Annotated in this window: 53 protein-coding genes, 4 tRNA genes and 2 riboswitches (1 of these 59 only partly in view); of the genes, 43 read left to right on the plus strand and 14 right to left on the minus strand. The window is 46.1% G+C overall.

Going from position 1 to position 57,671, the window contains the following annotated elements:
* Positions 1-584 precede the first annotated feature (584 nt).
* Entirely contained in the window at positions 585-962 is a 378-nt protein-coding gene (locus RTR76_RS20870; protein ID WP_396144159.1) for a YmaF family protein, read from the minus strand.
* A 524-nt stretch (positions 963-1,486) separates the two neighbouring features.
* Between RTR76_RS20870 and RTR76_RS02285 the strand changes: the two genes are divergently transcribed.
* From RTR76_RS02285 to RTR76_RS02300, 4 genes are all read left to right on the plus strand, one after another.
* A complete protein-coding gene (locus RTR76_RS02285; RefSeq protein WP_312516298.1) occupies positions 1,487-1,618 on the plus strand; it encodes a hypothetical protein in 132 nt (43 codons plus the stop codon).
* 329 nt (positions 1,619-1,947) lie between these two features.
* Positions 1,948-2,808, plus strand: coding sequence for a YitT family protein (locus RTR76_RS02290; protein ID WP_312516300.1), 861 nt, complete (start codon positions 1,948-1,950; stop codon positions 2,806-2,808).
* A 91-nt stretch (positions 2,809-2,899) separates the two neighbouring features.
* Positions 2,900-3,133, plus strand: a complete 234-nt coding sequence (locus RTR76_RS02295; RefSeq protein ID WP_312516302.1) for a hypothetical protein — start codon at positions 2,900-2,902, stop codon at positions 3,131-3,133.
* A 303-nt stretch (positions 3,134-3,436) separates the two neighbouring features.
* Positions 3,437-5,086 carry an EAL domain-containing protein gene (locus tag RTR76_RS02300; RefSeq protein WP_312516304.1) on the plus strand — a complete coding sequence of 550 codons (1,650 nt, stop codon included), beginning with the start codon at positions 3,437-3,439 and terminating at the stop codon, positions 5,084-5,086.
* A 53-nt stretch (positions 5,087-5,139) separates the two neighbouring features.
* On the opposite strand, the gene RTR76_RS02305 is transcribed toward RTR76_RS02300, so the two are convergent.
* Positions 5,140-5,793, minus strand: coding sequence for a YigZ family protein (locus RTR76_RS02305; protein ID WP_312516306.1), 654 nt, complete (start codon positions 5,791-5,793; stop codon positions 5,140-5,142).
* A gap of 83 nt (positions 5,794-5,876) precedes the next feature.
* On the opposite strand from RTR76_RS02305, the gene RTR76_RS02310 reads away from it, so the two are divergent.
* Positions 5,877-6,137, plus strand: coding sequence for a hypothetical protein (locus RTR76_RS02310; protein ID WP_312516308.1), 261 nt, complete (start codon positions 5,877-5,879; stop codon positions 6,135-6,137).
* Between the two features lie 53 nt (positions 6,138-6,190).
* Here RTR76_RS02310 and RTR76_RS02315 read toward each other — a convergent pair whose 3' ends face one another.
* Positions 6,191-7,489: a sulfite exporter TauE/SafE family protein gene (locus tag RTR76_RS02315; protein ID WP_312516310.1), complete on the minus strand. Its 1,299-nt coding sequence runs from the start codon at positions 7,487-7,489 to the stop codon at positions 6,191-6,193.
* Positions 7,490-7,661: 172 nt separating this feature from the next.
* Here RTR76_RS02315 and RTR76_RS02320 point away from each other — a divergent pair, with 172 nt between their 5' ends.
* From RTR76_RS02320 to kdpC, 14 genes are all read left to right on the plus strand, one after another.
* Positions 7,662-7,931 (plus strand): metal-sensitive transcriptional regulator, encoded by a 270-nt coding sequence (locus RTR76_RS02320; RefSeq protein WP_312516312.1) that lies wholly within the window; start codon positions 7,662-7,664, stop codon positions 7,929-7,931.
* Positions 7,932-7,943: 12 nt separating this feature from the next.
* Complete coding sequence (locus RTR76_RS02325) at positions 7,944-10,328, plus strand: heavy metal translocating P-type ATPase (RefSeq protein WP_312516314.1); 2,385 nt, start codon at positions 7,944-7,946, stop codon at positions 10,326-10,328.
* 63 nt (positions 10,329-10,391) lie between these two features.
* Positions 10,392-11,702 (plus strand): polysaccharide deacetylase family protein, encoded by a 1,311-nt coding sequence (locus RTR76_RS02330; RefSeq protein WP_312516316.1) that lies wholly within the window; start codon positions 10,392-10,394, stop codon positions 11,700-11,702.
* Between the two features lie 69 nt (positions 11,703-11,771).
* A tRNA-Arg gene (locus tag RTR76_RS02335) sits at positions 11,772-11,848 on the plus strand.
* 356 nt (positions 11,849-12,204) lie between these two features.
* Positions 12,205-14,634 (plus strand): PAS domain-containing protein, encoded by a 2,430-nt coding sequence (locus tag RTR76_RS02340; RefSeq protein WP_312516756.1) that lies wholly within the window; start codon positions 12,205-12,207, stop codon positions 14,632-14,634.
* A gap of 267 nt (positions 14,635-14,901) precedes the next feature.
* Positions 14,902-15,411, plus strand: coding sequence for a V4R domain-containing protein (locus RTR76_RS02345; protein ID WP_312516318.1), 510 nt, complete (start codon positions 14,902-14,904; stop codon positions 15,409-15,411).
* The gene (locus RTR76_RS02350; protein WP_312516320.1) at positions 15,408-16,340 is read left to right on the plus strand and encodes a GGDEF domain-containing protein; all 933 of its coding nucleotides are present in this window, start codon (positions 15,408-15,410) and stop codon (positions 16,338-16,340) included. Before RTR76_RS02345 ends, RTR76_RS02350 begins: the two co-directional genes overlap by 4 nt.
* A 256-nt stretch (positions 16,341-16,596) precedes the next feature.
* Positions 16,597-18,435, plus strand: a complete 1,839-nt coding sequence (locus tag RTR76_RS02355) for an APC family permease (protein WP_396144161.1) — start codon at positions 16,597-16,599, stop codon at positions 18,433-18,435.
* A gap of 239 nt (positions 18,436-18,674) precedes the next feature.
* Entirely contained in the window at positions 18,675-21,434 is a 2,760-nt protein-coding gene (locus RTR76_RS02360) for a sensor histidine kinase KdpD (RefSeq protein WP_312516324.1), read from the plus strand.
* Complete coding sequence (locus RTR76_RS02365; protein WP_312516326.1) at positions 21,400-22,089, plus strand: response regulator; 690 nt, start codon at positions 21,400-21,402, stop codon at positions 22,087-22,089. The genes RTR76_RS02360 and RTR76_RS02365 overlap by 35 nt, the downstream gene beginning before the upstream one ends.
* A 182-nt stretch (positions 22,090-22,271) precedes the next feature.
* On the plus strand, positions 22,272-22,358 hold the full coding sequence (kdpF, locus tag RTR76_RS20875; protein WP_132081598.1) for a K(+)-transporting ATPase subunit F: 87 nt from the start codon (positions 22,272-22,274) through the stop codon (positions 22,356-22,358).
* Positions 22,359-22,360: 2 nt separating this feature from the next.
* The gene (kdpA, locus tag RTR76_RS02370; protein ID WP_312516328.1) at positions 22,361-24,067 is read left to right on the plus strand and encodes a potassium-transporting ATPase subunit KdpA; all 1,707 of its coding nucleotides are present in this window, start codon (positions 22,361-22,363) and stop codon (positions 24,065-24,067) included.
* 15 nt (positions 24,068-24,082) lie between these two features.
* The gene (gene kdpB / locus RTR76_RS02375) at positions 24,083-26,116 is read left to right on the plus strand and encodes a potassium-transporting ATPase subunit KdpB (RefSeq protein WP_312516330.1); all 2,034 of its coding nucleotides are present in this window, start codon (positions 24,083-24,085) and stop codon (positions 26,114-26,116) included.
* Between the two features lie 57 nt (positions 26,117-26,173).
* Positions 26,174-26,749 carry a potassium-transporting ATPase subunit KdpC gene (gene kdpC, locus RTR76_RS02380; protein ID WP_312516332.1) on the plus strand — a complete coding sequence of 192 codons (576 nt, stop codon included), beginning with the start codon at positions 26,174-26,176 and terminating at the stop codon, positions 26,747-26,749.
* A gap of 314 nt (positions 26,750-27,063) precedes the next feature.
* Here kdpC and RTR76_RS02385 read toward each other — a convergent pair whose 3' ends face one another.
* Positions 27,064-27,825 carry an SDR family NAD(P)-dependent oxidoreductase gene (locus RTR76_RS02385; protein ID WP_312516334.1) on the minus strand — a complete coding sequence of 254 codons (762 nt, stop codon included), beginning with the start codon at positions 27,823-27,825 and terminating at the stop codon, positions 27,064-27,066.
* Positions 27,826-28,393: 568 nt separating this feature from the next.
* Positions 28,394-28,840 (minus strand): MarR family transcriptional regulator, encoded by a 447-nt coding sequence (locus RTR76_RS02390; protein WP_312516336.1) that lies wholly within the window; start codon positions 28,838-28,840, stop codon positions 28,394-28,396.
* A gap of 502 nt (positions 28,841-29,342) precedes the next feature.
* Positions 29,343-29,405: riboswitch (Fluoride riboswitch) on the plus strand.
* A gap of 97 nt (positions 29,406-29,502) precedes the next feature.
* Here RTR76_RS02390 and RTR76_RS02395 point away from each other — a divergent pair.
* Genes RTR76_RS02395 through RTR76_RS02405 form a run of 3 tightly spaced genes read left to right on the plus strand, consistent with a single transcriptional unit; the run spans position 29,503 to position 30,826 of the window.
* Entirely contained in the window at positions 29,503-29,850 is a 348-nt protein-coding gene (locus RTR76_RS02395) for a DUF190 domain-containing protein (RefSeq protein ID WP_312516338.1), read from the plus strand.
* Between the two features lie 37 nt (positions 29,851-29,887).
* Complete coding sequence (gene crcB / locus RTR76_RS02400; RefSeq protein ID WP_312516340.1) at positions 29,888-30,262, plus strand: fluoride efflux transporter CrcB; 375 nt, start codon at positions 29,888-29,890, stop codon at positions 30,260-30,262.
* A 45-nt stretch (positions 30,263-30,307) separates the two neighbouring features.
* A complete protein-coding gene (locus RTR76_RS02405; protein ID WP_312516342.1) occupies positions 30,308-30,826 on the plus strand; it encodes a ClbS/DfsB family four-helix bundle protein in 519 nt (172 codons plus the stop codon).
* 76 nt (positions 30,827-30,902) lie between these two features.
* Here RTR76_RS02405 and RTR76_RS20880 read toward each other — a convergent pair whose 3' ends face one another.
* Positions 30,903-31,109, minus strand: a complete 207-nt coding sequence (locus RTR76_RS20880) for a GyrI-like domain-containing protein (RefSeq protein WP_396144164.1) — start codon at positions 31,107-31,109, stop codon at positions 30,903-30,905.
* On the opposite strand from RTR76_RS20880, the gene RTR76_RS02410 reads away from it, so the two are divergent.
* Positions 31,105-31,608 (plus strand): N-acetyltransferase, encoded by a 504-nt coding sequence (locus RTR76_RS02410; protein WP_312516344.1) that lies wholly within the window; start codon positions 31,105-31,107, stop codon positions 31,606-31,608. The two genes, RTR76_RS20880 and RTR76_RS02410, sit on opposite strands and share 5 nt — an antisense overlap.
* Before the next feature lie 126 nt (positions 31,609-31,734).
* Entirely contained in the window at positions 31,735-32,973 is a 1,239-nt protein-coding gene (locus RTR76_RS02415; protein ID WP_312516346.1) for an FprA family A-type flavoprotein, read from the plus strand.
* 112 nt (positions 32,974-33,085) lie between these two features.
* On the opposite strand, the gene RTR76_RS02420 is transcribed toward RTR76_RS02415, so the two are convergent.
* From RTR76_RS02420 to RTR76_RS02430, 3 genes are read right to left on the minus strand one after another with little or no spacing between them, the layout of a single operon-like run.
* Entirely contained in the window at positions 33,086-34,591 is a 1,506-nt protein-coding gene (locus RTR76_RS02420) for a PepSY-associated TM helix domain-containing protein (protein ID WP_312516348.1), read from the minus strand.
* A gap of 12 nt (positions 34,592-34,603) precedes the next feature.
* Positions 34,604-34,927, minus strand: coding sequence for a DUF3649 domain-containing protein (locus tag RTR76_RS02425; protein WP_312516350.1), 324 nt, complete (start codon positions 34,925-34,927; stop codon positions 34,604-34,606).
* A gap of 15 nt (positions 34,928-34,942) precedes the next feature.
* Positions 34,943-37,150 (minus strand): TonB-dependent siderophore receptor, encoded by a 2,208-nt coding sequence (locus RTR76_RS02430; protein ID WP_312516352.1) that lies wholly within the window; start codon positions 37,148-37,150, stop codon positions 34,943-34,945.
* Positions 37,151-37,501: 351 nt separating this feature from the next.
* Here RTR76_RS02430 and RTR76_RS02435 point away from each other — a divergent pair, with 351 nt between their 5' ends.
* Positions 37,502-38,329: an AraC family transcriptional regulator gene (locus RTR76_RS02435; RefSeq protein WP_312516354.1), complete on the plus strand. Its 828-nt coding sequence runs from the start codon at positions 37,502-37,504 to the stop codon at positions 38,327-38,329.
* 79 nt (positions 38,330-38,408) lie between these two features.
* On the opposite strand, the gene RTR76_RS02440 is transcribed toward RTR76_RS02435, so the two are convergent.
* The 4 genes from RTR76_RS02440 to RTR76_RS02455 all read right to left on the minus strand — a co-directional run bounded on the left by RTR76_RS02440 (position 38,409) and on the right by RTR76_RS02455 (position 41,117).
* Positions 38,409-39,101, minus strand: coding sequence for an energy transducer TonB (locus RTR76_RS02440; RefSeq protein ID WP_312516356.1), 693 nt, complete (start codon positions 39,099-39,101; stop codon positions 38,409-38,411).
* A gap of 5 nt (positions 39,102-39,106) precedes the next feature.
* Complete coding sequence (locus RTR76_RS02445) at positions 39,107-39,514, minus strand: biopolymer transporter ExbD (protein ID WP_312516358.1); 408 nt, start codon at positions 39,512-39,514, stop codon at positions 39,107-39,109.
* Positions 39,501-40,148, minus strand: a complete 648-nt coding sequence (locus RTR76_RS02450) for a MotA/TolQ/ExbB proton channel family protein (protein WP_312516360.1) — start codon at positions 40,146-40,148, stop codon at positions 39,501-39,503. Before RTR76_RS02450 ends, RTR76_RS02445 begins: the two co-directional genes overlap by 14 nt.
* 285 nt (positions 40,149-40,433) lie before the next feature.
* A complete protein-coding gene (locus RTR76_RS02455; protein WP_312516362.1) occupies positions 40,434-41,117 on the minus strand; it encodes a hypothetical protein in 684 nt (227 codons plus the stop codon).
* Between the two features lie 343 nt (positions 41,118-41,460).
* On the opposite strand from RTR76_RS02455, the gene RTR76_RS02460 reads away from it, so the two are divergent.
* The 16 genes from RTR76_RS02460 to RTR76_RS02535 all read left to right on the plus strand — a co-directional run bounded on the left by RTR76_RS02460 (position 41,461) and on the right by RTR76_RS02535 (position 56,025).
* A complete protein-coding gene (locus RTR76_RS02460; RefSeq protein ID WP_312516364.1) occupies positions 41,461-41,880 on the plus strand; it encodes an energy transducer TonB in 420 nt (139 codons plus the stop codon).
* A 182-nt stretch (positions 41,881-42,062) separates the two neighbouring features.
* Positions 42,063-43,025: a DUF1858 domain-containing protein gene (locus tag RTR76_RS02465; RefSeq protein WP_312516366.1), complete on the plus strand. Its 963-nt coding sequence runs from the start codon at positions 42,063-42,065 to the stop codon at positions 43,023-43,025.
* Between the two features lie 6 nt (positions 43,026-43,031).
* Complete coding sequence (locus RTR76_RS02470; protein ID WP_312516368.1) at positions 43,032-43,700, plus strand: hypothetical protein; 669 nt, start codon at positions 43,032-43,034, stop codon at positions 43,698-43,700.
* A 241-nt stretch (positions 43,701-43,941) separates the two neighbouring features.
* Positions 43,942-45,585: a hydroxylamine reductase gene (gene hcp, locus RTR76_RS02475; RefSeq protein ID WP_312516370.1), complete on the plus strand. Its 1,644-nt coding sequence runs from the start codon at positions 43,942-43,944 to the stop codon at positions 45,583-45,585.
* A 201-nt stretch (positions 45,586-45,786) separates the two neighbouring features.
* Complete coding sequence (locus RTR76_RS02480; protein ID WP_312516371.1) at positions 45,787-46,410, plus strand: hypothetical protein; 624 nt, start codon at positions 45,787-45,789, stop codon at positions 46,408-46,410.
* A 134-nt stretch (positions 46,411-46,544) separates the two neighbouring features.
* Positions 46,545-48,512: a methyl-accepting chemotaxis protein gene (locus tag RTR76_RS02485; protein WP_312516372.1), complete on the plus strand. Its 1,968-nt coding sequence runs from the start codon at positions 46,545-46,547 to the stop codon at positions 48,510-48,512.
* Positions 48,513-48,701: 189 nt separating this feature from the next.
* Positions 48,702-48,777, plus strand: a tRNA-His gene (locus RTR76_RS02490).
* A gap of 13 nt (positions 48,778-48,790) precedes the next feature.
* Positions 48,791-48,866 (plus strand) — tRNA-Gln (locus RTR76_RS02495).
* A tRNA-Lys gene (locus RTR76_RS02500) sits at positions 48,867-48,942 on the plus strand.
* Positions 48,943-49,214: 272 nt separating this feature from the next.
* Positions 49,215-50,411: an FTR1 family protein gene (locus RTR76_RS02505; protein ID WP_312516373.1), complete on the plus strand. Its 1,197-nt coding sequence runs from the start codon at positions 49,215-49,217 to the stop codon at positions 50,409-50,411.
* 140 nt (positions 50,412-50,551) lie between these two features.
* Entirely contained in the window at positions 50,552-51,082 is a 531-nt protein-coding gene (locus RTR76_RS02510) for an iron transporter (RefSeq protein WP_396144165.1), read from the plus strand.
* Between the two features lie 69 nt (positions 51,083-51,151).
* Positions 51,152-52,423, plus strand: coding sequence for a Fe-S-containing protein (locus RTR76_RS02515; RefSeq protein ID WP_312516377.1), 1,272 nt, complete (start codon positions 51,152-51,154; stop codon positions 52,421-52,423).
* A 12-nt stretch (positions 52,424-52,435) separates the two neighbouring features.
* The gene (locus RTR76_RS02520) at positions 52,436-53,725 is read left to right on the plus strand and encodes an ABC transporter permease (RefSeq protein WP_312516379.1); all 1,290 of its coding nucleotides are present in this window, start codon (positions 52,436-52,438) and stop codon (positions 53,723-53,725) included.
* Positions 53,726-53,734: 9 nt separating this feature from the next.
* The gene (locus RTR76_RS02525) at positions 53,735-54,865 is read left to right on the plus strand and encodes an FtsX-like permease family protein (RefSeq protein ID WP_312516381.1); all 1,131 of its coding nucleotides are present in this window, start codon (positions 53,735-53,737) and stop codon (positions 54,863-54,865) included.
* A gap of 16 nt (positions 54,866-54,881) precedes the next feature.
* On the plus strand, positions 54,882-55,544 hold the full coding sequence (locus RTR76_RS02530) for an ABC transporter ATP-binding protein (protein WP_312516758.1): 663 nt from the start codon (positions 54,882-54,884) through the stop codon (positions 55,542-55,544).
* 13 nt (positions 55,545-55,557) lie between these two features.
* Entirely contained in the window at positions 55,558-56,025 is a 468-nt protein-coding gene (locus RTR76_RS02535) for an FMN-binding protein (RefSeq protein WP_312516383.1), read from the plus strand.
* A gap of 63 nt (positions 56,026-56,088) precedes the next feature.
* Here RTR76_RS02535 and RTR76_RS02540 read toward each other — a convergent pair whose 3' ends face one another.
* A complete protein-coding gene (locus RTR76_RS02540) occupies positions 56,089-56,472 on the minus strand; it encodes a NusG domain II-containing protein (RefSeq protein WP_312516385.1) in 384 nt (127 codons plus the stop codon).
* A 190-nt stretch (positions 56,473-56,662) separates the two neighbouring features.
* Positions 56,663-56,843: riboswitch (cobalamin riboswitch) on the plus strand.
* Positions 56,844-57,097: 254 nt separating this feature from the next.
* On the opposite strand from RTR76_RS02540, the gene RTR76_RS02545 reads away from it, so the two are divergent.
* Together RTR76_RS02545 and RTR76_RS02550 are read left to right on the plus strand one after the other, a co-directional pair.
* A complete protein-coding gene (locus RTR76_RS02545; protein WP_312516387.1) occupies positions 57,098-57,277 on the plus strand; it encodes a hypothetical protein in 180 nt (59 codons plus the stop codon).
* Positions 57,278-57,295: 18 nt separating this feature from the next.
* Positions 57,296-57,671 carry the beginning of a hypothetical protein gene (locus tag RTR76_RS02550; RefSeq protein ID WP_312516389.1) on the plus strand. 1,292 nt of this gene lie beyond the right edge of the window, so only the first 376 of its 1,668 coding nucleotides appear in the window; the start codon lies at positions 57,296-57,298; its stop codon lies beyond the right edge, outside the window.

A 57,671-nucleotide genomic window follows, 5' to 3' on the forward strand; every position in this document is an offset into this window, starting at 1 on the left:
TAAAGAAGTGAGCCATATTTTCCATTTGCCGCATATAGTAGTAAGGTGCTGCAAGTAGGTGAGTCCGGTTGTTGGGGGACTGATTTGCATGATTATCACGCCTGACTGATCGCAGGTAATGATCAAACGGCAGTTAGCGGGTATAGTGCCTTGTGTGATATTAAACAATAGCTGGGGCCTATTTGTAGTGTCACAATATATTGCCTGTGCCGCTGAGTTCATTGACTAGCCCCCGATAATCTGTTATTATACATAATTATATTGAAATATTTACCAAATATGAATAAAATTTACAAATTAATTTTAAAATATATTTACAAATAATAATAATCAAGTTATAATAAATTCAACAACTTTACAAATAAATCCACAATATAGATACAAACCTGATTTTTGTCTTTAATAAATTAACATTGTTTTGAGGTGTTTCTGTTGAAAAATGTGCTTCAGTATCCAATCGTCTTAATTGCGGCAATTTTAACCATTTATAGCATTGGCCACTCTGTGTTTTCCTTGCTAAACTAAATACTGCTCAAAAGACAACAAAATCCCTTCGGCAATGCCTGAAGGGATTTTGTCTGTTCTCAGCGATGATCCTTGTTGCAATCACAGTCGTAATCGCAATCACAATCACAATCACAATCGTTTTCACAGCAATCATCTTCGTCGCAATCTTCGCAGTTGGGCGAGGTATCGGTGACTGTGCCGTAACAATGCTTATGACCATCATTGCGGCTGGTTTCACCACAGAAATAATGAGTGTGTTTTCCATCAGGTGTTTCCATAGCCGGACCTGTAGTATCCTCAACCAGATGCCAATGACAATCGTGGCTTTCTGGCGCGGAAGAGGTTCGAACCCGTATGCGGTGTACATGGGAATCCTTTGATTTCAAAGCTGGGCCGGTAGTTCCAACAATCGTATGCTGGTGTTTTTGTACAATATCCGTCATGGTGAGAAACATGTGGACATGACTATTTCGTTCCCGGTCGGGAGCGGGCTTGGCGTGTTTTTTTGGTGGCCGTAGTTCTTCGCTAATTTGAATCACCTCCTATCTCCATAGTATTCAATGCCGATCAAAATGTGTGAATAAGAGCAAAAGCACTGCTGGCAAAGGCAGTGCTTCTTGTCGTGTATGTTCTTGGGTATTGATTAATCGAAAGTAGTGTCGTTTTCCCCAAAACCGAGCAGTAGGATAATGATAATGATAACGATTATAATCCAACTGCTATTGTTTCCTCCGCAACCTCCAAATCTCATACCAATAACCTCCTTCATTATCTAACTACTGTATCGTATGTAGATGAAGGGGATTTTGGTGATTGTCCGGAGAATAATTTTAAGCTGGAAGCTGTCTTATGGTAAATTACGTTTATTTAGATATTTTTCTGCTGAAAACAGACCGGGCAGCAGGATAGAGATAATGAAATGTCGAAATAATGTACAGAGAAACTTATCTGTTTGCACAGCTAAAGGGAGGTAAACCAGGTGGACTTAGCACAACTGCTTGAGAAGAAGAAAAAAGCAAACGAAAATAATAACAAAAACTTCGCCAAAGCCGGCAAGGTCAAAACAAGTAATAATAAGATGCCTATGAGAAAGAGCGGCCGGGGCAAGTAAGTGAACTGAGGTTCAGAATAAATGTCAGATATATTGTTTGTATGCATGGCTTTACTTTACTTTTTGGTACGAGAGGGAACGGGAGAGTGGACTCAGCTTACTCTTGACGGACTAGTGATTCTTGTACTGGTAATGACTGTGGTCAGACACGTTAAAAAAAAGTAGTGAAGTTCCTATGAAAAGAGTTGCATGCAGCAACTCTTTTCTTTATTTGAATATATAGGCCATAAACCCACTCTTAAGGCAGTCTAGTTGACTGCAGAACTTATATTATCCATGACTGATAGCAGGTATGGTAAAAATAATATAACGTTAGAGGAGGCGATGTTATGCCACAGAAACGCAATAAGGTTGTCGCATTTATCAGCAAATACCTCATGCTGCTTTTAGGATCTATTCTAGCTGCTGTTGGCGTAGAAGAATTTTTGGTTCCCAATCAAATCATTGACGGTGGTATTGTAGGTATCTCTATTATGCTGAGTCATATAACGGGCTTATCGCTCAGTGCTTTTTTAATTATTTTAAACTTGCCATTTTTATATCTAGGTTATATGCAGATTGGCAAAAGCTTTACTATTGCGACCTTGTTTTCGGTCGTATCGTTAGCCTATTGGGTAGCAGTGCTGCATCCGGTGACCCAGATGACGAACGATCTGTTTTTGGCAGCTGTATTTGGTGGTATCACAATTGGGTTAGGCGTTGGTCTCATTATCCGGTACGGCGGATCCTTGGACGGAACGGAGATTGTGGCAATTATTCTTGATAAGAAAACAGGCTTTTCTGTCGGTGAAATTATCATGTTCTTTAATCTGTTTATTCTTGGCAGTGCAGGGCTGGTATTTAGCTGGGACAAATCCATGTACTCCCTTGTTGCGTATTTCATTGCCTTTAAGGTAATTGATATCACAATTGAAGGGCTTGATGAATCAAAGGGAGTCATGATTGTAACCGATAATCCCGACGAAATAGCGGATGCCTTAATGGCCCGTCTTGGACGGGGAGTCACTATTCTTCATGGTGAGGGCGGCTATTCGCGAGAGCCGAAAAAAGTATTATATTCGGTTATCACCCGTTTGGAAGTGGCCAAACTGAAAGCTATTATCTATGAAAAGGATGAGCATGCATTTGTGACGATCAATGAGGTGCATGATGTCCTTGGCGGCAGGGTAAAAAAGAGAGCAATTCACTAATATGGCTAGCAAAGATTGATATTTGTGTATAAGAATGCCGTAAGTTAACCACATTAGATTTAGTACATGGCGTGGGAGGTTCTTGAACGTTATGGATATTAAATCAGGTTTGGAAATCGTACGGCAGCATAAAGAGTTTAATGCAAAAATCAATGAGCTGGAACAAGCTATTAATAAGCTCAGTGGCTACGGTTATACGCAAGGAGTCTTAGAAGAGGAACTTCGTGTGCTGAAAGAGGGGCTGCAAACCCTGGAGGATACCCGCTTTCGCATGGTGGACAGGGTGATAATTGGGCCATCAATGCTAGGTGGAACACACAAATAAATGAATAATTGGTAAAAAACTCCAAGAGGATTATGCTTCATGGAGTTTCTTTTATTTCTACTGTGCGAAAGAGCAGTGCAGGAATTATCTCTGTAAGAGGAGAAGAATAAATAAGACAAAATATGCCGGATACGGTGTTAGTAATATAAGAATTAGTGCGAATCTCTAATTAGGCAGTAGCTGGTGTGGTACTGCTGCTGCCAGCAAGGTTGAAGCCCCGGTGTTTTACAATGCAGGCTTATAGATCGATAAGTGGAGTATTGCTGCATCAACATAAACCTTTGCTGACAGGAGAGCGGATGTATGCTAAAAAAGAAAACGACGATTGAAAAATTGTTAAAAAAACGTACCTTTGAGCTTGTGCGGAGTGAAGCCCGTTTTTTTAATATTATTGAGAACAATGCTGATGGGATCGTCGTAGTTGATGGTGCTGGAACAATACGATACTTAAACCCTGCAGCTGAGTCGATCATGGGGAAAATACGGGAAGATTTAATAGGCAATCCTTTTACCTATACTATTCACCAGGGTGGAGTAACGGAAGTCGATATTCTCCTTGCTAACGGACAGCTGAGAGTTGCCGAACTCAGAGTTACCAATTCAGCCTGGGAGGGAGAAGACGCGCATTTAATATCTATTCGCGATGTTACGGAGAAAAAGGTTCTGGGAGAGAGAGTACAGCAGCTGCTATACTATGACCTGCTGACAGGACTGCCTAACCAAACATTTTTTCTCAATCACCTTAGACTGGCCATAGTTCAGGCACGCCATAAATCGCAAATGGTGGCAGTACTGTATTTGCATTTGGACAGGCTGAAAAATATTAATGATACCTATGGTCATCATGTTGGTGATCAACTGCTGCATTCTGTGGCGGACCGCCTGAAGGAAAATCTTCGTTCCCAGGATATTCTAGCTAGGGTCGGCGGTAACGAATTTGCATTATTGTTGACAGATAATACTGAAGCTATGGTTGGGCAAATTGCCGAGCAGATTTTGGACAAGCTTCGTCAGCCCTGGATGGTGATGGATCACCAATTGTATATTAGCGGGACTATTGGCAGTGCGCTGTATCCTAATCACGGTGATGATGCGGAAAAACTACTGAAAAATGCGTATACTGCTATGCACCGGGCTGAAGAGAAGGGGACTCATTCCTATCAATTTTATGCTCCTGCGATGTATACGGATGCGCTATACCGATTGGAGACGGAAGCAAGCTTGCGTAAGGCGCTGGAAGAGAATGAGTTTGTGCTGCATTACCAGCCGCAAGTCAATATTTGTACAGGCAAAATAATCGGAGTAGAGGCTTTGCTCCGATGGAATCATCCCGAAAAAGGGTTGATTTATCCAAATGACTTTATTCCCATAGCTGAGGACACAGGACTCATCGTGCCCATTGGTGAATGGACTCTCTATACTGCCTGCCAGCAAAATAAAAAATGGCAGGACCAGGGACTGGCGCCCGTGACAATGGCTGTAAATTTAAGTGCCAGGCAGTTTCAGCAGCCCACGCTTGTGGAAAATATCAAAAGAATTTTAACAGAAACCGGGCTGGATGCAGCCTGGCTTGAATTAGAAATTACTGAGAGCATTGCGATGCAGAATGTGGAGTTTACTGTTAAAACGCTGCAGGAGCTTATCGAAATGGGCATCCGGTTTGCCCTTGATGACTTTGGTACAGGCTTTTGCTCTCTCGGATATTTAAAGTATTTTCCTGTTTCTAAGCTAAAAATTGACCGCTCTTTTACACGCGATATTACTTCTGATCCAGATGCGGCAGCTATTGTTACTACCATAGCCTTTCTGGCTCAAAATCTGAAGCTGAAAGTTGTGGCAGAAGGCGTAGAGCTTCAGGATCAGGCGTGCTTCTTGCAACAGCAGCAATGTATCGAGATGCAAGGCTATCTATTTGGCCGCCCCGTACCGGCGGATGACATCAAATGGCTGTAAAAAAGCGTCTTCCCAGTGTCTTGGCAAAGTTATGAAATAGAATTGTCAAGGCACTAGCCATTCAGGCCGGGAAGACGTACGCTTGTTTCCACATATTCGTGTCCGGTTTGTGTAAGGCTAACTCGGCCGCTTGTCCAATCCGTCAATTTGGTTTCTAAGATATTTTCCTGACCGGTTGGCGCTAGCGCAATCACCGTCACCTGGTCGGTAAAAAGCTTATCTACGATTTGAACTTGTTGATTGCGCAAATTATTCTCGACTGTGCCGAGCAGTGTATAGTCAAAGCATGCTGCTATGCGGGTATGCAGCTGACGTTCGACAATCCCGGCGGCAGCAAGGCCCGCAGTCGTGCTCTTGCCGTAGGCGCGGACCAACCCGCCTGCACCCAGCTTTATCCCGCCGAAATATCGGGTAATTACCACAACGGTAGTACTTAACGCCGATTTTTTTATTACTTCCAGAATTGGTCTTCCGGCAGTACCTGACGGCTCTCCGTCATCATCGGCTTTTTGCAGGCGATCGTGTTCTCCGGTGATATAAGCGGCGCAATTGTGAGTCGCATCCCAATGGTTCTTGCGAATTTTTTCAATGAAAGCAAGTGCAGCTTCTTCTGTTTCTACGCGGTCCACATACGCAATAAAGCGGGATTTGTTAATCTCCAGCTCTGCTTGGCCGTAGCCGCGGACAGTATGATAGTTAGTTACCATTTTATTGACACCTCAAATTTATGATACATTAACGGCAGTTCGAACACAATAGGAATAACAATATACGATAGGAGCGTGTTAGTATGGCTGAATGGAAATGGATGGTAAGCTTTGCCGTCAATGAAGATGGCTCCTTTGCGGATTACCACGTTGATCAAATAGATTTAACCCGGTATCGGCCAGAGACTGCCGAGAAATTACGGGCCCAGGAAGGCCGGGGCTTATTTACCAGTGCACAAGAAGCGGAAGAATGGGCTAAGGCCCAAACCGGTAGAAAATCCTGCGGATGCAGCTGCGGTAAGAATAAAGGGGGCTCGTGTGGCTGCCCTCATAAACAAGGCTAAAAAAGCTGTCCGTTTGTGCGGACAGCTTTTTTATTGCCGGAAAAAGGGGTCTGCTATTTGTCGACTACTTTAATTACACCGCGCAGCATACCCATCCAGCAGCTAAAGGGAATATCCCTATCTTGCGGTACAAAGTTAATCACCGTTTCGCCCCGTTTTAGCTTTTGTTCTATTTTCATTGATGGCACAATGATTTCGTTGTTACAGGAAGTGACTTGCTCGCCAGAGACTACCCATTTAACGGGAATACCCTTTTGCACATATAGCACGTTTGGTGTGTATCCCATACGGGTCGCTGCCATGCGCAAAATTTGTACCCCATCCTGTAATTCTGCTTTGGAATGGAGAGCAGCAGTGGAGCTTTTGGTGCTGGGTAGTGTACCGGGCGTGCCGGCGGCGAGCAAATTGACACCTGCCAGTGATAGACCGCGATTGGCCATAACAAGTCCCAAAGCGATGACAAGCACACCGCTGAAGCGTACAATTTGACTGGTATACGACTTATTGATAAAACCGGCAAAAAAACCGAAAAATAGCATTAAGGGAACAGTTCCAAGCGAAAAAGCCAGCATAGATATAGCGCCAGCGGCAAAACTGCCTGTTCCTAAGGCATAAAGCTGCATCGTCTGCAGCGGGCCACAGGGCATCAGACCATTAAGCAGGCCGATGACAAAGGGCCGCTTGGATTGAGGCAGCCGCTGCTTCCACGATTGAGGTAAGGAAAGAGAAAAGGGTGTCAGTCCGGCCATGCTAAGACCCATTAAGATCATCAACAAAGCCGCAGTCAGGGTAATGGCTGCTTTTGCGGCAAGCGTAAGTGCAAATACCGAACCGATAGCGCCGACCAGACCGCCAAGCAAGGTGTAGGCGGATAAGCGGCCAAAATTGTATAGAAGCGAGGGCTTTAAAGCGGAGAGCTTGTTAGTCGTGCAGTCCGCGATACTCTGAGAAACAAGAATTCCCCCGCACATCCCTACACAATGGAGGGATGTAAACAGACCAATTGTAAATAAAGCCGCAAAGGTCAATTGCTGCTGCAGCTCAGAACTGATGTCAAATGTGCCGCTGCTGCTGTTCAGTAAGAAAATAGCGGCTGCAATGATAAAGATACCAGCGAGTTTACCAATCCTGCCGCCTGCTGCACCTGTCCGGTAACCGGCGGCGTTGATTGCCTTTTCGAGTGCAACAAGGTCTATTAGCTGAGCGTTGTACGTTACATCTACCCAACCCCCGCTGAAGCTGGCGTTGGCCTCACTGACACCCGTTAAACGGCGCAGTTGTTTTTCCAGCCTTGATTCACAGGCTTTGCAGTGCATGTCTTGAACTGAAATTCGAGTTTTTTTGCTGGACACACGATCACCTCTTTTCATTACATTAGCATAAAGCACGCAGTGGTGAAAGAGAATATCGTACGAGTTTAGAAAGATTTAATATATTCCTTCCTGGTCTGAAACTGTTGACAAAAGTGAAGAGGAAGGATTACTATGATACTATACCCCAGTATAGAATGAAAGGCGGTTTTTTATGCTAAATGATAAAGAAAAACAAGAGTTAAAGCTGCGATTAAAAAAAATCAGCGGTCAAATAAATGGGATTGATAAAATGATTGATGATGGACGCTATTGCGTTGATATCTTGCAGCAGTTGACGGCGGCCAGAGCTGCGTTGAATCAGGTTTCTTTATTGATTCTGGAGAGTCACACCAAAAGCTGCGTGGTCACTGCTATAAAAGAAGATCGTGCAGAGGATGCTATTGGTGAGCTGATCGATGTTGTCCGTAAATTTTCTAAATAAGGTGGGGGGATTATGAGTAAGCAACAAACAACAACGCTAAAAGTGAGCGGTATGAGCTGCGTGGCTTGTGCAAATCGCATTGAAAAATCACTGGGTAAATTAGATGGTGTAGAAAATGCGGCGGTTAACTTTGCTGCAGAAAAAGTGACTGTTTCTTATGATCCGGCTAAAGTGGCAGCAAACGATATTGTTGAAAAAATAGATGCTCTGGGATTTTCGGCAATTATGGATAAAGCCGAATTTGCCATTACTGGCATGCATTGTGCAGCCTGCTCCGGCCGGATTGAACGGGTAGTTGGCAAACTGCCCGGTGTCTTACAGGCATCTGTCAATCTGGCTACAGAAAAAGCGGTTGTTACCTATAACGGCTCCGAAGTTACGCCAACAGAAATTAAAGCTGCTATTGAGAAAATTGGCTTTGGTGCGCACAATGCGGCGAGCAGGGAAGAAAAGGATCAAGAGCAAAAGACCCGTGAGCAGGATGTAAAAAGGCAGCGGTTTTGGCTGATTTTTTCGGCGCTCCTGTCGTTTCCTTTACTTGCGGCGATGGTTCTTCATTCCGCCAATATTACTGGCATGCTTAATCCTTATGTGGAACTGGCCTTAGCTACGCCTGTACAATTTGGTGCGGGCTGGCAGTTTTACCGGGGGGCCTTCCTGGCACTGAAAAATGGCAGCTCCAATATGGACGTATTAGTTGCCTTAGGTACTTCGGCGGCTTACTTCTATAGCGTTGCCAATTTAATTCGTGGTGTTCATGAATTGTATTTTGAAGCTTCGGCAATTCTGATCACATTAATCATCCTGGGGAAAATGCTGGAGGCAGTTGCCAAGGGGCGAACCTCAGAAGCAATTAAGAAGCTAATCGGACTGCAGCCGAAAACGGCCAGAGTCGTACGCGACCAGCAGGAAGTCGATATTCCGGTGGAAGAAGTTTTGGTGGGAGACATTATCGTAGTACGGCCTGGTGAAAAAATCCCGGTTGACGGCGTTATCACCGAAGGAACTTCCGCCGTTGATGAATCCATGCTGACAGGGGAAAGTCTGCCTGTGGATAAAAAAGCAGAGGATACCGTAATAGGTGCAACCATCAATAAGTTCGGCACTTTTAAATTTGCTGCGACGAAGGTAGGACGGGATACGGCATTGGCCCAGATTATCCGGGTAGTGGAGGCCGCGCAAGGCTCCAAGGCTCCCATTCAGCGCTTTGCAGATGTGGTCTCCAGCTATTTCGTACCAACTGTAGTCGCGATTGCCAGCATCACCTTTTTAGTCTGGTATTTTATCCTGGAACCGGGTAACTTCTCCCGTGCGCTCATTAACTTTACGGCAGTTATGGTGATTGCTTGCCCGTGTGCTCTGGGGCTTGCTACGCCAACCTCCATCATGGTGGGAACCGGCAAAGGTGCGGAAAACGGCATACTGATTAAAGGGGCCGAGCATCTTGAAAATGCACACAGGCTGACGGCAATTGTACTTGATAAAACAGGTACTATCACCAAAGGAGAGCCGGAAGTAACTGATATACTATCGATTAACGGTATGACAGAAGCTGAGATGCTGCAGCTTGCGGTTGCTGCAGAAAAAAACTCCGAGCATCCGCTGGGGCAGGCGGTGGTTAATTACGGCAAAAATACAGGAATAACCAGTGCTGAGCCGGAGCAATTTACGTCTATTCCCGGCCATGGTGTTCAGGCTGTCGTAAACGGCCGCCAACTGCTAATCGGTACCCGCAAGCTGATGAGTGACCATAACGTCGTATATCAAGAGCAAAGCGATGCGATTAGTGAACTGGAGGCACAGGGAAAAACAGTTATGCTGCTGGCAATTGATGCTCAACTGGCAGCGCTGCTGGCAGTTGCTGATACAGTGAAGGAAACCTCCGCTCAGGCGGTGACAAATCTGCAGCAGATGGGACTGGAAGTGTGGATGATCACCGGCGATAATGAGCGGACGGCAAACTTTATCGCCCGCCAGGTCGGTATTACGCATGTATTGTCTGAAGTACTGCCGGAGCACAAGGCAGATAAGGTGGCTGCTCTGAAAAAAGAAGGCAAGATTGTTGCAATGGTCGGCGACGGTATCAATGATGCTCCTGCGCTGGCTACTGCCGATGTAGGGTTTGCCATAGGAACGGGAACGGATATTGCGATAGAAGCAGCGGATATTACTTTGATGCGGGGAGATTTGAACGGTATTGTTTCGGCGATTCGCCTCAGCCGCAAAACCATGGCTAATATCAAACAAAATTTATTTTGGGCATTAATTTACAACACCTTAGGAATACCAATAGCTGCTGCTGGCTTTTTGTCACCCGTACTGGCCGGTGCAGCCATGGCCTTCAGCTCTGTGTCTGTAGTAACTAATGCGCTCAGACTGAAACGAATAAAAATTTAGGTACTATATATAAGACTAGCGCCATACACTTGAAAGGATATTTTCCTCAAGGGAGATGGCATAGTGAGACTAATTGCTCTTAGTATTATTTGGCTGTTATGTGTTAGCAATTCGGTGTTTGCCGGAGCGATTATGGATCAAATACCGACAAGTGAAAAGCTGATCGCTTTGACAATTGAAAATGCACAAAGTACGGATACGGTCGTCCAAGCCTTACGATTATTGCAAGAGCAAGGGGTTAGGGCGACTTTTTTTATTTCCGCAAAGACTGCTGGAGAAAATGAGACATTAGTGCGCACTCTGGTTTCGGCGGGAAATGACTTAGGCAATTATGGTGTAGAACCACAATATTGGGGGGATACCCCCAGTGACGCCATTAAGCAGCAGCTTGTGAATGCCGGTGACCGTATTGCAGGGATGGGTGGCAAGCCGCAGCTTATTAAACCGCCTTTTGGCTATTACGAGGACAATTTTCTCCAGGCTGTTACTGACTACCGGCCGGAAACAACGATTGTGCGGGGGATTGATACGGGAGACTGGATGCTCACAACACCGCAGGCCGTTCTTGAACGCGTGTTGAATCAAGCAGGTAATGGCAGCATAGTTAATATCAATATGCAGGCCAAGACCGCTGTTGCTGCTCTTCCTTCCATCATCAGTGACCTGAAAAATGCCGGTTATCGCTTTGTGACCATCAGCGAACTTCTGGAAAAGGGGAAAAAACAGGAGCAGCAAGCAAAGCAGCCTACAGAAAAAGTACAGACGCTGCCATATCGTGTGCTGTATTCCCGGCCTCTTTCCCAACCAGCAGTAGCGCTCACCTTTGATGATGGCGGAAATACTGCGCAAGTGAATGAACTGCTGGCGGTACTAAGAGCAAACGATGTGAAAAGCACGTTCTTTTTGTTAGGGAATTGGATAGAAGCTAATCCGCGGTTGGTAAAGCTCATCCTAGAAGATGGGCATGAAATTGCTAACCACTCTTACAGTCACCCCCAGTTTACTCGCCTATCCAAAAGTGAAACAGAAAATGAAATACAAGCCTGTGAGACTGCTTTAACGCAAAGTGCCGGACAGACGATGAAACGCTACTTTCGACCTCCCTATGGTGATTTTAACAATATGACAAGTACTGTTTTACAGGATAAGGGTTATCAGGCAATGGTAATTTGGAGTGTAGACAGCCGTGACTGGACAGGGGCAAGCAGCGCCCAAATGCAGGAGAACATAATGCGGAATGTAACGAATGGCTCTATTGTGCTGTTTCATCTGCATGGGGCCAATACGGTAGCTGCGCTGGGGCAATTAATTCCTAAATTACGCGAACAAGGCTATCAGTGTGTCACTATTAGTGAAATGTTGAAAAAAACATAAAAATCTAGTTGACATAGTAGATGTATGGTTATATAATAAATGAGTACCGAGCACGTAAACATCATAAATGGCTCCGTAGCTCAGCTGGATAGAGCGTTTGACTACGAATCAAAAGGTCGCAGGTTCGAATCCTGCCGGGGTCACCATACGTCAAGAAAAGCTTTACGATATTATCGTAAAGCTCTTTTTTGTTTTTATAGCGATTTGACAGTAAAGTGATAAATTGTTTTTGTGTACATTTTTAGTGAAGTGGTGTCTCATATGCAAATAGTTTTCGGCGGAAGACGTTCTTCAGACCAGTGAGAAGAGAAATTGGCAATAATTTGCAGAGGGTTGTCAAAGAATACTTTGCAATATATAATGCTAGTAAGAAAATGGGGGAATGCAATTCTGCCGCTGGTATAATCGGGAGCGGCCCGGATTATACCGGATGGTGGGTGGCTTATCGTCGTGATTAGGGACCGACCATTTTGGACTGGGGAAAAGGCAGGTGTGGTGTGTGATGAACCGGTATGATGATACGGCTAGTAATGACAGCGGCACAAAGACAGACTGGACGGATGAACAGCGCCGCCAGGATGCGTATTTCCGGATGATGACAGAGCTGTTGGACCATGCAATCTGGCGGATTGATCTGGAGACGATGACCGTACTTGATGTCAGTTCGTCCGTTAAGCGGCTGCGGGGCTATGAACCAGAGGATTTGATCGGCCGACCGATGAAAGAGATGCTGACGCCGGCGTCGTATCGCCGGATTGTTGAAAAACTGCCGAAATGGCTGGACAAGGTTCCCACTGCAGCTACCGGGGACGTTATTATGCTGGAGGTTGTTGAACAGCCGCACCAGGATGGAACGACTGTGTGGACAGAAATGGCCCTTTGTTTTTTCCGCCGATCCGACGGCGGAATCGAAGAGATTGGCATCAGCCGCAGCCTCGGCCAGCAGAAAAATCTTACGGAAATGTTTCGCCAACTGGCCGACAGCGAACGGTTTCTGCAGGTGATCTGGGACGTTGCACCCTGCATGCTGAGCTGCGTGGACTGTGAGGGCCGGTTTTTGCTGATTAACCAGCATTTTGCCGATAACCGCGGCATAGACCGGGCCAGTGCGTCGGGACGCTATTTTCACGAAGTAATGCCGAATGGTTTGGAGAAAAAGCATGAGCAGCTGTTTGCTGAGTGCCTGACCGGAAAAACGGTGGAGTTTATGGACCAGTACCGGCCGGCAGGTGCGTCTGGCGACCGCTGGAGCTACGGCCAGTACCGGCCGGTTTTGTCAGTGGATGGCCAGGTAGAAAAGGTGGTTGTAGCGGTCATGGATGTGACCGGACAGCAAGAGATGAAGCGGCAGCTGCTGGAGGCGGAAAAAATTGGTGGTATGGGCAGCTGGTATCTCAACTTGGTGGACGGAAGGTTCCGCTGCTCGGATGGGCTGCTGGCGCTGTACGGCACGAACCGGAAGGAACTGGAGACAGAGGGCAGGCAGGTTTTTTGGTCGCGGCTTGAACCGGAGAGCATGGCCGGGCTTGAGCGCTGGGAAGACCTTGCCTGGCTGGCCGGGCAGGAAGAAACGCTAGGGCTAAAAGTGCCGCTGACGCTGCCTGATGGGACAAGGCGGCTGGTATGGGTGAGTGGCGAGGTGCGGACCGATGCCAACGGACAGCCGTTTGAACTTTATGGTATGGTTATCGATATTACCCGGCAGCAGGCGATGGAAGATGCCAAACGGGAGGCAGAGCTCAGGCTGCGCGAATTTTCCCGGGCCATGCCGGGTGCCGGTATGATTGTGGACGCCATGGGAACGGTAGTAGAGGTATTTGATGACAATCAACTGCTCGATGCGGACACGGCGACAGCCTGGCCGGGAAAGAATCTCGCCGGGCTGCTGCCAGACGAACCGGCGCAACGGCTTTTGCAGGCCATTGGCTATGTGACCGGGCAGGGCATGCTGCGGTTTGAAGAATTTACGCTGGAGCTTGCCCGGGGACGGCGGATGTTTGATGTGCGGATTGCGCCCCTGAGCTACCGGCGGGAGGGGAAGGCGACCGCTGCCTGCTATTGGACGGACAATACCAATCAAAACCATACAAAAAAACTGCTGGAATTAACCTATGAGAAACGGCGGCAGCGGGATCTTTTAAATGATCTGGCTGAGGGAAAGGTCACGCCGTCGCAGGAAATTCTCGATCAGGCGTGGAAGGTCAAGCTCAATCTGACACAGGATTTTTCCTGCTATCTGCTGTCTCTGGAAACCTGGGCGGGTCAGCCGATTAGCAATTGGCAGGAAAGGCGGGAAGAATTGCAGACGGTGATTGATGCGCTGATAGAGGGATTGGCCGCAGAGCCGGGCGTTATTGTCTGGGAGAGCAAGGAGGGAATAGCCATTCTGGCTCCGATAGGAGTGGGCAGCAGGACGGATCAGGCCCGGGAGGTGGAACAGGCCGGACACTGGCAGGAAATTGTACGCCAGTATGCACCGGAGGCCGGAGGCAGCATCGGGATTGCCGAGTTCCACTCTGGTATGTTCTGGCAGTTTGCCAAAGTGTACGGCCAGGCCCGCATTGCGGTAGAATTGGGCCGTAAGCTGGCACTAAAACAAGTGGTGCATCATTATCTGGATATCGGGGTTTTTCAGTTTTTCCCAGCGATACTGGATAAAAGCCATGTGCTGGATTTTGTCAAACGGACCCTTGGCAGGCTGGAGGAGTATGACCGGAATCAGGGAACAGAGCTGGTTGGCACGCTGGAGAAAATCCTACAGACGGATAATTTAAAGCTGGTAGCCAAGCAGCTTTACGTGCACCGTCAGACTATTCTGTTCCGTAAGCAGCGGATTGAGGCGGTGCTGGGCGTTTCCCTCGACAATTTTGAGACCAGGCTGGCACTGGGAATGGCGCTTAAATTCCGCCAGGTATACGGTGAAGAGGCCTAAATAAAGTATTTGGCAGATAAAAACAGAAGGCAGCGGCGATTGGGCCGCTGCCTTCTGTTTTTATCTGTTGTGCAGAATCCATCTGCTGATACAATCCTAAGCCTGCCGGTTTATATCAGCAGTTCAATTGAAAATGAGTATTTGTTGCTATATAGTAAATATATCTCGCATTCCCATGGACGGCTGCATTCCTGACTATACAAAAAATGAAAGAAGGCTGTCAGGTTTAATTGGCAGCTGTAATAGAAAGAAAAGGTGAGTGATTTAATGAGATTCTATAAATTTTGCTGGGATTTGCTTGGTATAGAGGATGGCAGGCCCAATCTGGGAACTAAGGTTGAGTTGGAGATGTACAGGTTAATGCACTTTACCCTGCGGGATGTGCTGGAGGGTAAATATGGCAGAGAGGCAGCGGACGAGGCCTTTTTTGAGGCCGGGAAATTGGCTGGGACTGAGTTTTACGCCCGGTATATTGATCCGGTTGCCAGCTTGGATGAGTTTATTAACAAGACGCAGAAGGTATTAAAAGAGAAAAACATCGGCATCCTGAAACTAGAAGAGGACCTGCTGGAACAAGGCAGGGTGCTGCTGACCATCGACGAAGACCTGGATTGCTCCGGCCTGCCAGAAACGGATTATGAAACCTGCATCTATGATGAAGGTTTCATTTCGGCGTTGTTTGAACAATTTACCCGGAAAAAATGGCGAGCCAGAGAGATTGACTGCTGGTGCACCGGAGCCAGGACGTGCCGGTTCTTGATTAAGGAAACAGAATGATTCAGCCTATCGCCGAAAACCGGGAAAAGGCGGTTGATAAGGAATTAATTCAGCTACTGCTAATGCTGATTGTTAGTCCGCGCTTACCGACAGATTTAAGAATCAGACAGCAGTTAGCCGATGATCCGGATTTTCAAGAGTTATATTCGTGTATTTTGGCTTTACGGGAGCTAAGTTTTGCCCTGCATAGCGGGGATTTACAACGCTTTGTCGACGGCAAAGGCTTTATTCTGGGCAACTTGAAAGCGCTGCAGTCAAATTTACGGCATTTAACCTGGCAAACCAAAAGAGTTGCTAAAGGTGATTTCTCTCAGAAGGTGGATTTCCTTGGTGAGTTTTCCCAAGCTTTTAATGAGATGACAAGCAATTTGAAAAATATGAATATGCAATTACATAAACTAGCCAGATTGGATGGTCTGACACAGCTTTCTAACCGGATGGCCCTTGAGCAGTTTCTTGGCGAAGCCTTTGATAAGGCTAGGGCGCAGGCCAATCATCTCAGTATTTTGATGATTGATATTGATCATTTTAAAAAGGTGAACGATCTTTATGGCCATCATGCAGGGGATCAGGTCCTGATCCAGATCAGTAAAGTGTTAAAAAAGCAGTTTCGAGCCACAGATATGTTGGCCCGCTATGGTGGTGAAGAGTTTATGGCTGTACAGCCGGAAACCCGAATTGACCAGGCTATAAAAATTGGCAACCGTGTTTTGGAAGCTGTTAGGAACACTAATGTCCAGCTTGATGCCAAACAGCGATTAACAGTTACGCTCAGCGTGGGCATTAGCTCTATAGCCCCGGCGGACCGGAGCTTTGAAGATATTGTCAAACGAAGCGATGCCGCTTTATATGAAGCTAAAAACAGCGGCAGGAACCGGTTATGCGTATGTTCGTATAGCCAAGACAACTGCATGGACGGTATCTCTTGATCATTACTTCTGCAATAGGCTGTAAAATAACCAGGCAGGCGTTCGGTAATTCAATAAGCGAAATCTTTACATTATTTTTACAGGAATGAGCTATTTCTTAATAACTTCTTTACAGCATTTAAGGGTAAAATAGTAGCGTTATTTAAAAATTGTTGATTAATTACCCTGTATGCTTTTTTTTTGCTGCGAATTTATTTATTGGAAGAAGTAGGGGCAGGTAATTTAAAAATCGTGACAATAGCAGGAGGTAATCACGCTGTTTCGTTCTATTAAAAAGATGTTGATTGGGCGGCCCTTGCATAACAGGGAAGCCCTGGGGGAGAGATTACCCAAGTGGAAGGCATTGGCTATATTTTCTTCCGATGCCTTATCTTCAGTTGGCTACGGCCCGGAGCAAATTGCACTGGTATTGGCTATTTCAGGGTTTGTTGCCTATGGCTATTATCCCTATGCTTTTTTAACTGTACTTATTTTACTGGCTATTGTTACGGCCTCTTATACCCAGGTTACCAGAGCCAATCCTGGCGGAGGCGGCTCCTACTCGGTAGCAAAAAAGAATCTGGGGGAACATCCATCCCTTGTGGCAGGAGCCTCACTATTTGCCGATTATGTGCTGACGGTGGCCGTAAGCATATGCGCAGGCACACAGGCTCTGGTATCAGCATTTCCGGCACTGCAGGGGCAGGAAGTCAACATCGATCTTGTGGTCTTATTCGGCATTCTTACGTTAATTAATCTTCGCGGGATTCGGGAGTCTGCCCATGTCTTTGTATTCCCGACATATTTGTTTGTTCTGGGAATGCTGGGCTTGATCATCAGTGGGATTTATCAGGCACTCACTGGTCCGGGGCCTCTTTTTCCACCGGCGGCGTTAGCCCGCCAGGAGCTGGATTGGATGATGCTGGCGTTGGTACTGCGCGCTTTTGCCAATGGCTGTAGCTCAATGACCGGTTTGGAGGCTATCTCGAATGGGGTGCCCATGTTTAAAAGACCAGAGCATGAAAATGCCATTAAGACAACCTACTGGATGTCTGGTTTGCTGGCCATTATGCTGACTGGTATTTCCTTTTTGCTGCTTCACTATCATGTGATGCCCATCCCTCATGTGACCATGCTGTCGCAGATTGCCGAACAAACAGTAGGCAGAGGCTGGTTTTACTATTACATTCAAATGGTGACTATGTTGATCCTGTTCCTGGCGGCCAATACCGCCTATAATGGCTTGCCGCCCCTATTGTCTCTTCTGGCGCAGGATGGCTACATGCCTCGCTATCTGGGCATGCGCGGTGAACGGCTCAGTTTTTCCAATGGTATTGTGCTGCTGAGTCTGGTAGCAGGTTTGCTTATTGTCGGCTTTGACGGGGACGTGGAACATCTTATTTCACTCTATGCTATTGGTGTGTTTCTTTCATTTACTATTGCCCAATCTGGAATGGTCGTTCACTGGTGGCGGGAGCGCGGCCGGAACTGGGGCAGGCGGGCCTTGATTAATGGGTTTGGGGCGATCATAACAGGGATTGTCGTGGTTGTGATCGCAGTGAGTAAATTCTTTGCAGGTGCCTGGATCGTATTAATCTTTATTCCGGTCATGATGTTTATTTTTAAAAAAATAAAGAGACATTATTTAGATATGGCGGAACAGCTGCATTTGCCGCTCGAAGAAGGGCCGTATCAGGCAAAGCCGCTGGGAACACATTATGTTATTGTGCCGGTAGCCAGCCCTACCCGGGTAGTTGCGGAAACCATGCGGTATGCCAAAAAGATTGGGGATGAGGTTATCGCGCTGCATATTGCAACAGATAAGGAGGCAATCCCGGCGGTGGAAGAAAAGTGGCGCCAGTGGAATCCAGAGGTTAATCTGGTGACGGTTTATTCGCCTTATCGCTTGGTGATCCAGCCGCTATTGCAATATGTGGAAAAACTGACCCGCCGCAAACAGCCGGAGGATTATATAACGGTAGTCATTCCTGAGTTCGAGACACGGAAATGGTGGCATCGTTTGCTGCATAATCAGACTGGACTGGTTTTAAGGACACTGCTGATTTTTAATAAAAATGTAGTTGTTGCTACTCTGCCCTTTCACTTGCAGAAATAGCTGGTATAGAGTACCGTGTCCACTAGGGCACGGTACTTTGGCTTCGCGCAAAAGTCTTTGTACCGAGTCATTGTTTGAGCTATATTTTGTTGAAAACATGTAGGTGAAATGGTATTCAAATAGAAACAATAGCTATAGGTGAAATAAGCGCGGCTGGACATTGCATTTTCTATTGTGGCCCCATGGCCTCATACACAAATAGGATTAAGCGTTTGCTTAATAAGGAGTTGGTAGAGCACATGAAAAAAGAGGAGGAACGCCGGCCTGATCCTGAAGAATTACTGCAACAAATTCATAAAGAGCATCAGGGGAAATTAACGATTTTTTTGGGAGCGGCTGCCGGGGTTGGTAAAACGTATACCATGCTGGAAGCCGCCCATGACCGGCTGGCAGAAGGTGTGCGGGTGGCAATTGGCTGGGTGGAAACACATGGTCGGGCTGAGACGGAGAAATTAGTGATAGGCTTACCACGCATTGCTCCTGCCGTTTTAGAATACCGGGGCAAGAAGCTGACGGAGATGGGGATTGATGCGATTCTGGAGCAAAAGCCGGAACTGGTATTGGTAGATGAACTAGCGCATACCAACGTCAAGGGCTCCCGTCACGTCCGGCGCTTTCAGGATGTAGAGGAGCTATTGAACGCCGGAATTGATGTTTATACAACGCTGAATATACAACATATCGAAAGCCTCAACGATGTGGTTGCCCAGATAACCGGTGTTATTGTCCGGGAAACAGTACCAGACTCATTTGTGGAGCAGGCTGACAATATCCAGTTGATTGATATACCGCCCGAAGATCTGATTAAGCGGTTAAAGGACGGCAAGGTCTATATTGCCGGTCAGGCGCAGCAGGCATTAAAAAGTTTTTTCCGCCCTGGCAATATCAATGCCTTGCGGGAGCTTGCCCTGCGCTTCACTGCCTCCCGCGTCGATCAGGATATGGCAGAATACATGAGGCAAAACCATATTGACGGGCCTTGGCCGGCAGCAGGACGGGTAATGGTTTGTGTCAGTGCCAGCCCATTTTCGGCCCAGCTTATCCGGGCCGCTCAGCGTCTGGCAAAAGGATTACGGGCTGATTTTCTGGCTGTCTATGTCGACACTCTATCCCGCCGCTTTCCCCTGGGGGAAAAAGAACGGGACCGGGTGTGGCATAATTTGCACCTGGCAGAAGAACTGGGGGGCAAAATTGTTACGGTGGCTGGCAACGACATTGTTGAGGAAATGATGAACGTTGCCCGTAACGAAAATGTAACGGCTGTTGTGATTGGCAAACCGCGCCATAGCCGTCTGCGGGAATTTTGGCAGGGGTCACTGGTGAATAAGCTGCTCCGGCAAAGTGAGGGCATTAACGTGTATGTCATTCAAAGCAAAGCAGAGGCTGAGACGCATTCTGCTATCAGCACAGCCCGGAATGACGTGCCGCCCATTGCCTGGCTGCCGATTGCCGGAGGGCTGGTGATGACGTCAGCGGTTACGGCTATTAGCTGGGTGGGCAGGGAACAATTAGAGCAGGTCAATATTGCCCTGTTGTATTTATTGCCGATTTTGTTCACCGCTGTCCGCTGGGGCCGTTGGCCGTCCTATATGACAGCACTGGCCAGTGTCCTGGCGTTTGACTTTTTATTCACCCCGCCCCTGTTAACCTTTAGTGTGAGTGATGTTCGGTATTTATGGAGTTTCATTATTTTCCTGGTCATTTCTTTTGTAGTTGGCGGTCGGACGGAAATGCTAAAAAAAGAAGTGCGTCTGACAAGGCAGCGGGAAACAAGTGTCCGTACCTTATATGATTTTAGCAGCCAGATTGCGGCGATTATTGATGTAAACCAGATTGCCTGGACCTTTGCCAGGCACACAGGTGCAGCGCTTGGACGAAATACGGTATTGCTCTTGCCGGAAGAACAGGGAGGTTTGAAGGTAGAAGCACGATATGAGGCTAGTATACCGGAGGGCAGAGGAGGCCAATCGGAGTTGCCTGCCGCAGAACATGCCGTGGCGAACTGGGTCTGGATCAATGGCCAGGTTGCAGGGCGATCTACGGAAACACTGCCTGGTGCTGACTTTTTATTCGTGCCGCTGACTGTTGACAGACGGACGGTAGGGGTATTTGGCATCGAATTGGGGCAGCAGAAAATGACCCAGGAAGAGCGGCAGCTTATTTATGCCTGGGCAGGTCTGGCCGCTATTGCCGTGGAACGGGGCAAGCTGACGGAGGCTGCCCGCCAGGCGGCATTATTAAAAGAGTCTGATCAGTTGCGCACGGCATTGTTTAATTCGGTTTCTCATGAACTAAGGACGCCTCTGGCTGAAATCAGTGCGGCTATTGCCACCTTGCTGGATAGCTCGACGCAATATAGTGCTGAAATCCGGCAGGAGCTGCTGGAAACGGTGAAAAATAGTGCTACCCGTATGGAGCGCGTAGTGGCAAATTTACTGGATGCTGCTCGCCTGGAAAGTGGCATGCTGCAGTTGAAAATAGACTGGTGTGATGTAGAAGATATTGTGGGCACGGCAATTCGCCGCATGGGTGAAACAACGCGCAATCATATTCTCAAGACCCGGGTGGCACCTGATTTACCGCTGCTGAGAGCCGATTGCGTCTTATTGGAGCATGTTGTAGTGAATTTACTGGATAACGCCAGCAAATACTCGCCGCCTGGCACAGAACTCACCATTGCCGCAGAGCAAAACGGGCCGGAAATCTTCATTTCCGTGGAAGACCGTGGCTGTGGCATTCCTCTACAGGATTTAGCTAGAATCTTTGATAAATTTTACCGGGCGCCGCAGCAGGCTGTACAGGCTGCCGGCACAGGATTGGGCTTATCCATTTGCAAAAGCATCATAGAAGCTCATCAGGGACGAATTTGGGCTAAAAATAACCCGGGTAGAGGTGCAATTTTTGTTTTTGCTGTACCTGTTCCTGCTAATGGCAGTCGGAGTGCGATTAAGGAGAGTGAGTGGGATGACGGAAAAGGGACTCCGGATTTTGGTGGTTGATGATGAGCCGCAAATGCGAAAGTTACTCCATGTTTCTCTAATGGCCCATGGTTATCAATTATGCGAGGCGGCAAATGGACTGGAAGGCATTCAGCAGGCGGCGGCCTTCAAACCTGATCTTGTTATTGTAGATCTGGGATTGCCGGATATGGACGGCAAACAGGTTATTCAGCAGATTCGCGAGTGGTCTGCGGTGCCCATGATTATTTTGACTGCCCGTGAGCAGGAAGAGGAAAAAATTGCCGCACTGGACGCCGGTGCCGATGACTATATTACTAAGCCATTCGGGATAGGCGAGCTCATGGCCCGCATACGGGTCTGCCTGCGCCGGATGGGAAGCAGTGACAACGAACCGATCCTGCGCTGCGGTGGTTTAGTGGTTGATCTGCTGCAGCGGCGGGTCACTGTGGATGAACGGGAGATCAAACTGACGCCAACGGAGTATGAACTGATCAAATTTATGATGCTCCATGCTGGACGGGTGCTGACGCATAAGCAATTGTTAAAGGCGGGGTGGGGTAATGCTTGCGGGGAGGATACCCACTATATTCGCATCTACATTGGCCAGCTGCGGCGCAAGATTGAGCAGGACCCGGCTCAGCCACGTTATATTGTCACCGAATCGGGTATTGGCTACCGGCTGATGGGGCGTTAGACGTGTCTTAGAAAAAGAAAACAGACTGCTTATGACAAGCAGTCTGTTTCTTTTTTGCCGTAAAGGGCAGCAGGAGTGGATCTTTACCTATTCTTTACGTCTTAAGGCCATCTTTTATCAGCATCTTTATCTCTACCGGAGGTACAATGAATTTGAAGTTCAAGGGGTATAGGAGGGAAACTATGGCTGACTTATGGTTGGCAGGAATCGTGGCTGTCTTGTTACTGGTGTACTTACTTTACGCTTTATGGAAACCGGAGGAATTTTAAACATGATGACAGATGTGATAATGTTTGGGCTGTTTCTCATTGTGGTATTACTGTTGGCCTGGCCTTTGAGCAAATATATGGCTAACGTGTTTACGATGGAAAGGACATTCCTTGATCCGGTGTTTCAGCCGCTGGAACGGCTGCTCTATCGATTGGCAGGGATCAATCCGGAACAGGAGATGAACTGGCGGCAGTATGCCGGAGCATTGCTCATGTTTAACGTGTTGGGTGCAGCTGCCGTTTTTTTCATTCAAATTCTGCAAGGTGCGCTAATTTGGAATCCAGCCAATCTCAGCGGTGTGTCACCCTGGCATTTGGCATTTAACACAGCGGTCAGCTTTATGACCAACACAAATTGGCAGTCCTACGGCGGAGAATCGACCATGAGCTATTTCACCCAAATGACGGCACTAACTGTGCAGAACTTTGTTTCAGCAGCCGTGGGGTTAGCAGTAGCGGTGGCTTTGATCCGGGGATTAACCCGTAAGTCGGTTTCGACCATCGGCAACTTCTGGGTCGATCTGGTACGGGGCACAATTCGCGTGTTGTTACCTTTGGCGATTGTGTTTACTTTACTGCTGGTGCAGCAAGGGGCTATACAGAATTTGTCCGCTTACCTGAAGGTACAAACGCTGGATGGCGCGGAACAAACCCTGGCAATGGGGCCGGTGGCTTCCCAGGAAGCCATCAAAATCTTAGGAACGAATGGCGGCGGTTTCTTTAATGCCAATTCCGCTCATCCCTTTGAAAACCCTACACCGTTAACTAACTTTCTGCAAGCGCTAAGCATTTTTCTCATTCCCACGGCGCTCGTGCTGGCTTTCGGACGGATGGCCCGGGACCGGCGGCAGGGATACGCTGTATTGGCGACAATGTTGTTGTTGTTTGCTCTGATGCTGACGGGGACTTATCTCAGTGAGCTGCATGGAAATCCGAACTTGGCCGGTTGGGGTGTAAACGGTCCCACTGCGATGGAAGGTAAGGAAGTCCGGTTTGGCATCGCCGGTTCGACCTTGTTCGCTGCGGTCACCACAGCAGCTTCCTGCGGTGCGGTGAATGCCATGCATGACAGCTTTACACCGCTGGGCGGCCTCTTCCCCTTATTGCAAATGCAGCTGGGAGAAGTCATTATCGGCGGGGTGGGTGCCGGGTTTTACGGGATGATGCTGTTTGTTATTTTGACAGTGTTTATTGTAGGGCTGATGGTGGGCAGAACGCCGGAATATCTCGGGAAAAAAATTGAGGCCAGGGAGACTAAAATGGCTACACTGGGAATCTTATTCCCCTCGGTTACCATCCTGACCAGCAGTGCCATTGCCGCAGTCACGGAACCCGGCACATCTTCCATTTTCAATTCCGGACCGCATGGCCTGAGTGAGATCATGTATGCGTTTGCTTCTGCCGCAGGGAATAACGGCAGTGCTTTTGGCGGCTTAAGTGCGAACACTCCCTTTTATAATGGAATGCTGGCAGTGGGAATGCTGGTTGGCCGTTTCGGTGTTATTCTGCCCATTCTGGCAATTGCCGGCAGTATGGCTCAGAAGAAGGTTTCCCCTCCCGGTCCCGGCACATTTTCGACAACCAGTGGACTGTTTGTTATGCTCTTAGCTGGTATTGTCCTGATCATCGGTGCCTTAACCTTTTTACCGGTGCTGACGCTGGGACCGATCGTTGAACAGCTGCTGATGCTGCAAGGGATTACGTTTTAAAAGGAGCGAATGGGAATGAATACGACTCGAGGCAGTTTTAATAAGGAAATCATCGGAACTGCAGTGCGCGATGCTTTCCGCAAGTTAAGCCCGCGCACCCAAATGAGGAACCCGGTCATGCTGATCGTGTATATCGGGGCGATGATCACCACCTGGTTTACGATACGTGATTTTATGCAGGGAGACGGTCAGTCAACCTTCTTTACCCTGCAAATCACACTGTGGTTATGGTTTACGGTTTTGTTTGCTAATTTCGCCGAAGCGGTTGCCGAAGGACGGGGAAAGGCACAGGCTAATGCCTTACGCAGCAGCCGCAGCCAGACAAAGGCCAAGAAGTTGAACGGCAGCGAGACGATCCTGGTAGATGCGGTTGAACTGTGCAAGGATGATGTAGTGCTGGTGGAAGCCGGGGATTTTATTCCCGGTGACGGCGAGATTATCGAAGGGATGGCATCGGTCGATGAAAGTGCCGTAACGGGAGAATCAGCGCCGGTCATCCGCGAATCAGGCGGCGATAAATCTTCAGTCACTGGCGGTACGCGGGTGCTGTCCGACTGGATTAAAATCAAAATTACAGCCAACCCCGGCGAAACCTTTCTTGATAGGATGATTTCCCTGGTAGAAGGGGCGAAGCGGCAAAAAACGCCTAACGAGATTGCCCTGACAATTTTGCTGATTGGCTTAACTATTATCTTCCTGTTTGCCGTCGCTACATTGGCACCCTTTGGCATATATTCCGGGATCAATATACCGGTGGCAGTCTTAATTGCCCTGCTGGTCTGCTTAATTCCCACAACCATTGGCGGGTTGCTTTCAGCCATTGGCATTGCCGGTATGGACCGGCTGCTAAAACGGAACGTGCTGGCCATGTCCGGCCGGGCTGTAGAGGCTGCAGGAGATGTGGATGCGCTGCTGCTGGATAAAACCGGCACCATTACGCTGGGTAACCGGATGGCGACTGAGTTTATCCCGGCTCCCGGCATTAGTCCGGAACAACTGGCCGATGCGGCGCAGCTGGCTTCGTTGGCCGATGAGACACCGGAAGGCCGTAGCATCGTTATCCTGGCTAAAGAGAAGTACAATCTGCGGGAACGGAACTTAACGGTCATGGAAGCCGAATTTGTTCCCTTCACGGCGCAGACCCGGATGAGCGGTGTAAACGTAACCGGCCGGGAAATCCGCAAAGGTGCGGTGGATGCCATCAAAAAATATACGCAAGTTCAGGATGGAGCATTCCCTGAAGCGGTTGAAAAAGCTTGTGAGACCATTGCCAAGAGCGGCGGGACGCCTCTTGTTGTGGCGGAAGGCGCACACGTGCTTGGTGCCATTCACCTGAAAGATATCGTGAAAGGCGGTATTAAGGAGCGATTCCGCGATCTCAGGCAGATGGGGATCAAAACCATCATGATTACCGGTGATAACCCCTTGACGGCTGCAGCCATTGCCGCCGAGGCCGGAGTGGATGATTTCCTGGCCGAAGCAACGCCGGAAGACAAATTACGGCTCATTCGCCAGTATCAGGAAAAGGGGATGCTGGTTGCCATGACCGGTGATGGCACCAATGACGCACCGGCATTGGCACAGGCGGATGTGGGAGTAGCCATGAACAGCGGCACTCAGGCCGCCAAAGAAGCTGGTAATATGGTTGACCTTGACAGTAATCCCACCAAGCTGATTGAAGTGGTGGAAATCGGCAAGCAGCTTTTAATTACCCGCGGCTCTCTGACTACCTTCAGCGTGGCTAATGATATCGCCAAATATTTTGCGATCATTCCCGCTATGTTTACAGGAGCATTTCCGGTACTAAGCGTCTTCAATGTCATGGCTCTGTCTACTCCGGAAAGTGCGATCTTAAGTGCTGTTATCTTTAACGCCTTAGTTATCATCGCCTTGATCCCACTGGCCCTGCGGGGAGTACAATACCGGCCGGTAGGCGCCGAAGTGCTGCTCAGACGGAACCTGCTGATTTACGGTCTGGGAGGAATCTTGGCTCCCTTTATTGGGATTAAGCTGATTGACTTGATTATTGCAGCACTTGGACTGGTCTAGCAGGATGGCAAGGTTTAGAGAATGGGTTCAGAATAACAGGAAAGGGTGTTGAACAAGATGTTTCGACAAATTATCAGTGCGGCTGTACTATTTGTAGCGCTAACCATGGTAACCGGTTTTGTTTATCCCCTGGTGATGACTGGCGTATCACAGGTAGTATTTCCCGATCGCGCTAACGGGTCAATAATCATTCGTGACGGAGTACCAATTGGCTCTGGATTAATTGGTCAGAATTTCACCAGCCCCGGCTATTTCCACAGCCGTCCATCGGCGGCAGGCAAAGATGGCTATGACGGCGCCAGTTCCTCCGCCTCCAATCTGGGGCCGACCAATCAGAAACTGATAGATACAGTGAAGGATAATGTGCAAAAAGTACGGGAGGAAAATGCCTTGCCTAGAGAGACAAGGGTACCTTCTGACTTAGTCCTGGCCTCGGGGAGCGGTCTTGATCCCCACATTTCACCTGATGCCGCGTATGCTCAGGTGCAGCGGATTGCCAGGGAGCACGGGTTAAGTCCTGATGTGGTGCGGCAATTGGTGGAACAGCATGTGGAAGGCAGGCAATGGGGCATTTTTGGTGAACCCCGTGTCAATGTGCTGAAGCTGAATTTGGCACTTGATGCTCTGAAGTAAAGGCGAAAGCAGGATTTTATGAAAGAGGTGAAATTATATGGCTGGTAATGAAATTCTCCTGTTGGTAGTAGGTATGTTTTGTTTTGGGCTCGTACTGGGATTATGGCTTTTTCCGTGGATTTTTCGCCTCAAATGAAAAGGCCATGCCGTATGGTACGAAAGGCAAGAGGTAACGGGGGAGATTAGGGGGGGAGAGTGTTTACATGAAGAAAGAAAAGAATAATCCGGCCTGCCTTCCTTACTTTTCAGAGTGGCAATAGCGGTGCATTGCTAATCAAAGCAGAATCCTCCTCTGAAGGTGTAGTCTTTGTATGTTATTCGATTGTAGCTTTCATTGCGTTGTACGATTTTTCGGTGAAAGCGTCAATTTCATCTCGCGACATACGCATGCGGTCGATAGAATTGCCATATCCAATTTCTATCTTTCTTTCGTCTAATCCTTTGAAAATGCCGTTAGTGAAGGCATCTAACGGCTCCATATGTATGTTTATCCATGTTTCATTCAATTCTGTTTTTACTGCTGGCGGAGCTACTTCGATCACTTCCACGGATGTGGCTGAAAGCTGGCACCTTAGGCTCACGGTAAAAGAATGGAGTGCAGCTTTTGTGGCTGAATAAATCGGCGTTATCGCAAGTGGTGTAAATGCCAGACCGGACGTCACGTTAATAATCGCTGCCTCTTCTTTTTCAGTAAAGAATGGTGCGAATAGCATGGACAGATGGATAGGTGCCTCCAAATTTACCGTAATTTCTTTACTAAAGTAGCCCCAATTATTTTGCGCATCTGCTCTTAACACATTAAAACTCTGTAGAACACCTGCATTATTTACTAATACATTTAATTCTGGATAATTCACTGTTGCCCAATCAAATAATGCGTAACGCTCCGATTCTATTGTCAAATCACATGTATAGGTGATGATGCCAGGGAATTTTTCTTTGGCTTTTTGAAGTACATCTTTACGTCGCCCGCAAATGATTACTTGATTTCCCCCCTTGATAAAGCGCTCCGCAAAAGCCAGCCCGATACCGGAACCTCCACCAGTAATGAGTATCGTATTTCCAGATAATTCCATATTAATTCCACCTTTTTTTTCATTCACGCAAATTCTTATCCTATATTTCAATGAGCATTTCCTCTGGATTGCTGACAGCACCTCCTTCTCTTTTTTTATCTATCGATATAGGCATGAACCTGATAAGTTCAATTACTGTTCCTAAACAAAAATTTACATCACCTAAACAGGGTTTGGGTATTTTTACTCATCCATACGGATAAACAACGAAGCTAAAAGACCGAAGCATAAACAAAGAGCCAAGGACAGGAAGGTTAAGAAATAGCCGCTAGTTTCTAAGATATGAATAGTTAAAACAGGCCCAATACTGGCACCGGCAAAGAGAATAAACGTATAAAGGGATACGGCGGCACCCCTCGCATTACCCCCCCAGACGACCTATAATGGCTATTAACGTAGGAGCGAAGGTAGCAAGCCCGGCGACAAAGAGGATGCTGGAGATGACGATTAATTGTAAATTATCGCTGATCCCCAGCAATAGCAGTCCGATGATAGTTAGTTAGGCTAATTATTTATGAAAAAAATTAGCCAGGCAAACTATGTGGGAAATGAAAATCGGCGTACTATTTTATAGACCAATTTTTATTAGCAAGTGCAGCAAGCAGACAGTCTCTTCATCTGTTAATTTGTTGGTGAGATTAGCGCAGGCCTTCCAATAGTGCGGTAGAACCAGATCGAGAAGATGATAACCTTTTTCGGTTATAGTAACATTAACCATTCTTTGATCTTCAAGACATATGGTTCTTGTAATCAATTGATGTTCTTCCAACCAAATTAACTGTTTGGTTACAGATGCACGTCGTATTCCAAGCTTATCTGCAATCTCTGAAGGCTGTAACGGCTGGTCAGTGCTTGTGTTGTATAGTAGCAAAAGTAAAGAAAATTTGCTTTCGGAAATATCATATTGTTTTAGTGTAGTATTTATAATATCTAAAATATCATCTGAGAGTTGCAGCAATACTTCTCCCAACTTTGCTCTTGTATTCGGGGGATTCGTGGTAGTTTGTTTTTGCATAGCTAGATTCCTTTTAAATTTAGTTTTCCAGGCTAATTAATAGTATAAAGAATAATGATAAGCATGTCAAGAGAGTTGGCCACACCCTTAAGAAAGGGGGTGGTGCTTTATGACTACATATGAGACGTTGTCTTTTGCAGTCGCATTTGCTACGTTAATCGTATTGATCATAAAAAAAATAACCGCCCTCTCGCAAAGGATTGCGGTTATTTCTTATAGCCTTTAGTCCGGGCTAACCGTTTCGGTTAGACAACCTGTTGGGCTGGCGTGTTAGAGCACGTCAGCCCTTTTCTTATATTATATCCATAGATTGTAAAATATGCAATCTAGCAATGAAAAATTCTGTTCCGTCTGTCTGTTTCACAGAAATGGACGAAAGGAAGAGCCACTTATTATGCAATAGGAGGAGAAGAAATAATCCGACCTGTAACGCTTGCATTTTCTATTATATAAGCTTAAATATCATTGACGATATGAATTTGTTAATCTATAATAAGTGTATATAAATAGCGGCGATGGAGTTCGCCATTAACCCCGTGTAAACGGTAATGACTCCTACCACCATGGTGGTAGGAGTCTGTTTTTTTCTATGGATTCTTTGCGTGTACGGCTTGAAAAAAGCTTTATGGATTAATATATAACAAGATGAAGGAGGAATTTTCGTGCCGAAAATTGCAAGTCAGGCCAAACGGCTTCGGATTTATATCGGGGAAAGCGATCGCTGGAAACGACGGTCATTGTATCAGGCAATTGTGGAAAAGGCCAAGGAACTCGATCTGGCAGGAGCTACAGTATTTCGGGGACTGATGGGATATGGAGCCAACAGCCGGATTCATACCGCTTCCATTGTCGATTTATCCAGTGATTTACCCATTTTGGTTGAAATCATTGACAGTGAGGCATATATTGCCAAGCTGCTGCCCTTTTTGGATGAAATGATGGAAGAAGGGATGATTACGATTGACGAGGTGGAGGTTATTAAATACGGCAGCAAGCCGCCGAAGCGATAGAAATGCGGAAAAATTGTCAGAAGTGAGGTGAGCGAAATTGTTGGAAGTCATTTTAGTAACAATCGGCGGAGGAATTGGTTCTGCGTCAAGATATCTTGTGTCCACATGGGCAGCGGCCCGGTTTGGCGCAGATTTTCCCTATGGAACCCTCATTGTGAATGTAGTTGGTTGTTTTATCATTGGCGCTTTTATGACGGTAGCCACAGAACGGCTGATAGTTAGTCCTTATTGGCGGCTATTTGTTACCGTAGGCATTGTGGGTGGATTTACTACATTTTCGTCGTTTAGCTATGAAACGCTACATTTACTACAAGAAGCAGATGCTTTGAGAGCCTTTTACAATGTCAGTCTCAATGTATTAGTCGGTTTTTCTGCTACCTGGCTGGGGATAGGGCTTGCCAGGCTATTCTAAACTTGATACACGGCTTAGAGGACAGGCAAAAAGAGGAGGATTATTATGCAAGAATATGCTAGCAAAGAAGCGCTGATTGTTGCCATTAAGAAGGCATATCAGCTCTTTGACACGGAATTTGACGATGTTCCGGAGCAGAAAAAAGATATTCGCATTGCCGAAGTAGATAGAACCCCACAAGAAATGCTTGCTTATCAGTTAGGTTGGCTGCATCTGGTTTTGGGATGGGAGCAGGATGAATTAGATGGTAAAACAGTAATCACACCTTCTCCTGACTATAAATGGAATCAGTTGGGGCCTCTTTATCAGCAATTTTATGCTGAATATAGCGGATACTCCCTGCAAGAATTACGGTTATTGTTTAAACAAAGCATTGAAAAATGGTGCAGCTGGCTTGAGCAATTAAGCGATGAGGAATTGTTTACGCCGAATATGCGCAAGTGGACAGTAACAAATGCGAACTGGCCGATGTGGAAATGGGTACATATCAATTCGGTGGCACCATTCAAGAGTTTTAGAGCTAAGATTAGAAAGTGGAAAAAGCATACTTGTAGTGCTGGATAATGATATTTCCCTTGCGGCAGAAGAAAAAAGCCGCCCTCATTTGTAGAGGGCGGTATGAGAAGATTGGATAAATGGTTTATTTTTTTATAACTGGAATCCAGATCTCACTTTTATAGTTACGAAGGCTGGTATCTTTACTTTCGTTCCAGAGCATTTCCGGTCCACCGGTTAATTCATAGCCGGAGGCAGGGAACCATTCGGAATAAATTCTTGCCCACACATCTTGCAATGCAGCTTCTAACTGGTGTAGGTAAAAAAAGCAAGCAAGGAGAATCGTGATGATAAGAAAAGAAAAGGAAGATGAATTTGCTCAGATATTTGATCTAGTGAAGATTGCTTTTCAAACTGCTAAAGTTTCTAACGGCTTGGAACAAGAATTTGTCAACCAACTGCGCAATAGCGGCAATTATATTCCCGAACTTGCATTAGTGGCAGAAGAAAGTGATAAAATAATTGGTCACATTATGCTAACCAAGACTTATATTATAGTTGGCGGCAGTAAGGTCGAAGTGTTATTGCTGGCGCCTTTATCAGTTGCCTTAGAATACCGGAATACAGGAGTTGGTACGAAACTAGTTCATGAAAGTTTTGCATTGGCAAAAGAAATGGGGTATACAGCAGTGTTTCTTATTGGTGATCCTGCCTACTACCACAGATTTGGATTTAAGTCATCTGTTGAATTCGGTGTCACCCAGCTGCATAATATTCCTGACGAACATGTAATGGCGTGTGAATTAGTTCCTAACGCATTAGTTGGGATTAGTGGAATAATTGAGTGGTAGTAACGGCCAAGGCAGGGAGTAGCCAACGTAAGCGGTCTTTATGACCACAATGCTTCAAAAAGCCAATTACCTGTGCTACAATAAGAAAAAATACTGAGATTTCTTCTCATTGTACAGGGAGAGAGAATGTTTATGTATTATGTACAGGCAATTGCTGAGGGGATTTATTGGGTAGGTGGCAATGACCGGAGGCTTGAGCGCTTTGAAAATATGTTCCCTATTCCTCAGGGGGTGGCCTATAACTCTTATCTGATGATGGATGAAAAGACGGTGCTTGTTGATACTGTTGATTCTGCCATCAGTGCACTATACCTGGAAAATGTGATGCATGTGCTTGGCGGGCGTCCGCTGGATTATTTGGTTGTTAATCATATGGAACCCGATCATTGTGCTAATATTGAAGAGCTGGTGCGGCGTTATCCGGATATGAAAATCGTAGGAAATACTAAAACCTTTCAGTTTCTGGAGCAGTTCTATTCTTTTAATAAAAAAGAGAATTATCTAGAAGTGAAAGAAGGGGATGAACTCGCGGTAGGCAAACATACTCTGCAGTTCTTTTTTGCACCAATGGTACATTGGCCGGAGGTAATGGTCACTTATGAGCAGACCGAAAAGATCCTTTTTTCGGCAGATGCTTTTGGCTCCTTTGGTGCTCATGCCGGCACTCTTTTCAGCGATCAAGTTGATTTTGAGCATGTCTATTTGGATGAAGCCAGACGGTATTATGCCAATATTGTCGGCAAATATGGCGTTCAGGTACAGGCGGCGTTGAAGAAGCTGTCTGCGCTGGATATTCACATGATTTGCTCTGTTCATGGACCTATCTGGCGAAAGAACCTGGATTATATCCTTGATAAGTATAACTGCTGGAGCCGGTATGAACCGGAACAAAAAGGTGTTGTGCTGCTTTATGCCTCCATGTACGGGAATACCGAGAACGTGATGAACCGCATTGCCGGTAAGCTGGCAGAAAAGGGCGTTCGTGATATGCGGATGTATGACGTGTCAAAAACGCATCCGTCCTATATTATTGCAGATGCCTGGAAATACAGTCACATGGTTATTGGTGCACCGACTTATAATATGGGATTATATTTTGTCATGGAAGCATTATTACATGAAATGGCCGGTCTCAACTTCCAAAACCGGAAAGTAGCATTAGTCGGTAATTATACCTGGGCTTGTAAATCCGTTCCCATACTACGCAGTTTAGTAGAAAGCATGAAGAAGATGGAGATTATCGGTACGCCTTTTGAGATAAATTCTTCGATGAAGGCTGCTCAGGAACCGGAGTTGGACAAACTGGTGGAAGACATTTATGCTTCACTAGTATCCGAAGGGTATACTAATACAGAAAGAAGCTAAAAAAGTAGAAAAACAAAGCATGTCTGACACTTGTCGAACATGCTTTGTTTTTGGTTTTGTGCGGTTCTGCTAATGCAAGCGGAGGCAAAAGACATAGCCAGTGATAGGAGTGTTATCGTCTTGCCTCGCTTTTATAAATGCGTGTGGATGCTGCCGCTAATAATGCTCCCAGCAGGATTGCTGTTCCATCAACGCCGACAGTCATCCAGTCGTTTCGGGCGATTGACGGTAATAAGCCGACATTGCTTGTGATTGCATTAAGCAATGGCAAGCCCAGACACAGCAGGGCAGCAAGGCCCGTTTGTTCAGCCCACGCCCGTAGGGGTGGCCGCAAAAAGGCATGCAGCAGCATAAGCAGCCAGGTGAGAAAAAATACAGTGATTTCTGCATCCGCCCGGCTCTTGAGGGCAAAGGGGAGTAAGCGGTTAGCCCAGAGAAATGCAGTGCAGGCAACGATAATTCCCATAACAGCAGTAGTATTTAGTGCTTCGATAGCCCGATACATCACTTGAATAACTTGATTGCTCCGTGAGTAACGACTGCGGCGTTTAATAGTGAAGAAAACAAGTCCGGCAGCAATCATCACACAACTGATTAAACCGGCTATAAAATAAATCCAGGCAATGGGATAACCGCCAAATCTGGCAATATGCAGCCCTACCAGTGTGCGATAGGCCTGAACGTATTTATTCCAGGATGACTGGGTGCCAATGAGTTCACCGGTAACACCGTCAAAAGCTGCTTTGGCGCTCATTGCCACAATCGTATCATCAACAGTGCGGAAAAAGGTAACTACCGCATGGCGGTCATTCGGATTGGTAATCCGGATGAAGGAAATGTTTCCTTTGCCTAATTCTTTTTCCGCGCGTGGCAAAAGATCAGACAATGGCACCATTTCGCCAGGCGCATTGGCGCGAGGGCGATCAAAATTTTGCGAGGCAACTGTATGAGGCCCATGCCAGGTATTGCCGTACAAGACCTTGGGAACAGTCGGCAGTATCATAAAAAAGGTGATTGTCAGACCTGTATAAGTAATTAAAAAAACGAAGGGCAGAGTGAGCACTCCGGTCATCGTGTGGGCATTGAGCCAGTTCAGGCGCCAGCGCAGGCGGAAGAATTCTTTGAAAACCTGCCGGCGGATCGCAATCCCTGAGACGAGTGTGACCAGCATAACGACAGAGGCTAAACTGACCAGCCATAATCCAGTTTTACCACTGTGCAGCTGATAGTGGAAATCGGCAAAAAAATGGCCACCCTCCGTATCATGTGCTTTCATAATGGTTCCACTTTGCGGGTCTACATGCTTTTCCAAGGTTACCTTGCCTTTTTTCCACATGATTTCAAGATCCTGGTGACGCTTTTGTGGCATGGCGATCATCCAGATATCAGCTTGAGGATCCAGAAGACGCAGTTTTTGATCAGCTGAGGCTACTGCTTGAACCGGTTCTGCTTGGACGCTTCGTAAGTTAGGCTGCATCCAGTGGGTCAGCTCAGGTTCGAATATTGACAATGTACCGGTAAGGAAAATAGCAAACAGCAGCCAGCCGAATACTAAGCCACCCCAGGTGTGCAGCTCGCTCATTGCCCGGGTAATAGCGGGAGTGATAAATCTACTCATGATATATCTCCTTTAACGTAACCAGGCTGCAGACAGCGCCAGCAGACCAAAGGCCAGAGTAACGATCAACAAGTCCCGCCAGGCTCGCTGGGCAGTAGGGACGACAAAAACCCACAGTAGAACTGCCGGGTAAATAAGCGCAGGTAAAAAAGAGATAAAAAATAAGGCATCGACTTTCGGTACGGGCAGTACCAACGCCAAAGCCGCCATAACGCTGGCGGTTAGCGCATAGCCGCCGAAAACGGCGGCTAAGATGCGCAGGATAGTTTGTGTTATTTTATCAGTACTAGTTAGTAGTTTCTTTAGTCGATAGATGGAGTTAATAACTGTATTCATGTTGGCTAACCTGGCTTACAACTGCATTGTTGCCGATAATTTAAAGGTACGTGGACCACCTAAGGTAACATAGCCTGCTGTATTACTAAATACACCGGACCAATAATGCTTGTCAAATACATTTTCAACATTTGCCCGGAATGTCACGGGGGTTTTGTTAATTACTGTTTGATATCTTGCACCAAGGTCATAACGCACCCAGCTTGGTATGGTGACTGTATTTGTATTATTGATGTATTGCGAGCTAGTGTATACCGCTCTGAAAGAGAGCGCCAGATCCGGATTCCAGGGAGTATCCCATTCGACGCCCGCATTCATTAGCCATTTTGGAATACCTCCAGGAGTATTTCCTACTGTTGCAGTCGAAGTGGCACTAGTTATTTTGCCTCTCAGATAAGTTATACCGCCGAAAAGGCGTACATTATCCGCAATTTTACCGAAAGTATTCCATTCAATACCACGATTTTTCTGGTTGCCGTCATAGGAATAAACATTACTTACAACCATGTTACTTGGCTTTGTAATTTCGAATAATGCAAAGGTATTGGCAAAGTTGCCTTTATCCCATTTGACACCCAACTCATGTTGTTTGCTCTTAAAGGGGGCTAATACTTCACCTGCGTTGGCATAGCTTGCACCAACGGTTATACCGGGCGAAAGAGCTTCAATATAGTTAGCGTAGAGCGCAACTGATTCTCCCCAGGGTTTGACCGTGATACCCACCATTGGCGTGGTGGCGTCAGCACTATAGGAAGAAGTACGGGCACCTGTTGTAGCATTAAAGCCCTCTGTTTTTACGTCCTGACGACGCAAACCTAGCGTTAGCTGAACTTTTTCATCGTCAAAGGAAAGTGTATCTGCTAAAAATAAACTGGAAAGGTTAGTTTCACTGGTTTTACCGGATTTTGACGGTGTAGCCAATGTTGAAAGGTAAGCTGCAAGAGAGGCTGGGGTATAGACATTTGTAGCAATATTATTGATCCGGTTCAAGGCGGTGGCTGATTCTGTTTTCATGGAATTGTAACCGACAATAAGCTGATGATCAACTGATCCAGTCTTGTAATTGCCACGTAAGCCTGCCTCGGCTGACGAATTATCAGTCCACCAGTTTTGATGGATAAGATTAACGGTGGCGTCTCCATTTGCTTTAAAGCCGACGACGTGGTTGCCGGAAAGAAAGCCGACAGCCCTGCTTGATAATTTACCCATGCTTGCATAGGCAGTTAAATTGTCCCTGATATCATATTCGCTTTTAAAAACAATACTATTATTCCTGGTTTTACCATAGGTCCCTTCAAGGACATTTGTTGAACCGTCAGGCGCTTTGACATAACCGCCCGATAAATCATACATAGAAACGGAGCCGTTATCATAGCTCTCCTGTGAACCGTAAGCATCCAGAGATAGCCGCAGCTTGTCATGACGGTAATCCATGCCTAGTGCACCCAGGATTCGTTCCTTGGATTGGCTGTCAGTTTCCGTATCTCCGTCTTTATAGACACCATTAAAACGAATGCCAAATTCTTTGTTTTTTCCGAAACGATGCCCTAAATCGATATGACCTCCCAGGTGAGAGGAAGAAGTGTAATCTGCAGTGAAGGTGGTTGTATCCTCATCACCAGCGCGTTTCGGAACTAAGTTAATTGCACCGCCAACGGAGGTATTGACGCCGCCGTAGAGAAAGGAACTTGGTCCTTTGAGAACTTCTACCCGTTCTAGAAATTCAACAGGAACATGATAGAACGGGGCTAATCCCTGCATTCCATTGAAATAAAGATGTTCATAGTTTAGATCTAAACCACGGATCGAATAATTTTCCATTAAGTGTCCGCCAGAAGTAGTAAACCTGGTGGAAGAATCATTAATAAGGACATCGTATAACGTGCTAGCCTGTTGATCCTCCATAGTCTGAGCGGTATAGCTGGTAACGCTAAATGGTGTATCCATGAAATCCTTGTTGCCCAGCACGCCCAGGTTAGCGCCACGGGCTACTTGGCCGCCTGCATAAGCCGGTGGAAGGGCATGGTCGCGGTCGGCTGTTACTTCGACTCCTTGTAAAGTGAATTCGCGCTGTTCAGCAGTGCTTTTACCAGCTTCCTGCTGCTCTTCAGCTATTTGTCCATCTTCTGCCGCATAGGTAATCACCGGCGCATGCCAGAAGAGACTGCTGCCAATCAAGGCATAAAGCAGGCTTTTTTGGGTACGGGACATTTTTTTCTTCATACTATTCGACTCCTTTTGCATACGTCTTGGATGCGACTTTTAAGATGGTATTGATTCTGTTACAAGTTTATTGATTATCGTTCTCAATACCTATGCAATAGAATAGCAAGCAGGAAAACAGGAGTAAATGGAGATATTTCCAAAAGGGCCTGGATTATTTTCTAAATCAATCTGAGATATAGGGATTCACTTGAAAAAATACTAATAAATGGAGGATAGTGAGAATTTATTGACAAGCTTTAATAGAAAAAATTATAATAAAGTTGATTGATAATGAATATCATAATGCGAGACTAAAAAGGAATTTTATGGTATTATAAGTATAGTTTGCAATAGAAAGGCAGCTCAAAAATGAATGTAGATATTAATGAATTGGCCCATTATTATGCAAAAGTCAATATTGATATAATCGATGTGGGCAGAGCTGTTATTCCACCGGGCAAGAGCTGTTTTGGCGTACGCACTCCGCCATTTTCAGGATTAGTTTTTCCAATGAGGGGACGGGCCCGCATGTTTTTTAACGGTGTGCCTTATGAGATGCAGTATGGAAAGGTTTTTCATGCCGGTCCTAACATGTCACTGGATAAAGAAGTCTTAGGAAATTCAGAATGGGATTTTATGGTCGTCCATTACCAGACAGATGGAAAAGACCAAGGCTTCTATCCTTATGATTTAGCGCATTTTCAACTGGAGACTGGCCACAATACGCGCATTAATGACTTGCTGCATCAACTGCACTGCAGCTGTACAACACCGGGAAGCTTGCCGGGACTTAGGACAAAGTCGTTGTTTTTCTGTGTCCTGGATGAAATATTGACAAGTGCCGCCAACCGGCGAAATGAGAGTGGCCGTGAAATCGTAGAGCAGGCTATGTCCTATATTACTGGCCATTATATGGAGCCGCTTACTATTCCTAAACTTGCCGCCCAATATGGTTTGAATAGCAAACAATTTGCCTATTTATTTCAAAAGCATACCGGCATGGGACCCAATGACTATATAATCGAACATCGTGTCCGGCGTGCAAAGGAGCTCTTGTGTACTACCGCTTGCTCAGTTACGGAAATCTCTGCCTGTGTCGGTTATGCGGACCCCTATTATTTTAGTAAGTTATTTAAAAAACGTACCGGCTTTTGTCCTAGTACACTGCAAAGCTATGTGGAAAAAAGTACCGGCTGATAATTCACTATGCAAAAGAAAAACTGTGTTGAAACAAAAGTTTCAACACAGTTTTTTCGTATCAGGCATTAAATTGTTGCTACCGCAAGCGAAAAGAAACAGGCAGAGTAGTGGTGCAGGCAACAGCGCGGCCGGTAACCAAGTCCTTGGCAGGAACAAACTGCCATTGTCCTACTGCGGCAATGGCAGCTTCGTCCAAAGCAGAGTAGCCGGTCGATTGGACTACGCTGATATCACCCGTGCGCCCATTTGCCAGAATCTCGATTCTGAGCAGCACGGTACCGTCCTGGCCGGCTTTGCGCGAGGCAGAGGGATAAGCCGGATCAACCTTGGACAATATGCCTGGGGCAGCAATGCCGCCACTCTTCGAATTGCCACCGCCAGTAACTCCGCCTATGGCAGAAGACTCGGAGCCACCTGCGCTGCCGGACTGGGCAGGTGCCGAGGCCGGTACAGCCACCGGTTGTGCTTCGGTCATGGCAAGCTCACTTGTGGAAACAACCGGCTCAGCAAGCGTTTCCGTTGGGATCGCCTCAGCCGGTGTTGGCACAGGCGGCTGGGGAACATCCGGTACGGGCGAAGGAGCAGACAGCTGAGGGATGACACCTGCCCGCTCGGCCGGATTGTTTACCAGTTCCATCTCCAGCAGCACTTCCTGAGGTGGGAGGGCTGCCGTCCAACCGGCAGCCAGGTATCCTGCAGTAGCCAACAGGAGCAAATGGAGGCAAAAAGAAACAGCCAGTGCCTTTCGCCAGTGATAAGCGTAATTCATCAACATTACCTCGCTTTCTCAACTGCCACCGAAACGCGGTGAGCTCCAGCCTGTTTGAGTTCATCAAGAACCGAAATCACCTGGCCGTAAGGAACTTGCTTGTCACCGCGCAGGACAAAAACAGTATCAGGCAGCTTGCCAATCTCGAGGCCAACCCGTTTAGCAAGCAAAGGAAGAGGAATTTCTTCCTGATTAAACATGACATTGCCGTTTTCCAGGACGGCAATATTAATGCTGGCAGGCTTATCCTGCTGAGCGGAAGCGGCCTTGGGGAGATTAACGGGAATGGTGTGCTGTTCAACCATATAAAGAGTACTCATCATAAAAAAAACTAGAAGAAAAAAGATAATATCAATCATGGGAATGATCATAAGCTCGGGCTGTTTCTCGACACGCAGACTACGCAATTTCATGAGCATCTCTCCGGCTGGTCTTTTTAATGAGAACATAGCTGACAACAAACGAGGCAGTCTGCTCGATATCGGTCACAAGGCGATTGACCTGACGGGAAAAAACGCTGTGAATGATGAGAGCCAGCGTTGCAACACTGAGCCCCGTGGCAGTAGCGACGAGAGCCTCGCCGACACCGCCGGTAATAGCCATAGGCTGACCGGCCTGGACGTTAAAAACGCTGAAAGAATTAATCATACCGATAACAGTGCCTAAAAGGCCAAGCAAGGGGGCAAGAGTGACAACCATACTCAACTCATCGAGGTGTTCACGTAAACGGGCAGCCGTGAGCTGAGCGGCACTTTCGAGAGCATTTTCAAGCTGGCTGCCACGCTGGTGGGCCAAGAGCCCAGCGAGAGCCACTTTTGCAATAGCGGCAGGTGATTGTTCAGCAAGCACAATGGCATCGGAAAAGCGCTGCTTTTCAAGAAGAGGTTGAAGCTTTTGTTGAAAGGCGGCGCTGTCGGCCGAACTGGTGCGATAGTATAAAAAACGTTCGACGGCAATGGCAACGACGAACAAAGAGCAGGCAGCCAGCAGATACATCACGGGTCCGCCTTTGTGAAACAGGTCAATAGCTTGGGTAAATAGTTGCATAAGAATCGCTCCTTTGTGATAGTTTGATAGTCTTTTTTTTGCACTTAATGAGACTTTTTATGTAAAAAGCCAATTCATGCAGTTGACAAACCTTATTTCTCTCTCGTTAATAATAGCAAAAATGATAATCATTTTCAATTAAATAGAGATAATTTTTGCCGAAAAGTAATTATAAATAGATAAGTTTTAAAATATTAGTGTGTTTATACAACCATACAAGCGTTAACAATCAAAAAACACAATCTATCACTAAGGATAGATTGTGTTTTCGCAATGTAGGTGGTTTTACGAATTTGGTATAAGCTGTTGCAATGCTTGCAAGCTGAACGGAGATCCATGATAGGAAGTATGCAGCCGGATCAGTCCAGTCTCGGTGCTGACTGAATCAACACTGAAAAAATCAGCAGGGCAAGTACCGTAAACAGAGAGGGTACGCAGGGGTGAATGCTCAATATACGGGCGGAAATTAATCGTGACAACATTGCCGTCAATCCGGGAGGTGAAGTTGTCTTGGTCTGCAGCAAGGGGATTGCCGAATAGTTTTGTCAGCATTCCCAGGCTAATATGAGCAAAAAACCATGAGGCAACTGGCTTAGATAGGAGTTTTCGCTGGCCGACAGCTATACTTACACTTGATTCCTCATTGTTTTGAATAAAACGGGTAATTGTCCCTTTTAGGAGCAAACGGCCATTATCGCGGGTATTCAAATTAAGAACGATTTGATTGCCGGGCTGGATGGATATATGCGCTTCGCGAATGGAGGGATAGTCCGGCAGGATTTGAGTGAGATAATCATTGATTGTTGTTTCAGGAACTGCAATTACGCCATTGGCTAAATCGGACAAGGTTTGAGCATCCCAGGTTTGACGCAGCACTTTTTGTGTAGAATCGTCAATAAAAGGAAATGCATAAACAGGCTGCAGAGTGAATAACACAACAAGCAGCAGGATAGTGAGAACACGGGGCATGAATAAGGACCTCTTTTCCTGAGATATTTCGTTTTAATCTTACAGCAGAAGCCGGTAAAGATAAAGCTGGCAGAAACAGGATAACTGGCGGATGGAGGCGGTATAATGCCGTTGGAGAGCAGGAGCGCCCAATAAGTTAAAGTTTCTAGCCGGGGATGCTATTTCTGTTCATGCAATGACATGTCTCTAAGCGAATGAGGAGATATCCGCTAGCGGTTGTAAAAAATTCGTAAAATAGAGGATTTTTTACATAGAATGAGAATTGTTATCACGTAATTGTCTTGAATTAGCTGGTAGTATTCCAATTAGTTGTCCCTTAATTAAATGTAGAGAGGATGATTGTATGAGAATCGCTAAATGTACCCGGTTCGTAGCTGCCGCAGCTTTTTTACTGGTGCTGCTGATAGTACTGTCGCTGCCGGCCATGGCCAAGGAACCTGCTGCTCTTACGCCGCCTGCAATTATAAAACTGGCGTCTGTTGGACTTTCTCCCGAGTTGAGGGAGAAATATTCGGAACAAACTGTAGTGGTCAAAGTCAAGATGGTAATTTCCGAAGCTGGATTACCTGATGGTGAACTAACTGTTATCGCCAGTTCAGGAGATGCGGCATTTGATCAGGCTGTAGTAACGGCAATTGGACAATCCGCTTTTAGTCCGGCTTATACCGCCGAACACAAGGCAATAACCTCTGTAATCGTTTTGCCTATGCACGTGAAGGTGGAAAAATATGTGCCGGAAGAGGCGGTTGTTCAGGCGGAATAAAATCGATAGAGCGGAGAACAAAAGCACGGATTTTCCGTGCTTTTGTTTGGAACTGCTGCTTTTTATTGAATTTTAGTGATAAAAATTACCTATTGTGTGATATAGATCAAAGTAAGACGGGCCAAATAAGGGTAATATAAGGATAGAGATGAAACGTAACAGATATAAGGAGGCCGACGGCAATGTTACCAAAAGGAGCCAATTTACAGAAAATCCATAATGGCAAAAAAACATATGCAATAACACCGCATTTACCGGGCGGTTTTATTAAACCGGATGTACTGGAAAAATATGCCCATGTTGCGAGAAAGTATAACGGAATATTGAAACTCACCTCTGCGCAGCGGATTATGATTACCGGCTTAAAAGCGGAAGATATTGAAGCGATCTGGCAGGAGCTGGGGATGCAGCCTGCTATGGGATTTGCCAACTGCGTCCGCAGCGTGAAAATTTGTCCGGGAATTGCCTTCTGTAAGCGGGGCAAGCAGGACAGTATCAAGCTGGGACTGGAATTAGACAAGCGCTATATTAAGAAAGAAATGCCGTCACGGATGAAAATGGGTGTATCCGGCTGCCCTAACTCCTGTGCGGAATCTGTTATCAAGGATGTTGGTGTTATTGGCACGGATGAAGGCTGGGATGTCTATGTCGGCGGAAGTGCAGGCTCCCATCCAAGGCTTGCCGATAAACTGATTACGGGCTTAAATTATGAGGACACACTGCGCGTTATTGATATTATTGTCAGGTACTACCAGAAGAATGCCGATATTGAGCGGGTTGGTCAATTCATTGATCGAATTGGATTTGAAAAATTTCAGAAGGATATTTTAGCCGAGTTTCACAACAGTGCGGATGTATCCGATGCTCCAGCTAAGCCATTGTCAGCGGGCGAGCAGATCGTTCCCATGCCCGGCGGGTTAACGGAAGGCAATTTAGTATTTGGTGACCGGATATCTGAGGCGAGTGTTATTGCGGATATTATCAGAGTGTATCCCCAGACAGTTCCGGTGCTAAGGGAATTTGGCATGGGATGCCTGGGCTGTCCCTCGGCTACCGGCGAGGCACTGGAAAAAGCAGCAGAAATTCATGGAATCGATGTTAAGGAACTTATTACATCATTAAATAAAGTTGTATGTAAGGAGTGATCAGGAATGAGTGCGTTTATTGGACCAATTCATTATTGGCTGTATGGAAAAATCCGTCTGGTCAGCAAGCGCGAAGAGGCTATTTACAATAAAGTATCTGAAGTGTGCGGCGCAACCGTTGAAGAACTGAGAGAACAAGTTTGGCAAATGTACGGCGAACCGCTGCCAGATGTTGATCTTAGCGAGCTTATTAGTCATGATAACATACATGGCTGGCTGCAGCGGCAAATCAACGTTGTAGAATCAAGAGAAGCTGCTTTTATTAAGGAGCTTTTGGATACCTGCGGCGGCGCTGTCCAGGAGATAATCGAACAAACCTTTTATGAGCAAGGGGAAGAAGCCGGTAAAAATGCGAAACAGCAGGGAAAATATGAATTAACCACAGCACCAGGCGTCTATAAGGCAGTAAATGATTATTATCTTAACGGCATGCCTTGTGACCAAGGTGATATGGTTATCACTTCAGAAGCAGAGCGTGTTGTTTGGGAGACCGGGGCCTGGCTGCAGGAACAGAACTGGAAGCGGGTAGGGGTTGATGCCAAGATCATGTCGGCCTTATACCGGAAATGGCTTACCGGGTTTGTAAGTGGGGCCAATGCACAGTATGGGTTTAGACAAGTGCAAGATCGCTTAACTGGCGATACTGCTAATCGATATGAGATCTCTCAAGGGTAAGGCGGAAATAAATTTGAAATAGCAAGAGAGCCGGGATGGTAGTCTGTTGACTAACTCCCGGCTTTTTCATTTTCATGGAAAATACTCTGCATAAATTTATGAAAAAGTGATTTGAATCACGGAAGACTTTAGGCAAATGAGTTAAGATAAAAGCAGATCGAGTGATCGAATCTGTCAACGTTAGTTGCAATTGTATTTATCAAAAAGGTACTTAGGGCCTATATTTTAAGGGGGAGATCATATGTCAATGTTTTGTTATCAATGCCAAGAGACCGCAAAAGGAACTGGCTGTACGATACGCGGCGTCTGTGGAAAAACAGCGGATGTTGCCAATTTGCAGGATTTATTGATTTATACACTGAAAGGCATTTCCGCTTATACTCTTCAAGCTCGTCAGGCTGGAATTGCCACAATGAAAGCTGATAAATTCATTATGGAAGGCCTATTTGCTACCATTACGAATGCTAACTTTGAAAAAGAATACTTTATTACGCTAATTAAGCAGGCACTTGCTTTGCGAGAAGAAGTGAAAGCAACGTTGATACAAGCCGGTGTAGCATCAGAGGTTACTCATGACAGCGCTCGATGGTTTGCTGATAATGCGGCTGCTTTTGAAGAAAAGGCAGTAACAATCGGTATTTTGGCAACTGAAAATGAAGATGTTCGTTCGCTGCGCGAATTACTCACCTATGGAGTAAAAGGAATGGCTGCATATGCCGAGCATGCTTTTACTCTGGGATATAACGATGATGGCATTTTTGCTTTTATAGAAAAAGCATTGGTTGGTACGACCAATGATAATCTGAGTGCGGATGACTTGGTAGCGTTGGTTATGGAATGCGGTAAGTACGGTGTTGATGTGATGGCGCTGCTTGATAAGGCCAATACGACCACTTATGGTAATCCGGAAGTTACTAAAGTAAATATTGGTGTTAGGAACAACCCGGCTATTCTTATCAGTGGTCACGATCTCAAAGACCTGGAAGAATTGCTGGAACAAACCCAGGGAACTGGCGTTGATGTATATACACATGGAGAAATGCTGCCAGCTCACTATTATCCGGCCTTTAAGAAATATGATCACTTTGTAGGAAACTACGGCAACGCCTGGTGGTTGCAGGATAAAGAGTTCGAAACCTTTAACGGGCCTATCTTAATGACTACTAACTGCTTGGTACCTCCTAAGGCCAGCTACAAAGAACGGGTATATGTGACCGGTGTAGTCGGTTTTGAAGGTTTGAAACAAATTGGCGAGCGGGTGGACGGTAAACCGAAAGACTTTTCGGTGATTGTTGCTCACGCTAAACAATGCCCGGCGCCTCAGGAACTGGAGCAAGGCGAAATTATTGGCGGATTTGCTCACAATCAGGTATTAGCCCTTGCAGATAAAGTAGTGGATGCTGTGAAAAGTGGCGCTATCAAACGATTCTTTGTTATGGCCGGCTGCGATGGTCGTATGAAGAGCAGAGATTACTATGCCGAATTTGCTACAGCGCTGCCGAAAGATACCGTTATCCTTACGGCAGGCTGCGCCAAGTACCGCTATAATAAACTGCCCCTTGGTGATATTGGCGGCATTCCGCGGGTATTGGATGCAGGGCAATGTAACGACTCTTACTCCTTAGCCGTAATTGCGTTGAAGTTAAAAGAAGTATTTGGCCTGAATGATATTAATGAGCTGCCTATATCCTATAATATAGCTTGGTATGAACAAAAAGCAGTCATTGTGCTTCTGGCTCTGTTGTACCTTGGTGTAAAAGACATTCATCTTGGCCCAACGCTTCCTGGTTTTCTTTCTCCGAACGTAGCAAAGGTACTGGTAGAGACCTTTGGCATCGGCGGTATTACGAATCCCGAAGATGATCTCAAAATGTTTATGAGCTAAATAGAGAGAACCCCCAGACACTTGAACAGTGTCTGGGGGTTCTTTGTTGCTGTTCGGCTTAATGCGTTACCGTTTATTTTGATGCTGATTTGGAGAAGCTTATGGAGAATGGAATGTAAAAGCTGTTTGTTTTGACTGCGGACATGGTATGATAGACGCAGAGAGTATGAAAATGGTAGATGCCTTTAACAAGGAGAAAACATGGAAATCAGGCACCCTGAATGGCTGCAGGTAAATAAAAATAAAGAAATCTTATATGGCTATAATCAATGCTGGTATAGTACTCGGACTAAGCGATCAAGTGGCTGTGGTCCTACTTCGGCAGCAATGCTGCTTTTGTATTTGAATAAAAGGGAAGCAGGTCCGCTGACCTATAACAATGATAGTATCGCTTCTATAACAGAAGCACTTGAAGAGATCTGGGATTTTGTTACTCCTGGCTGGCTGGGACTGAGCAGCACAGAAAAATTCTGCGAGGGGATGGATGCGTACTTATCGTTTCATCAATTAGCGTGGCAGTGCCATAAATTAAGTGTTCCCTTATGTAAAGCCAAACGGTCTTCCCTTGCTGGAACGGTTGATTTTTTAGAAAAAGGACTTGCCTCTGATTGCCCTGTAGCTTTTTTAAATTTGCACAAGGGAAAAGCAGGCTCGCTAGAGACCTGGCATTGGATTGTAGTGGTGGCTCTCGCATATGAGCAGCAGACAGATCGGTATATTGCTACTTGCTATGACGGCGGGCGCAAGTTGACCTTTGACTTGAACCTTTGGCTGACTACGTCAAAGTTCGGCGGAGGTTTTGTATTTTTGACAAATGGGAATTGAATATTGTGAAACAAAATAACCTGCTGACAAATTAGCAGGTTATTTTTGCTTTCCTTATTATATAAAGGAGTATATAAAGGAAATTTGCTTTGTATTGTCGAATACACCTTCCATAATATTGCAGGAGTGATGAAATGTTTAAAAATACCAGTTTGCAATTTCGTTTAGTGGCCTTATTTGTTTTATTTGCAATTCTCCCGGCTTCGGCAGGTGGTGTTGTAAGCCTTTATATGAATATTACAGCAGCCCGTGAGGATATGGCTCATGACAATGGTATATTTGCCGCTCAGCTTGGCAGTGAAATCAAACGACTGCTGGATGATTCGCAAGGACTGGTAGAGGCACTAGCTGCATCACCTACTGCTCAGTCAATGGATGGAGCTTCTGTTACTGACATGATTATTGCGGCACAGCAGCGCAACCCGCTGTTTGAGCTGATTTTCGTTATGGATTCTACTGGGATGCAGATTGCCAGAACATCCGGTAAGCTTGCAAACCGGGGAGATCGTGCATATTTCCTGGAAGCCGTTAAGGGAAACACTTATTTTACTGATACCTATATCTCGGCGTTTACCAATGCTCCTACGGTGACGGTATCTACACCGATCCGCAATAAGAGCGGTGCGGTTATTGGTGTTTTTGCCGCTGATATCAGCCTTAAAGCGCTGGCTGACATTGTCGCGAAGGTGAAGATTGGAGAAAACGGATATCTTGATATTGTTGATAATAAGGGTACTGTTATCTACAATCCGGTCAATGAACGGGTAATAAATAAAGAAAGCTTTGCTGCACTTGAATATGTGAAGCAGGTTATGCAAGGAAAAGCAGGAAATATGGAAGCGGTATCCAGTCGTGGTGATAAGACAATTGCTGCGTTTGCACCAATTGATAAATATGGCTGGGGAGTCGTGATTTATCAGCCTGTTAATGAAGCGTACAGGACCTTAATTTCAACAACCCTGATTGTATTAGTTGTCGTGATTTTGGCTGTCGTTGCAGCCGGATTGACTGCATTTTATATTGCGAGAAACATTACAAAACCGTTGCAAAATCTAGTGGTGGTCAGCCGTGCCGTGGCACAGGGGGATTTAACCCAGTCTATTGCTGTTGGGGGTATTTCAGAAGTTCGCAACTTAGCCGTTGCCTTTGAACAAATGACCACTGCCCTTCGTCAAATTATTGTACAAACCCGTAACACTGCTGATTCGGTTGCAGCAGCTGCTGAAGAACTGGCAGCCTCGTCGGGAGAAGTGGGCAAGGCCACGGAAGAAGTGGCGATTGCTATCCAACAGGTATCGGAAGGTGCTACCCGGCAGGTTCAACTATCGGGCCACTCTACTGCTGCGATTACCAGCATGGTTACAAATACGGCTCAGACTGCAACAGCTGCGCAAGCGGTTGCGCAGGCTTCTTCCAAGAGCGAGCAGGCGGCTGAATGGGGGAAAGGGCAGATTGATGATGCCGTAAATCGTATTGAACAGATCAGACAGCAGGTCGATCAAGCTGCGGCGATGATTTATGCCCTTGGAGATAAATCACGGCAGATTGGTCAGATTGTTGATCTTATTACCAATATTGCCGGCCAAACTAATTTGCTCGCCTTAAATGCCGCTATTGAAGCAGCGCGGGCAGGAGAACAAGGACGCGGTTTTGCCGTTGTTGCCGAAGAAGTACGTAAATTAGCTGAGCAATCACAGGATGCAGCGAAAGAGATCGCTGCGATTATCGGTGCCATTCAGCAGGAAACAGCTGTCGCTGTGAGTGCGATGGACAGCGGCAGCAAAGAGGTAGCTGCTGGCGTGCAGGTAGTACAGTCTTCCGGGACTGCTTTTCAGCAGATTTTTGATGCAGTTAAAAATATGCATGTTCAGGTAGAGTCAATTGTCAGCCTTGCTGAAAATCAGCAAACAGCAAGCCGTGAAGTTGATACGGCTGTACACAGTATTGCAGATGCTGCCCGCATTAATGCTGCAAGTGCCGAACAGGTGGCGGCTGCCAGTGAAGAGCAAAATGCTGCTGTTCAGGAGATCGCAGCTTCTGCGGCAAGTCTTGCAAAGGCTGCAGGGGATTTGCAAGAGGCAGTAGTAAAATTTCATGTGTAAAAATTAATTATGACTATTGATTATGTTAAAAAGATCTGATATACTAATTGAGTGTTGTGACGTTGTGCTGCTTAAGGCAATACAACGTCACAGGACAAAAGAATATAGAATATTATGCTTGACATCAAAGATGTAGTATGATAGAATATATTTTGTCGCAAGGGACAAACGCTCTTGCAAATGAACATGGTGGCTGTGGTGAAGCGGTTAACACGGCGGATTGTGGCTCCGTTATTCGAGGGTTCGAACCCCTTCAGTCACCCCAAAAAAAATATTGTAGGGGCGTCGCCAAGTTGGTAAGGCAACGGACTTTGACTCCGTTATGCGTTGGTTCGAGTCCAGCCGCCCCTGCCAGACCTACTAGCTCAGTTGGTAGAGCACCTGACTTTTAATCAGGGTGTCGATGGTTCGAGTCCATCGTGGGTCACCATTGAAAAAGCTTTCCGGATATTATCCGGAAAGCTTTTTTGTATTGTTTGGGAGTGAAAGTAATAGGGAAGTAATGAGTAAATGATAATGAGAATTGTTATTACGTTTTCCATTTTTTTCTTGACAGGAACAGTAAACAGAGTTATATTCTCTATAGAATAAATTTCAGATACAAGCGGGTTCAAAAACCTGCATTTTTTACACGGTTTTAATGAGAATGATTACTATTACCATTTTGAGTGAGATTCTTCATTTTGAAAGGAGGTGAATTTGATGCGTAAGTTATTGTTGATATTGCTATTGCCGCTTATTTTCGTAATTGCCTCGCAAAATATGGTCTTTGCTGCAGCGTCATGGGGAAAAGTTGTCGATAAAATCGAGAAAACGATGACCCAATCGCTTGATGCTTATAAGCAAGGTAATTTGGATAAGGCCAAAAAACTCATAAATGACGCTTATTACGGTGTTTATGAAAAAGAAGGAATGGAACTCACTGTTAGTTCTACTATTTCCGGCCGCCGGGGCAGTACTGAAGAATATAAATTCAGCGTTATTAAAAAGCTGATGACGAATGGCGCTCCTGAGGCAGAGATCAAAAAAGAAATTGATGAATTAGTAGGGATGCTGCGGGAGGATGCTGTTAAATTAGGCGGTACCGGTAAGCAGCAGGGGCCTGCCGAAGTCTTTTGGCCTACATTTTTGATTCTTGTGCGCGAAGGCTTCGAGGCAATCCTGGTCATTGCTGCAATTACAGCTTATTTAAATAAGTCAGGTAACGGCAGTAAGACAACGGTTGTTTATTATGGCGCTTTCCTGGCAATCCTGGCAAGCCTGCTGACTGCTATTGCAATTAATCAGATTTTTAATATTGGCGGCGCTAACCAGGAAATAATGGAAGGCGTTACTGTTCTGATTGCTGTAGTTGTTCTCTTATCCGTTTGCCGCTGGATGATCAGCAAGGCAGACACAAAGAAATGGCAAAATTACATTGAAGGCAAGGTGCAACATTCCGTAAGCGGCGGAAACGCTTTATCCCTGGGGTTAGCCGCTTTTTTGGCGGTGTACCGTGAAGGTGCGGAAGTTGTGTTGTTCTATCAAGCCTTATTGAGCGATGTTGGTGCTCATATTGATGCCGTATGGATGGGCTTTGGCGCAGGGTGTGTGGCACTGGCTGTAATTTACGGAGTCATTCATTATGGCAGTATGAAAATACCGCTGAAACCCTTCTTTCTGGGAACAAGTATTTTTATGTATTGTCTGGCGGTAAGCTTTGCAGGCAGCGGTGTTAATAAGCTGCAGGCAGGCGGAGTGGTCGGTGTAACACTGATACCGGGCATGGAGGCAATTGACCTCTTAGGTATTTATCCTACCTGGGAAACACTTCTGCCGCAAATTGTACTCGTGCTTCTGGCGATAGGGGGGGTGATTTATCAGCGCCGTCGTCAAGCAGCTCCTGATGCTGCGGCATAGTACACAGAGGCGATAGATCAAAAGGCTTGTAGTAGAACCGGACAAGCGGGGAATATCGTCCTATTTTTAGCTGTCATTCAAAAAAATAAAAAACAATTTAGGGAGGCTACTACATAATGAAAACAAGAAAATATGCACTAATGACTTTGGTTATGATGCTGGCACTTTTTGTAATGGGAACGCAGGCTTTTGCTGCTGGATTCCAGGAATATCCAATCGGTGACGAGCAAGAAGTTACGGAAGCTGGCTTTACAGTTGCTGCGATTTATTTCCAACCTATCACAATGGAACCTGCCGGCATGGGCTTAACGCCTGATCAAGCTGACATCCATCTGGAAACAGATATAAAAGCTACTGAAGATAATAAAACCGGCTTTGGTGTTGGCGAATTCATTCCTTACCTTTCTGTACATTACACCATGACTAAACAAGGTACCGGCGAAGTCATCGAAGGTAACCTTATGCCGATGAATGCCAGCGACGGAGCTCATTATGGCGCTAACGTTAAAATGCTGGGCGCAGGCAGCTATGACGTAGTTTTCACTATTGCAAGCCCGCTGCAACAAAACTATATGCTCCATGTTGACCAAGAAACCGGTGTAGAAGGCCGTTTCTGGGAAAACCCTGTCACTCTTCACTGGGTATTTGACTTCGTTCCAAGAAACTGGTAATGATAGCGGTCCGGGAAGCTTCCCGGACCTTTTTCTCAAATTTCATTTATACAGGAAGGAGGGGGACAGATGGTACAATATCTCATGGCGGTATTACAAACTTTTATACCAGTAGTGCAGAATGTTGCGGCTGCGGTTATTCCTGTCGCAATGGTATTGGCTTTTTTAGGTAAACAGCAGCAGGAGAACTTAAAAAGCTGGGTGTGGCATGGGGTGATCTGTGGTCTCCTTAGTTCTTTTACCATTGTCATATTACGATTAAGTTCTACCTTTATAAAACGTGAAGTATATGAATGCGGAGTGTTAAGTGTTGCATTGCTGGCAGAAGTACTGCTGCTCATCCTTTTTTGGCGCGCAAGAAAGAAAGGCTATCCAGATACCGATGCAACTATTCCTGGGAAGGTAATATTTACGGTTGCTTTTACTTTGCTTCTATACCGGGGCTTTGAATTTTTTATTTTTCCGGCTAACATGCTGATAGCAGCTAATCCGCTTATCAGCTTGGATGTTTTGTTTAAAATGATTGGATGTTTACTTGGATTCGGTCTTGCCTTACTAACTGGCGTAGCTGTTTTTAGGGTAGCCAAAGTTTTACCGGTGAAAAGTTTGCTGACTGTTACCACAGTCGGTTTTATTGTCATTATAGCCCACCAATTAGTTGTAGTCATTCAGGTGCTGCTGGGACGCGGCATTATTCCTATGAAAAAATGGCTTCTCGGAATCATGATTCCCCTTATTAATTATCAGACCTGGTTTTTGTACGCTCTTTTTGCGGTTACCTTTGCGTTGGTTGCCATTTTATATATGGGGCGCAAAATAACGCGACAAGATGATCTTAATCCGGCGCAATACCGGAAAGTATTAATTACTGTCCGTAAGCAATTGAACTGGGGAGCGGTCATTGCGGTTAATTTGCTGCTGGTATTTATTTTGTCTACAGCAGGCAAAGCGTACGCTGATCAGAAAGTGGAAATAACCCCCGCAGTGCCTGTGTCGGCTGTACAAGGCACAATTGCAATTCCATTGGAGAAAGTAAGTGACGGAAGACTGCACCGTTTTTCCTTCCGGGCATCAAACGGTACTACCTTGCGTTTCATTATTATTAAGAAAAGTGGCTCCGCTTACGGAGTTGGATTAGATGCTTGTGATATTTGTGGTCCTACCGGCTATTATGAGCGGGAAGATCAGGTGGTCTGTAAGCTTTGTGATGTTGTAATGAATAAAGCAACAATTGGCTTTAAAGGCGGCTGTAATCCTGTACCATTAGAATACAAGATGACTGCCGGAAAACTGGTCATTCCGGCTGCGGCGCTGGAAAAAGAAAAAGGAAGATTCAAGTAGGGAGGGCGAGCTATGTTTTGGCGAATGCTGAAAGGTGCTCTGAGCCGGCAAAGACGCAAGATGTTCATGGTAGCGCTTACGATTGCACTTGGTGTCTCGCTGACGACAGCCATGCTGAACGTTATGCTGGATGTGGGAGATAAAGTAAACCGGGAATTAAAGGCATATGGCGCTAATATAACCGTTACTCCCCGTTCTGCTTCCGTGTTGAAGGAATTATATGGAGTGGAAGCCGGGGCGGGCGCGGCAGGGCAATACCTGCAGGAAGCCGACCTGGGTAAATTAAAAACCATTTTCTGGGCAAATAATATTGTTGCTTTTGCACCGACGCTGGAGGCTAAAGCGAGCCTTGGAGCAAATGGTGAGGATGTGACATTAGTTGGTACCTGGTTTGAGCGCAAGCTGGAGCTGCCTACCGGGGAAGTGGTAGAAACAGGGATAAAAGAGCTGAAATCCTGGTGGTCTATTGATGGGCAATGGGCTCAGGATACGGGTCTTCATGGTGCAATGGTTGGCAGTCTGCTTGCAAAAAAACGTAATATCAAGACTGGTGACGAATTGCAAATTGCAGGTTCGGGCAGCAGCCCGGCAGAAAAACTGGTAGTTAAAGGGATAATTAACAGCGGTGGTGCAGAAGACGAACAGATTTTTGTTCCACTCAGCTTTGTACAGAAGTTCAGCAATATGGACGGAAAAGTAGCTAAGGTGGAAGTGAGTGCAATTACTACGCCAGATAATGATTTGGCCCGTAAAGCAGCTCATAATCCTAAAAGCCTGACACTCAAAGAATGGGAAACATGGTATTGCACAGCTTATGTGAGTGCCATATCCTATCAGATCGAAGAAGCGGTTTCCGGTGCCAGAGCTAAGCCTGTACGCCAGGTAGCTGAATCGGAAGGCGCAATTTTACAGAAAACACAATTGTTAATGCTGCTCATAACTGCCCTTAGTCTGGCTGGTTCGGCACTGGGAATCTCCAACCTGCTGACTGCCAGTGTAATGGAGAGGACGAGGGAAATCGGGTTGTTAAAAGCCTTGGGAGCCACTGATTCGGAAATCTTGTTATCGACTCTGTCTGAAACAATGACAACCGGAATTGCAGGTGGAATTGCAGGCTACTTTATGGGGCTTGGATTTGCCCAGATTATCGGGCAGACTGTTTTTGGCTCTGCAGTGGAAGCTAAAGGGATGGTTATTCCTATTGTAATGATTTTAGTTATGCTGGTTACTTTGGCAGGCAGTCTTCCGGCCTTCAGGATGCTTTTATCATTGCGCCCGGCAGAAGTACTTCATGGCAGGTGATAGTAAACTATGACAAAATACTCTATGTATAGCAAGATGATTATTCATTCGCTTATCCGGCGCCGGTCGCGCATGTTTGTTGCCTTACTGGCAGTTGCCATAGGTGCGACAGTCTTGTCCGGCTTAGTTACAATTTATTATGATGTGCCTCGTCAAATGGGCCGTGAATTTCGCTCTTATGGAGCCAATTTGCTCTTGATTCCTGCTGGCAGCAGTCAGACATTGCAGGAAAAAGACGTTGTAAGCGCGGCGGCGCTTTTACCGCAGGAGAAACTCGTTGGGCTGGCACCTTACCTGTATGATCGGGCCAAGGTAAATGAGCAGCCAGTTATGGTTGCGGGGACGCGCTTTGCGGAAGTCAAAAAAGTAAGTCCTTACTGGCAGATTAGAGGGCAGTGGCCTGCGCAAAATACAACTGAGGTTGTTCTAGGCGCTGAAATTGCAGAGCTATTGAAGGTAGAGCCGGGACAGATGATTACATTGTCGGCCGCTAATAGCAGCAGTGAAAGTAAAGTTAAGGTTGCAGGAATTGTCAGAACAGGTGGAACAGAAGAAAATTTCTTGTTTATGGATTTACCGCTGCTGCAGACCTTGTTGCAAAAAGGCGGACAGATAAGCGTGGCACAGGCCAGTATTATGGCGACAGAAGCAGAGCTGAATACGTTGACCGGTAACGTAGAAACGCAAGTTCCCGGTGTGACTCCGCGGCTGGTCAAGCGGGTTACTCAGTCAGAGGCGATGGTGCTGGGCAAATTGCAGGCGTTGGTTTATTTGGTAACAATTGTGGTTCTGCTGTTAACGCTCATTTGTGTGGCTACTACTATGATGGCAGTAGTAGCGGAACGCAGAAAAGAAATTGGACTTAAAAAGGCTTTAGGTGCAGATAATCGCAGTATTGCACTGGAGTTTTTAGGTGAAGGACTTACCCTGGGCGCTTTAGGCGGATTATTAGGAACTGTTCTTGGTTTCTTTTTTGCTGAAACAGTGAGTGTGAATGTCTTTGGCAGAGCGATTTCCTTTCAGCCGTTTATTGCGGCAAGTGCGATTGTAGTAGCTGTTGGCGTTGCCGGGGTGGCTTGCCTGATTCCGGTAAGAACTGCGACTGCCGTTGAACCGGCAATCGTGTTACGGGGCGAGTGAAGGAGGCTGTTGATTGATGAGTTTATTAGAACTACAAGATGTTTCAATGATTTATGGCAGTGTAAAAGCGCTGCAAAATATTAATCTCACAGTAGAGCGGGGCGAATGGCTGGCTATCATGGGGCCTTCAGGCTCTGGAAAAACTACATTAATGAATATTATCGGGTGTATGGATAAAGGCACAAGCGGAACAGTGATACTTGATGGTGAAGATATTTCTACCTTGAATCCCCGTAGTCTGACAGCGATTCGCCGTGATAAAGTAGGGCTGGTTTTTCAGCAGTTTCATTTAGTACCTTATTTGACCGCTCTGGAAAATATTATGATCGCTCAATATTATCATAGTATGCCTGATGAAGCAGAAGCATTGGCTGCTTTGGACCGGGTAGGTCTGAAAGACAGGGCAAAGCATTTGCCTAGTCAGCTTTCCGGCGGCGAGCAGCAGCGTGTATGTATTGCCCGTGCCTTGATTAATTATCCTATGCTGATACTGGCTGATGAGCCTACCGGCAATTTAGATGAAGCTAATGCAAATCTGGTATTGGAGATATTCCAAAAGCTTCATCAAGAGGGACATACGATTATTATGGTCACTCATGATCCGGAGGTTGCCGAACTTGCACAAAACCGGATTGTACTGGAACATGGCCGGATTGCCGACCGTCGAAAGATAGGGTAGGAGGTAGTTGAGTGTGAAACGATGGCTGTTGTTAATAGCAGCATTTATGCCTGTTCTGCTGCTTAGCGGCTGTGCACAAAAGGATGCTAGTCCTGCCGCCAGCCATAAGGATATTAACCTTAGCGGCAATTATAAGGATGGCCGGTTTACTGCCAAAAGCAGTGCTGATGAAGGCGGTGCTATTGGTGAAATCGCCCTTGTTATTAAGAATGGAAAAATTACCAAAGCCGATTATCGCGGCATCAAGAAGGATGGCACTGTAAAGGATAAGGAATACGGCAAGACCAGCGGCAAGATTGAAAACCAGGAGTTTTATAATAAAGCGCAGTTAGCTGTAAATGCGGCTGCTACATACGGTCCCAAACTGATTGAAACCCAGGATGTTGATAAAATCGATGCCGTATCGGGGGCAACCGTATCCTATAACCAGTTTGCCGAAGCTGCAAAAAAAGCATTAAAACAGGCTGATAAAAATCCATAGTTGTTGACATAGCAAATAACGGCGCCTGCCGAAGGGGCCGTTGTTTGTCATGTTTCGATGGTTTTATTTGATAATGAAATCAAGATCCTGCGCTTCTGAGGAGACAACAGTGACGACAATGCGGTAAGGCAAATTAACAATTTGCTGTGGTGGACTGCTGATCCAGCCTGTCTGGACGCCAATCTGCCGGGGGGAATCATCCTGGCGAATCCGGACTTTTCCTGAATTTACTTCAATAATTGCATATTCGTGCTGGCCGCCGATGCGGTATTCTTCTCTGTATCCCTCCCGGAGCTGCATGGTTTTAACTAAGCTGCCATTCACGCGAACTTCAGCGCTTTTATTTATGTGATCGGGGTATAGGAAGAGGCTGTAGAGAATTGAACTCAATGACATGACGAATAGTATCGAAATCAGCAATTTATCGCCTTTGGTTAAAAATCGCATGCGAAGCTCCTTGTTATACATAAAATCTATATACATAATGAAAAGCAAGTGCTGAATAACATAGTTTAACGCTAAGAGAATGCTATTGTTTAGGGGTAATATTGGTTTTTTCTTGCAAAAGAGTTTGACATATCAAGGAAAGAAATGCTATTATTGATTCAAATTATAGAATAAAATGTCTAATCAAACAATTGCATATATTGAGATAGGTGCCCGCAAGGGCTTAATAGGGAAGACCGGTGTAATACCGGCGCGGTCCCGCCACTGTAATAGGGAGCAAACCCATATATACCACTGAGATGAACGTCTTGGGAAGGTTGGGCAAGCCATGATCTAGAGCCAGGAGAACTGCCTATCTGACGATCACCGTTTTTGACCCACGAGCGATGGGGAGGAGATTTAGTACATAACATTGTACCTTGCTTCTTCCCGGCGTATTTTACGCCGGGATTTTGTATAGTTATATATATGTTATTTTAAATGAATCTTCCTGCCAGTGGGGCCGGAAGATTCATTTTTTTATTTAATTCCCAATGATTATGGAAAGGGGGAATGCATCCCGAAGTAAAGAGAGGATAAGCACACTCCAGAAAACAATTAAAATCCGAGAGGTGGAAGTGATGTTATGACAAAAGAGGTTGTAGAAGGCAAACAACCGGTAGGGGAAGAAAAGCAGGATCGCTTTTTTGCTGAGTTTCCTTATCCGACGTATGAAGAATGGCGGCAATTGAATCAGGTGCTTCGGTTGCGGTCATTTGCTCTAGCCAGGCTCTCTCTATCAGGGGAGAGCTTTTATTGTAAGTAAAATGGAGGAGGACAGGCGTTGGAAGCAAGTAGATGGAATAAAAAATGGTGGAGTGCCGTCTTATTTTGTGTATTGTTTATATGCATGACCACGGTCGCTCAGGCCAGCAGTGAATTAACATTTACTTGTCAGGCTCCCTATTATTTGGGCAAAACCCGGGATACAGTAACGCCGGGTGAGCGGATTCAGGCGTTATTCAGTATAGAGAATCGCAGCTCCGAGGATAAAGAGGCTGTTATAAGAATCAGTCTGCCTCCCGGTTTTTTGCCTGAGGATGAATATGAAAACTGGCAGGTAGGCCAGCAGGAAGAGCAATATTATCTATACAGGCAAGTCAAGTTAGCCGGAGGCTATAGCCAGTGGTTTGATTTAATTGCCATACAAGCGGCAGCTT

The sequence above is a fragment of the Anaerospora sp. genome (assembly GCF_032013335.1).
In the GTDB taxonomy this organism is placed as follows: domain Bacteria; phylum Bacillota; class Negativicutes; order Sporomusales; family DSM-15969; genus Anaerospora.

What these genes read in the sequence shown, in the direction of transcription:
- RTR76_RS20870 (WP_396144159.1), bottom strand. Translation starts at nt 962, where the DNA reads ATGTTTCTCACCATGACGGATATTGTACAAAAACACCAGCATACGATT.
- RTR76_RS02290 (WP_312516300.1), top strand. Translation starts at nt 1,948, where the DNA reads ATGCCACAGAAACGCAATAAGGTTGTCGCATTTATCAGCAAATACCTC.
- RTR76_RS02295 (WP_312516302.1), top strand. Translation starts at nt 2,900, where the DNA reads ATGGATATTAAATCAGGTTTGGAAATCGTACGGCAGCATAAAGAGTTT.
- RTR76_RS02300 (WP_312516304.1), top strand. Translation starts at nt 3,437, where the DNA reads ATGCTAAAAAAGAAAACGACGATTGAAAAATTGTTAAAAAAACGTACC.
- RTR76_RS02305 (WP_312516306.1), bottom strand. Translation starts at nt 5,793, where the DNA reads ATGGTAACTAACTATCATACTGTCCGCGGCTACGGCCAAGCAGAGCTG.
- RTR76_RS02310 (WP_312516308.1), top strand. Translation starts at nt 5,877, where the DNA reads ATGGCTGAATGGAAATGGATGGTAAGCTTTGCCGTCAATGAAGATGGC.
- RTR76_RS02320 (WP_312516312.1), top strand. Translation starts at nt 7,662, where the DNA reads ATGCTAAATGATAAAGAAAAACAAGAGTTAAAGCTGCGATTAAAAAAA.
- RTR76_RS02325 (WP_312516314.1), top strand. Translation starts at nt 7,944, where the DNA reads ATGAGTAAGCAACAAACAACAACGCTAAAAGTGAGCGGTATGAGCTGC.
- RTR76_RS02340 (WP_312516756.1), top strand. Translation starts at nt 12,205, where the DNA reads ATGAACCGGTATGATGATACGGCTAGTAATGACAGCGGCACAAAGACA.
- RTR76_RS02345 (WP_312516318.1), top strand. Translation starts at nt 14,902, where the DNA reads ATGAGATTCTATAAATTTTGCTGGGATTTGCTTGGTATAGAGGATGGC.
- RTR76_RS02350 (WP_312516320.1), top strand. Translation starts at nt 15,408, where the DNA reads ATGATTCAGCCTATCGCCGAAAACCGGGAAAAGGCGGTTGATAAGGAA.
- RTR76_RS02360 (WP_312516324.1), top strand. Translation starts at nt 18,675, where the DNA reads ATGAAAAAAGAGGAGGAACGCCGGCCTGATCCTGAAGAATTACTGCAA.
- RTR76_RS02365 (WP_312516326.1), top strand. Translation starts at nt 21,400, where the DNA reads ATGACGGAAAAGGGACTCCGGATTTTGGTGGTTGATGATGAGCCGCAA.
- kdpF (WP_132081598.1), top strand. Translation starts at nt 22,272, where the DNA reads ATGGCTGACTTATGGTTGGCAGGAATCGTGGCTGTCTTGTTACTGGTG.
- kdpA (WP_312516328.1), top strand. Translation starts at nt 22,361, where the DNA reads ATGATGACAGATGTGATAATGTTTGGGCTGTTTCTCATTGTGGTATTA.
- kdpB (WP_312516330.1), top strand. Translation starts at nt 24,083, where the DNA reads ATGAATACGACTCGAGGCAGTTTTAATAAGGAAATCATCGGAACTGCA.
- kdpC (WP_312516332.1), top strand. Translation starts at nt 26,174, where the DNA reads ATGTTTCGACAAATTATCAGTGCGGCTGTACTATTTGTAGCGCTAACC.
- RTR76_RS02385 (WP_312516334.1), bottom strand. Translation starts at nt 27,825, where the DNA reads ATGGAATTATCTGGAAATACGATACTCATTACTGGTGGAGGTTCCGGT.
- RTR76_RS02390 (WP_312516336.1), bottom strand. Translation starts at nt 28,840, where the DNA reads ATGCAAAAACAAACTACCACGAATCCCCCGAATACAAGAGCAAAGTTG.
- RTR76_RS02405 (WP_312516342.1), top strand. Translation starts at nt 30,308, where the DNA reads ATGCAAGAATATGCTAGCAAAGAAGCGCTGATTGTTGCCATTAAGAAG.
- RTR76_RS02410 (WP_312516344.1), top strand. Translation starts at nt 31,105, where the DNA reads ATGATAAGAAAAGAAAAGGAAGATGAATTTGCTCAGATATTTGATCTA.
- RTR76_RS02415 (WP_312516346.1), top strand. Translation starts at nt 31,735, where the DNA reads ATGTTTATGTATTATGTACAGGCAATTGCTGAGGGGATTTATTGGGTA.
- RTR76_RS02420 (WP_312516348.1), bottom strand. Translation starts at nt 34,591, where the DNA reads ATGAGTAGATTTATCACTCCCGCTATTACCCGGGCAATGAGCGAGCTG.
- RTR76_RS02425 (WP_312516350.1), bottom strand. Translation starts at nt 34,927, where the DNA reads ATGAATACAGTTATTAACTCCATCTATCGACTAAAGAAACTACTAACT.
- RTR76_RS02430 (WP_312516352.1), bottom strand. Translation starts at nt 37,150, where the DNA reads ATGAAGAAAAAAATGTCCCGTACCCAAAAAAGCCTGCTTTATGCCTTG.
- RTR76_RS02435 (WP_312516354.1), top strand. Translation starts at nt 37,502, where the DNA reads ATGAATGTAGATATTAATGAATTGGCCCATTATTATGCAAAAGTCAAT.
- RTR76_RS02440 (WP_312516356.1), bottom strand. Translation starts at nt 39,101, where the DNA reads ATGAATTACGCTTATCACTGGCGAAAGGCACTGGCTGTTTCTTTTTGC.
- RTR76_RS02445 (WP_312516358.1), bottom strand. Translation starts at nt 39,514, where the DNA reads ATGAAATTGCGTAGTCTGCGTGTCGAGAAACAGCCCGAGCTTATGATC.
- RTR76_RS02450 (WP_312516360.1), bottom strand. Translation starts at nt 40,148, where the DNA reads ATGCAACTATTTACCCAAGCTATTGACCTGTTTCACAAAGGCGGACCC.
- RTR76_RS02455 (WP_312516362.1), bottom strand. Translation starts at nt 41,117, where the DNA reads ATGCCCCGTGTTCTCACTATCCTGCTGCTTGTTGTGTTATTCACTCTG.
- RTR76_RS02460 (WP_312516364.1), top strand. Translation starts at nt 41,461, where the DNA reads ATGAGAATCGCTAAATGTACCCGGTTCGTAGCTGCCGCAGCTTTTTTA.
- RTR76_RS02465 (WP_312516366.1), top strand. Translation starts at nt 42,063, where the DNA reads ATGTTACCAAAAGGAGCCAATTTACAGAAAATCCATAATGGCAAAAAA.
- RTR76_RS02470 (WP_312516368.1), top strand. Translation starts at nt 43,032, where the DNA reads ATGAGTGCGTTTATTGGACCAATTCATTATTGGCTGTATGGAAAAATC.
- hcp (WP_312516370.1), top strand. Translation starts at nt 43,942, where the DNA reads ATGTCAATGTTTTGTTATCAATGCCAAGAGACCGCAAAAGGAACTGGC.
- RTR76_RS02480 (WP_312516371.1), top strand. Translation starts at nt 45,787, where the DNA reads ATGGAAATCAGGCACCCTGAATGGCTGCAGGTAAATAAAAATAAAGAA.
- RTR76_RS02485 (WP_312516372.1), top strand. Translation starts at nt 46,545, where the DNA reads ATGTTTAAAAATACCAGTTTGCAATTTCGTTTAGTGGCCTTATTTGTT.
- RTR76_RS02505 (WP_312516373.1), top strand. Translation starts at nt 49,215, where the DNA reads ATGCGTAAGTTATTGTTGATATTGCTATTGCCGCTTATTTTCGTAATT.
- RTR76_RS02510 (WP_396144165.1), top strand. Translation starts at nt 50,552, where the DNA reads ATGACTTTGGTTATGATGCTGGCACTTTTTGTAATGGGAACGCAGGCT.
- RTR76_RS02515 (WP_312516377.1), top strand. Translation starts at nt 51,152, where the DNA reads ATGGTACAATATCTCATGGCGGTATTACAAACTTTTATACCAGTAGTG.
- RTR76_RS02520 (WP_312516379.1), top strand. Translation starts at nt 52,436, where the DNA reads ATGTTTTGGCGAATGCTGAAAGGTGCTCTGAGCCGGCAAAGACGCAAG.
- RTR76_RS02525 (WP_312516381.1), top strand. Translation starts at nt 53,735, where the DNA reads ATGACAAAATACTCTATGTATAGCAAGATGATTATTCATTCGCTTATC.
- RTR76_RS02530 (WP_312516758.1), top strand. Translation starts at nt 54,882, where the DNA reads ATGAGTTTATTAGAACTACAAGATGTTTCAATGATTTATGGCAGTGTA.
- RTR76_RS02540 (WP_312516385.1), bottom strand. Translation starts at nt 56,472, where the DNA reads ATGCGATTTTTAACCAAAGGCGATAAATTGCTGATTTCGATACTATTC.
- RTR76_RS02545 (WP_312516387.1), top strand. Translation starts at nt 57,098, where the DNA reads ATGACAAAAGAGGTTGTAGAAGGCAAACAACCGGTAGGGGAAGAAAAG.